Raw genomic sequence first — 57,671 nt, 5'->3', positions numbered from 1 at the left:
AACAGCATCCACGCGGCCTTGGCCCAGCCGTTGAGGGTGGAGTCACGGAAGATGTCCCCGATGATCGAGAAGAGCACCATCAGATAGGCGATGAACGCGAAGGTCCAGAAGAAGAACCAGATGATGTCCCACGTCGCTTCCAGAAAGTTCATGATGCTGCTCCTTCGTCGGGGAATGGCACGTGGCCCCAGGCAACGGCCGTTTCACTGGCGATGGTAGCGCGACGAAAGCGGGGCGGAAAGACCGCCTCACCCCGTAAAAAACGGAACGGGAATGTCCGTACGACCCGTTCGAGTGCCCCCGCTGGGGGTCGAACCCAGACTGTGACGATTTTAAGTCGTCTGCCTCTGCCATTGGGCTACGGGGGCGCGCTCGGAAAAGCCGAACGCCTCAAGAGTAGGTGCTGCGGGCGTCACCGGATTCCGCCGTCGACGCCCGCGGTCGCTGCTACTTGGCGGCTGCGCTCTTCTCGGCCGTCTTGTGCGGGAGGCGGGCCGGGCGCGCGGCTGCCTTGACGGCGGGGACCGTTCCGGATGGAGCGGACGTGGTGGCCGGTGACTTGCCCGCAGCGGCGCCGGTCGTCGGCCCCTTGGCCGGTGCGGCCGCCTCCGCTCCCGGCTTGGGCCGGGAGGCGAACTCCACGAACGTGGCGCGCGGGTTCTGCACCGCGGCGAGCGAGACGATGTCGCGACCGAGGAAGAAGTTGTTCACCCAGCCCCAGACGACGCGCAGCTTGCGTTCCCAGCTGGGCATGGCCAGGCCGTGGTAGCCACGGTGGGCGAACCAGGCCGGCAGACCCTTGATGGCGATCTTGCCGGACTGGAAGACACCGGATCCGACGCCGAGGCCGGCGACGGCGCCGAGGTTCTTGTGCAGGTATTCCTTGGGAGTTTCGCCGCGCAGCACAGCAACGATGTTCTTCGCGAGAAGCTTGCCCTGGCGCACCGCGTGCTGGGCGTTGGGCACGCAGAAGCCGCCCACTCCCCCGCCGCTGAGGTCGGGGACGGCGGTGATGTCGCCGGCGCCCCAGGCGTCGGCGATGATCTCGTCTTCGGTTCCCACGCGCAGGTCGGGGCGCACCTGAAGGCGTCCTCGATCTTCGATCGGAAGGTCGGTGTGGCGCACGATCGCCGGGTTCGCCATGACTCCGGCGGTCCAGACGATCAGGTCGGTCTCGAAGCTCTCACCGGTGGACAGTTCGATCTTGCCGTCGACCGCGCTGGTCAGCTGCGTGTTGAGGTGGATCTGCGCGCCGCGCTCGTCGAGGTGTTTGATCACCCAGAGGCTGGTCGGCAGCGACACCTCCGGCATGATGCGCCCCATCGCCTCGATGAGGTGGAAGTGGGTGTCGTCGAACCCGATCTGCGGGTAGGACTTCAGCAGCGAAGACGCGAACGAACGCAGCTCGGCGAAGACCTCGATACCGGCGAAGCCACCACCGATGACCACGAAGGTGAGCAGCCGGTCACGCTCGGGGCCGGCCGGCAGCAGGGCTGCCTTGTCGAAGTTGGTGAGCACGCGGTCGCGGATGGCGACGGCTTCCTCGATGGTCTTCAGGCCGATGGCCTGGTCGGCGACGCCCGGGATCGGGAACGTGCGGGACACGGCGCCGGCCGTCACCACGACGACGTCATAGACGAACTCGTAGGGGTCGCCGATGGGCGGGGTGATGGTTGCCGTCTTCGTGGCGTGGTCGATGTGGGTGACCTTGGCCGTCACGACCGTGGTCTTCTTGAGGTGACGACGGTGCGCGACGGCGGCGTGGCGGCCCTCGATGGACCCGGCCGCGACCTCCGGCAGGAAGGGCTGGTAGGTCATATAGGGCAGCGGGTCGACCATGGTGACCTCGGCCTCGCCTGCGCGGAGCCATTTCTCCAGCTTCCATGCGGTGTAGAAACCGGCGTAGCCGCCACCGACAATAAGAATTTTGGGCACTAGGGAAGTCCTCCTACATGATTTGGCTGCGCGAAAACTTACCGTTTTGACCGGATTCGCTGGATGTGCCGAGTGGCCCCGATGCCGAACAGCGTTACTAGAGTACCAAACCCGCAAAGGACCAGGAGCGGCACGGTGATATACGTCAGGGTGAGTGGGCTGGGCAGCCACGCCGCGACGACGCTGGGGGCAGGCAGCGCCGGGTCTTCCTGGGGCGCCACCGGTTCCTGGGTGACGGGCTGCGGCGTGGGCTCGACCTCGGTGTCCGCCCGTCGGTGCACCCGGATCCAATCCTCCAGCAGGGCGGCCGGTTCCGGGCTGGTGGACGCCGGTACATACGCGGTGACCGCGGCGGCGGCGTTGATCAGGCCGTTGCCGTAGATCGGGCTGGGCACGGCACGTCCGTTCGGGTCGGCCGTTTCGATCACCCGGTTCATCACCTCGGCCGCGTCGAGCCGCGGGTAGGCGGCGCGCACCAGGGCGACGAGGCCCGACACGATGGGCGCCGCCGCGCTGGTGCCGTTCCACTGCACGTAACCGCCGCCGGGAACCACGCCCACGAGCTGCTCGCTGGGCGCGGCCACCGAGATCGTGATGCCCTGCGAGGATGCGTCGAAGCTGGCACCCTTGTTGCGGTCGACGCCCGCGACCGTCAGCACCCCGGGGATGGTGGCCGGGGCTCCGACCTCGGTGGTGCCGCTGCCTCGGTTACCGGCGGCGGCCACGACGACGACGTCGTTTTCGAAGGCGTAGAGGAACGCGTCGTCCCAGCTCGGCGGCCAGTCCAGGGTATTGCGGGTGAGGGACATGTTGATGACGTCCGCGCCGTTGTCCACCGCCCAGCGGATGCCCGCGGCGATCTGGTCGTCGTTGCTGAGGGTGGAGTCGCTCGTGCCGAAGGCGACCGAGACCGCCAGGATCGACGCCTCGGGCGCCACTCCCAGAACGCCGGACCCCTCGCCCGTGCCGCGGCCGGCCAGCAAAGATGCCACCAGGGTCCCGTGCTCGCTGCCTTCTCCGACGGGCGTCTGCCCGTCGGGCGAGCCGAGCCCGGAGACATCCGTTCCCCCGATGACGGCACCGGTGAGATCGGCGATGCCGGCGGCGACGCCCGTGTCGATGACGGCCACCGTGACGCCCGCGCCGCGGGTCGTGGTCCAGGCCTGGGTGAATCCGTAGTCGTTGAGCCAGTACTCCAGGTCACGCACCTGCGTGTTCTCCGCCCGGGCCGGCGCGGCCGGCGCGATGACAGCCCCGCCCAGCGCCACGGTCAGGCCCAGGGCGATGCCCGCGCCGATCCGACGCCAGGCGGAGCGGGTCACTCGTCGGCCGTGGTGTAGTCGAGGCACTCGCAGACGTCGGGCGTCCACGCCGCCCGGGCGAGGGCCAGGTCTCCGATCGGGTTCACGCCGGGACCGGCGGCCAGGGCGTGGGCGGCCAGGGCGTGCAGGCATTTCACCCGTTCGGGCATGCCGCCGGAGGAAATTCCGGCGATTTCCGGCACCGTGCCCAGGGTCTCCCGGTCGGCAAGGAATCCCTCATGCGCACGGCGGTAGCGGGATCGCACCTGCTCGTCGTCGGACAGCAACTGGTTGTACTCGTTCATCACCTGGGTGGCCTCGAGGAACGAGAGCGCCGCGGTGGCCGCGGGGTGCGTCAGGTAGTAGAGGGTGGGGAACGGGGTGCCGTCGGCGAGGCGCGGCGCCGTGGCCACCACGGTCGGGGCGCCGCAGACGCAGCGCGCGGCGATGCCCACGACGTTGCGGGCCGGGCGTCCCAGTTGGGCGGAGACGATAGCGATGTCGTCTTCGGTGACGGGGGCGAAGGGAGGCCTGGTCATTTCGCGGCCTCGGGAGCCAGACCGGCCGTCATTACGGAGGCGAACATGGAGGAGAGCCAATCGACGTTGGTGGTTTGCAGGGTGGGGGTTGCGGCCGGCTCGGCCGTGCCGCCGGCGACGGGAAGGGCCAGATCGTTGATCACGAGGAAACTCACGTCGCCGGGAAGCACGTAGGACAGCCGGTCCCTGGCCTGGGTGGTGACGTAGGTGCGGTCGTTCCAGCGTTCCCGCTCACTCTTCAGCTCGTCCACGGTTCCCTGCTGATCCTCGACCGCAATCGTGAGGGATTCGATCTGCTGTCGCTGGTCGGCGTAGGTGCGGATGCCGGGAGCCAGCACGACGACGGCCATGATCAGGAGTCCCATCATCACCAGCGAGAACCCGGACAGGCGGAGGCCCCGCAGCCATCGTGCGGCGGCGGTTTCGGTTTCGGGGAGCGCCACGGGCCGGCGTTCGGCTTGTTTCCCGGCCACGGCGGCTCCCTTCGTGAATCACTGGTCGCGGTTGTCCCGCACTGGAACCCTAACCGCAATCGGACAAAAAAATGGAGCTCCCGGAGCGCCGGGCGAAACCCGCGCTCCGAGAGCTCCAGTCACCTACGCCTTGAAGCGCGGGAAAGCGGAGCGACCCGCGTATACGGCGGCCTCGCCGAGCTCTTCTTCGATCCGGAGAAGCTGGTTGTACTTCGCGACGCGCTCGCTGCGGGCGGGCGCTCCGGTCTTGATCTGGCCGGCATCCGTCGCGACCGCGAGGTCGGCGATGAAGGTGTCTTCGGTCTCACCGGAGCGGTGCGAGATGACGGTGGTGTAACCGGCGCGCTGCGCTAGGGAAACCGCGTCGAGCGTCTCGGTCAGGGTGCCGATCTGGTTGACCTTGACCAGGATGGAGTTCGCGGTGCCGAGGGCCAGGCCCTTGGCGAGACGCACCGGGTTGGTCACGAACAGGTCGTCGCCGACGATCTGGACCTTGTCTCCGAGCTCGGCGGTGAGGTGCACGTAGCCGTCCCAGTCGTCTTCCTCGAGCGGGTCTTCGATCGAGACGAGCGGGTAGGCCGCAACGAGCTCGACGTAGTATGCGGACAGCTCGAGAGCGGTGAGTTCCTTGCCCTCGAAGTGGTAGACGCCGTCCTTGTAGAACTCGGAGGCGGCGCAGTCGAGCGCAAGCCCGATGTCCTTGCCGGGCGTGTATCCGGCGTTCTGGATGGCTTCGACGATGAGGTCGAGGGCGGCACGGTTGCTCGGCAGGTTCGGGGCGAAGCCGCCCTCGTCGCCGAGGCCGGTGGCGAGGCCCTTGGACTTGAGCAGCGCCTTGAGGGCGTGGTAGGTCTCGGTGCCCCAGCGGAGGCCCTCGGCGAAGGACTCGGCGCCGATCGGGACGACCATGAATTCCTGGATGTCCACGTCGTTGTCGGCGTGGGAGCCACCGTTGATGATGTTCATCATCGGGACCGGAAGGGTATGTGCGTTCGGGCCACCGAGGTAGCGGAACAGCGGCAGGCCGGCCGAGGTTGCGGCGGCCTTGGCGACGGCGAGGCTGACGCCGAGGATGGCGTTGGCGCCGACGCGGTGCTTGTTCTCGGTTCCGTCGGTCTCGTTCAGGACGGCGTCGATGATGCGCTGGTCTGCGGCGTCGAGGTCCTCGACTGCCGGGCCGAGCTCGTCGATCACGGCGTCAACGGCCTTGCGGACGCCCTTGCCCAAATAACGTGACTTGTCGCCGTCGTGCAGCTCGTAAGCCTCGAACGCACCGGTGGATGCGCCGGACGGAACGGCGGCACGGCTGACCGAACCGTCATCGAGCAATACCTCGACCTCGACGGTCGGGTTGCCTCTGGAGTCAAGAATCTCGCGCGCTACTACTGCCTCAATGAGAGCCACAGCTATCTCCTGTTTCCTATGTTTTTTTAATTGTTGGGTGTTGGTCTGATGGAATCGTGGAAGACCGCGCCGTGTTCCAATCCGATAACAGTCTAGCGAATGGCCTCAGCCGCCGAGGGGACGGAAGTCGAGGTCGGCCACACCGAGGGCGGCTGCTCCGACGAACGCATAGCGGCCGTACCCGGCTCCGGCCGCGCGTTCCAGCAGTGCCTTGACGTTTTTGGTGCGCTGTTCGAGGCGCACCCGGAGGCCCTGATCGACCAGTGTTCGCTTGAGCGCCACGAGCCGGGCGGGTTCTGTTCCTTTGTCGTACACCAGCACGACGGCGTTCTCGGTGGTAGCCGGATCTGCGCCCAGCAGGTCGACGATGCGCTCGAACCCGATCGAGAACCCGCACGCCGGAACGTCGGTGCCGAGGAAGCGCCCGATCATGCCGTCGTACCGGCCTCCGCCGCCGAGCGAGTAGCCGAGATCCGGGTGGGAGATCTCAAAGATGGTGCCGGTGTAATACCCCATTCCGCGAACGAGAGTCGGGTCGAAGACGAGGCGCACCCCGGGCATGGCGGCGCGGAGGGCGAGCAGGTCGGCGTAGGCATCCGTGTCGAGCCAGGCCGGCGGTGTCGGCTCGGCGGCCGTCCAGCCGGCGTCGGCGATCACGGTCAGAGTCTCGGCGATGCCCTCGGTGGGAATGCCCAGGCCGGCAAGCTCGGTGACGACCCCGTCGACGCCGATCTTGTCGAGTTTGTCGATGACGATCAACGCGCGTTCGTTCAGCTCGGGCGCGACCTGCCAGTGCGCGAGCAGGGCGGCCAGGATGCGCCGGTCGTTGATGCGGATGGAGCACCCGGTCAGGCCGAGGGCGTCGAGCGCGGCTGCGGTCGCGGTGATCAGCTCGATTTCGGCCAGCAGGCCGGACTCGCCGATGATGTCGATGTCGCACTGCACGAACTGACGGTACCGGCCCTTCTGCGGGCGCTCCGCGCGCCAGACCGGCGCGATCTGGATCGACCGGAACACCGTCGGGAGTTCCGCCCGGTGGGTGGCGTAGAACCGGGCCAGCGGCACGGTGAGGTCGAACCGGAGACCCAGATCGGCCAGGGCGAGCAGGTCGCCGGATGCGGCGGCGGCCGAGGCATCCGCGGGCTGCAACCCCCGCTTCATCACGGCGAACGCGAGTTTCTCATTGTCGCCGCCGAGCCCGGAGTGCAGCCGGGCCGCGTCCTCCATGACCGGGGTCTCGATCTCGTCGAAGCCGTGCGCGGCGAAACTCCGCCGGATCACGGCCAGCGCGTGCTCCCGGGACGCCTTGTCGGCGGGGAGGAAGTCGCGCATGCCGCGGGGAGGGGTGACTGGTGTTGCCATAGCCCCAATTGTGTCAGTTCGGACCGTCCCGTCGGGCCGGTCCGGCTCCGTCCCAATCGGTTCAGAGTGCGCCGCCCGCGGCGCCCGGGGCGTCGTAGTCGGCCGGGCCGCCCGACACGGTCTCGCGCACGATGAAGCTCTCGATGTCGAAGAGGTTGTCCCCGGCGCGCTGGGCGACCGTCAGGAGGGTGGACATCGAGGCCACTTCCTCGGTCTGCTCCTTGAGGAACCAGAGCATCGCCTGCTCGCCGAGAGCGTCGCCATCGGCCCGGGCGGCGCGGAACATGGCCTCGATCTGCGCGGTGACCTGCTTCTCCTGGGCGAGGGCGAGGGCGATGGGCTCGACCGCGAGGGTGAAGTCGTTGCGCACGGCCGGGACCCCGGGGATCTCGATCCGCAGGTTGCGGTCGAGGCGGTACTGCACGAGCATCATGGCGTGGTTGCGCTCTTCGATCGACCGCGCGTAGAAGTGCGCGGCCAGGCGCGGCAACGCTTGGTGGTCGAACCAGACGGCGATGGCGACGTACTGCTGCGAGGCAGCGAATTCGTTGCCGATCTGGGCCGACAGGAGATCGTTGAAGGATGTCTGGCTCATGCTGTGACGGTACCGCCTCCGCCCGGCGGGCACTACCGCACCACCGGTCTCTCATCTCGGCATATCTCGCCGGAGGGTCCGTCCGCCGCCGGCAAACGTTGCCGTAACGGACAACTGTTGCCGGCACACCGGCAACAGTTGTCCGTTACAGCAACAGTCGTGGCCGCGGCGGTGTCAGCCGGGCAGGCCGATGATGCCGGCGTCGGCTATGTCGACGGCATCCGTCGACTCGGCCTCCCGGATCTCGTCCTGCAGCCCGCGGAGCGCGGTGCGCAGTGCCCGTTCGGAGTCGAGCCCCTGGCTCTTGGCCGCGGACACGATGGCCAGCAGCAGCGGGCCGAGCTGGTCCTCGCTCTCGATCGGGAGCGGGAACGCGGCCTCGGTGCCGAGCAGGCCGATCTTCTGGGCTCGGCCGAGCACCTTGTCGGCGAGCGCCAACGCCGGCATGCCCTGCGGGATCCCGTCGAGCACGCTCGTGCGGGAGGGCTTCTCCGCGGCCTTGAAGTCGTCCCAGGCGAGGGCCACGTCGTCGGCCGTTACCAGGTTCACGTCGCCGAAGACATGCGGATGCCGCCCCACCATTTTCGCGGTCATGTGCGCCGCGACATCGTGGATGTCGAAGTCCTCACCCGCGGTGTGCGCCGCGAGGTCGGCGTGGAAGACCACCTGGTAGAGCACGTCGCCGAGCTCCTCGAGCATTTCATCGCGACTGCCCGACTCGATCGCCTCGATCAGTTCGTGCGTCTCCTCGGTGAGGTATTGCACCAACGATTCGTGCGTCTGCTCGGCGTCCCACGGGCACCCGCCCGGGGCCCGCAACAGGGCCACCACGCGGACCAGCTCATCGAGGCTGGAGGCGGATGCCGGGCCGGCGGGAATGTCTGAAGGGGTCACCCGACAACTCTAATCGCCTCCGATTGCCGGGTTCTGCACCGGCCGCGGTCTACGCGACCGCGGCGACGGGACGCGGGAAGAGCGCGTCGAGCAGGGTGCCGGCCCAGGCGATCAGCGCCGCGTCTCCGAGCGGTTCCCCGTTGATCCGCGGCATGGGCACGGTCAACGCACCGTTCTGGGTGAAGTAGCGCGAGCCGGGGTACATGCGCTGCAGGCGCACCTGCATCGAGTCGGCGAGGTTCGCCGGCGACACCCGCAGGTTCGAGCCCATGGCCACGACCTCCCCGAGACCGGCCTGCTGGGCCAACCAGCGCAGGCGCGACACCAGCACCAGGTTCTGCACCGGCTGCGGCGGTTCGCCGTAGCGGTCGGTGAGCTCCTCGAGCACCAGGTCGATCTGGTCCTTCGCGGCCGTGGGCGAGCTGGCCGCGGAGAGCTTCTGGTAGGCCTCGAGCCGCAGCCGCTCGCTGTCGACATAGTCCTCGGGGATGTGCGCGTCGACGGGCAGTTCCAACCGCAGCTCGGTCTGCCCCTCGGCGACGTCGCCGCGGAATGCGCTGACGGCCTCGCCGATCATGCGCAGGTAGAGGTCGAAGCCGACCCCGGCGATGTGGCCGGCCTGTTCGCCGCCGAGCAGGTTGCCGGCACCGCGGATCTCGAGGTCTTTCAGCGCGACCTGCATGCCGGCGCCGAGCTCGTTGTTCGCCGCGATCGTGGCCAGGCGGTCGTGCGCGATCTCGGTCAGCGGCTTGTTCTCGTCGTAGAGGAAGTAGGCGTAGGCGCGTTCGCGGCCACGGCCGACCCGCCCGCGCAGCTGGTGCAGCTGGCTGAGCCCGAACTTGTCGGCCCGGTCGATGATGATCGTGTTCGCGTTGGCGATGTCGAGGCCGGTCTCGATGATCGTGGTCGAGACCAACACGTCGAACCTGCGCTCCCAGAAGTCCACGACGACCTGCTCGAGCTGTGCCTCGGGCAGCTGGCCGTGCGCGACGGCGATCCGGGCCTCGGGCACCAGCTCGGCGAGCGCGGCGGCCACCCGATTGATGCTGGACACCCGGTTGTGCACGACGAAGATCTGACCCTCCCGCAGCAGCTCCCGCCGGATCGCGGCGGCCACCTGGCGGTCGGAGTACGGCCCGACGAAGGTGAGGATCGGATGCCGGTCTTCCGGCGGGGTGGCCAGGGTGGACATCTCCCGGATGCCGGTGACCGCCATCTCCAGCGTGCGCGGGATGGGCGTGGCGCTCATCGCGAGGATGTCCACGTTGGTCTTGAGCTTCTTCAGGGCGTCTTTGTGCTCGACCCCGAAGCGCTGCTCCTCATCGATGATGACCAGGCCCAGGTCTTTGAAGACGATGGAGTCGGACAGTAGCCGGTGCGTGCCGATCACGAGGTCGACGGTGCCGTCGAGCATCCCGGCGATGGTCTCGCGGGACTCCTTCTCGGTCTGGAACCGGCTGAGGGCGCGCAGGTGTACCGGGAAACCGGCGAATCGTTCCTGGAATGTCTCCATGTGCTGGCGGACGAGCAGGGTGGTCGGCACGAGCATGACGACCTGCTTGCCGTCCTGGATCGCCTTGAACGCGGCGCGCACGGCGACCTCGGTCTTGCCGAAGCCGACGTCGCCGGAGAGCAGCCGGTCCATCGGGATGGGCCGTTCCATGTCGGCCTTGACCTCGTCGATGGTGGTGAGCTGGTCGGGTGTCTCCGCGAACGGGAAGGCCTCTTCCAGCTCGCGCTGCCAGGGGGTGTCCGGCCCGAACGCGTGACCTTTGCTGGCCATCCGTGCGGAGTAGAGCTTGACGAGTTCGACGGCGATGTCCCGAACGGCGCGCCGCGCCTTGGTCTTCGCCGCCGACCAGTCACTGCCGCCCATCTTGCTCAGCGCCGGTGCCTCGCCGCCGACGTAGCGGCTGACCAGGTCGAGCTGGTCGGTCGGCACGTAGAGTTTGTCGCCCGGGTGCCCGCGCTTGGACGGCGCGTATTCCAGCACGAGGTATTCGCGCTTGGTCTTGACCGGGTTGCGGCCGCCGCTGGAGACCTCACGCTGGGTGAGCTCGATGAACCGGCCGATTCCGTGCGTCTGGTGCACGACGTGGTCGCCGGCCTTCAGCTGCAGCGGGTCGACGACGTTCTTGCGCCGGCTGGCCAGCTTCTTCACCTGGCGCGCGTCGTAGCCGACGGTGCGGCCGTAGAACTCGGACTCGCTGACCAGGGAGAGCTTCGTCTCCGGGATTTCGAAACCGTGCTCGACGGATGCCTTCAGCAGGTACGCGATGCCGGCCTCGGGTGTGCTCGGCCATTCCGTGACGATCCGGGCGGGGAGTTCCCGCTCGGCCAGCACGTCGGCGGCGCGTTCGACCAGCCCGGCACCCTGGGCGACGATACCGACGGTCCAGCCGGCCTTCATCCGCTCGGCCAGGTGACCGACGGCGCCCTCGACGTTGCCCTGGAAGCTCGGCACGGCGTCGCCCTCGACCCGTACGGTGAGCAGGTCGTCGAGTTCGCGGTGCTCGGGCAGCACCGGGGCATCCGTCGGCGCCGCCTGGAACGAGCTCAGGGTCCACCACACGTGGGTGGACGCCGGGGCGCCGGGCGCGCTGAACTGCACGGACTCTCGCAGTCGCCCGAGGGTGAGGAAGTCGCCGGACTCCAGGTCGATCGGCGCCTCGGCGCCCGCGGTCGCGGCGCTCCATGCGGCGCCGAGGAACTCCCGGTTGGTCTCGGCCAGGCTGATCGCCCGCGACGCGACGCGTTCGGGCGAGATGACGGCGACGGCGGCCTCAGCGGGCAGGTAATGGGTGATCGGCACGAGCCGGTCGACGAGGGCCGGAGCGAGGCTCTCCATGCCCTCGACCGGGATGCCCTCCGCGATCTTGGCGAGCAGGCCGGACAGGCTCGGGAACTCGTGCTGCATCTCGCGGGCCCGCTGCCGCACGGCGGGGCTGAGCAGCAGCTCGCGGCTCGGCGGCAGGCTGACCGAGTCGACCGGGTCGGGGAAGGAACGCTGGTCGGCGACCGAGAAGGCCCGGATCTGCTCGACCTCGTCGCCGAAGAACTCGACCCGGAAGGGGTGCGGGGCGATCGACGGGAAGACGTCGAGGATGCCGCCGCGCACGGCGAACTCGCCGCGCCGGGTGACCATGTCCACCCGCGCATAGGCCACGTCGACGAGCTGTCGCGCGATGGCGGAGAGGTCGTGGCCGCGCACTCCGGCGACCAGATCGATCGGCTCGTAGTCGGTGAGGTTGTCGGCCACGGGCTGCAGCGCGGCGCGCACGGAGGCGACGACGATCAGCGGGCGCCGTTCGGCTGGGGCGCTCTCCTCCCACTCGCGCATCCGTCGCAGGGCGTACAGACGCTTGCCGACGATTTCCGCGCTCGGGCTGAGACGCTCATGCGGGAGCGTCTCCCAAGCCGGGAAGTCGATGATTTCGGCGTCGGCGGTGAAGCAGGCGAGGTTCTCGTGCAGCGACTCCGATTCCCGCCCGGTGGCGGTGATCAGGAGCAGGGCCGGAGCCTTACCCAGCCGGGTGCGCTGTTCGAGCAGCGCGGCGAGCAGCGGGGCCCGCAGTCCCTCGGTGAGGGAGAAATCGACGTCCCGGTTCGCGAAGGCGAGGGCATTGTCGAATGTGGAGGCGCGCGAAATTGTGGCAATTAAGCCCTGGAGAGTCACCAGACAAGTCTACGCAACCCGGCTGAGCGCCAACCCGGGTGTCAGGGGGCGTGGAACTTCTGCTGCGCGGCGGTGACGCCCTCGGCGGCGATGAGTTCGATCGCGTCGGCGGCATCCGTCAGCAGGTTGGGCAGGGCCGACCGCTCCGTCGACGCGAAGTCCTTCAGCACGAAGTCCGCGGCCGGCTGGCGGCCGGGCGGGCGCCCGACGCCGATGCGGATGCGGATGAACTCGTTCGTGCCCGCGGCGGCGATGATGTCGCGCAGGCCGTTGTGGCCGCCGTGGCCGCCGCCGACCTTGATCTTCATCGTGTCGAACGGGAGGTCGAGGTCGTCGTGGATGACGATCAGGCGCGCGGGCTGCAGCGAGTAGAAGCGCAGCAGAGCGGCCACCGGCCCGCCGGACACGTTCATGTACGTGTTCGGCTTGGCCAGCACCAGCTTCGGGCCGCCGGGGAAACTGCGCCCCTCGGCGACCGACGAATTCGTTTTGTGGTTCTTGAAGTTCGCCGACAGACGGTCGGCGAGCACGGCAGCCACCATGTGGCCGACGTTGTGTCGGTTACCGGCGTAGTCGGGCCCGGGGTTGCCGAGCCCGACTACGAGCCAGAGATTGTCGTCCAGGGGAATCCTCCGCTTACGACGAAACCAGAAGGGAATGACTACTCGGCGGGAGCAGCCTCGGCGTCGCCCTCAACGGCCTCGCCCTCTTCTTCTTCCTCATCCTCTTCTTCCTCGAGGACCGGCAGGTGCACAGACACGACGACGGCTTCTTCGTCGGAGATGAGCGTGGCGCCCTTGGGGAGCTCGACGTCCTTCGCGTGGATCTGCGCGCCGTCTTCGAGGCCCTCGATGGAGATCTGGAGGTTCTGCGGGATGTTGGTGGCCTCGACCTCGAGCAGCAGGGTCTTGGTGTCCAGGTCGGCGACCAGGCCGGGGGCCGGCTCACCGGTCATGTGCACGGAAACCTCGACCTGGACCTTCTCGCCCTTGCGGATGACGATGAGGTCGAGGTGCTCGATGATCTGCAGGAACGGGTCCTTCTGGACATCCTTGACCAGGGTGAGGTGGGTCTTGCCGTTGACGTTCAGTTCGAGAACGGCGTTCGCGCGGCGCAGCAGCAGTCCGATCTGGTGCGCGGGCAGCGCGACGTGAACCGGGGTGGTGCCGTGGCCGTAGATGACGGCGGGGATCTTGCCCAGCACGCGCAGCTTGCGGGCCGCACCCTTGCCGAACTTCTCGCGCAGGTCGGCGTCGATCTTGTTGGTGGCGTCAGCCATGGTGTTTCTCCTTGCGGACCGCGACGGCCCAGATCTGGTTCGCGGGCGAGAGGCCCGCAAAGGTGGGTACTGGTTCAATTTCAACTCGAACGCGTGTCAGCGTGAGGAAAAGCCGTGAAGCATTCCGCCGCGTCGATAACGGATGCCGCACGCTCGGTTTCCCGGCGGGCGGCAGCCCTCGCCGAAGTTCAACTGGTAAGTCTAGCGGAGGTGACGGCGCGCGGCGAACGCGCGATCCGGCATCCGCCAGCGCCGCCGCCCCCCGTCACACCCCCGTGGCAGAAACGGGCCGAGCGACTAGCCTTGAAGAAGTTTTGAGAACCGACAGCTGAAGGAGCGAACGTGGCCGAAACCGGCGCAGCACAGGCAAACATTGGCGTAGTGGGACTGGCGGTGATGGGCTCGAATCTGGCCCGCAACCTGGCCAGCCGTGCGGGCAACACCGTGGCGGTGTACAACCGCTCCCCCGAGCGCACCCGTCTGCTCACGACCGAGCACCCCGAGGCCGGTTTCGTCGCCTCGGAGAGCATCGAGGAGTTCGTGGCCTCGCTGCGGAAGCCGCGCACCGCGATCATCATGGTGCAGGCCGGTAAGGGCACGGACGCCGTGATCACCCAGCTGACCGCCCTGTTCGAGCCCGGCGACATCATCGTCGACGGTGGAAACGCCGACTTCCAGGACACCATCCGCCGCGAGAAGGATGTGCGCGCCACGGGCGTGAACTTCGTCGGCGCCGGCATCTCCGGCGGCGAAGAGGGTGCCCTCAAGGGCCCCAGCATCATGCCCGGCGGCTCGGTGGAGGCGTACACGACTCTCGGCCCGATCCTCGAATCGATCGCGGCCGTCGTCGACGGTGTTCCCTGCGTCACCCACATCGGCACGGATGGCGCCGGTCACTTCGTGAAAATGATCCACAACGGCATCGAATACGCCGACATGCAACTCATCGCCGAAGCCTACGATCTGCTCCGCAAGGTGACCGGGCACTCCCCCGCCGCCATCGCCGACGTGTTCACCGAGTGGAACGAGGGTGACCTCGAGAGCTACCTGATCGAGATCACCGCCGAGGTGCTGCGTCAGGTCGACGCCAAGACCGGCCTGCCGTTCATCGACATCGTGCTCGACGAGGCCGGTTCCAAGGGCACCGGCGTCTGGACCGTGCAGAACGCGCTCGACCTGGGCGTTCCCGTCGGCGGCATCGCCGAGGCCGTCTTCGCCCGCGCCGTGTCCAGCCACCCGGAGCAGCGCGTCCCCGTGCGCGCCGCCATCACGGCCCGCCCGGAGATCGCCGTCGTCGGCCACACCTTCCAGGACGACGTGCGCCAGGCGCTCTACGCCTCGAAGGTCGTCGCCTACGCGCAGGGCTTCGACGCGATCATCGCCGGTGCGGTCAAGTACGGTTGGAGCGTCGACAAGGGCGCCATCGCCACGATCTGGCGCGGTGGCTGCATCATCCGGGCGCAGTTCCTGAACCGGATCGTCGACGCGTACGCGAACGACCCGTCGATCACGTCGCTGCTCGTCGACCCGTACTTCGCCCAGGCCGTCGCCGACGGCGAATCGGCGTGGCGCCGCGTGGTCTCGACGGCGGCACTGTCGGGTATTCCGGTTCCCGGCTTCGCGTCGGCGCTGAGCTACTTCGACTCGCTCGCAAGCGAACGGCTTCCCGCCGCGCTCGTGCAGGGCCAGCGCGACTTCTTCGGGGCGCACACCTACAAGCGCGTCGATATGCCGGGCACCTTCCACACGCTGTGGTCGGGCGACCGCAGCGAGATCGCGACCGAGGGTTCCTCGCACTAGCCGCCCGCTCCCGCCTGAGCAACTGTTGCCGGAGCGGACGAGTGTTGCCCATACACCGGCAACAGTTGTCCGCTCCGGCAACACTTGTGGCGGGCACCGGTCGATCATCGCCGGAGCGGGAGCCCCGCGGTCGTGAGGATGCGCAACAGGGACCGGCGATCGCGCACATCGGCCGGGCCCCATCGGGCCATACCATTGCCCTCCGAACGGAGGTCCTCCTCCCGCACCTTCTCCCGGGCGACCGCTTCACCGGGCGTGAGTCCCCGCAGATACTCGTCCTTCAGATACTTGCCCTGCCCGTCGAACTCCCCGATCAGGCGATAGGCAGGCCACTCGAAGTCGGTGAAGTAGAAGCCGCCGCGCGGGTTCGGATGGCACGTCTGAAGCAGTGGCTCGGGAAAGCCCAGTTCGAAGATAGCCACGCGACTGAGCGATTCACCCGGATTGTCCGCATCGGGCCGGGCGAAGCCGATGGCCCGCTCCGCCCTCACCAGCCCGCGGGGCGATCTCGATTCAAGCAGCTTCTCGCGCAGCACGGCCTCCGTCAGGAAGACCTCCGGGGATGCGCTGCGCGGATTGAGGGCATGGTCGATCGCAACGACGGCGGTGGCGAAACTCGTGGTGCGCGCCAGATCGAGCAGTGTACGGGCGGGGCTGGTCACAAGCATCCCGTCGACATCGACGACATCCGCGTCGAGAACGTGGCTGCGGTGAACCGTCACGCCGTTCTTGCTTCGCGCCCTGGATTGTGGGGGTGCCAGCACGTGCACCGTGCTCGGCCAGGCCTCGTCCAGGGGAATCCCCCACAAGGCCGCAGCCGATTGATGGCTGATCAGAGGATCCCCCAGCCGAGTGGCGACGACCGCGCGGATCTCCGCGAGGTACCTCTGTCTGGGTGTGAGCAGCCCCCAGTGCTCCGTGGTCGTGAAGACGCCGCGGCGCAACCGCACGGCGCTCCGCCCGAACTGGGACTCACGCCGGAACTGCCGGTCGGTCGACTCGGTGGCTGCTGCCCCGCCGGAGAGGTAGAAACCCGTGTGCTTGTCGATGCGCTGGTCAGCCATCTGCCGAGGTTGGCAGTCTGCGGACAGCAAGGAGCAGCTCCCCCGACGCTTCGGGGGGCCTGGGCCCCCGTGGCAGCCTGGGGAGGGGTGGCCGAGTCGCTCCCGCCGGGAGAACTGTTGCCGCATCGGACGATTGTTGCCCGCGCGCGGGCAACAATCGTCCGATGCGGCAACAGATGGCGGGGCCGCGGGTGGGGACCGCGGGTGGGGGCCGCGGGTGGGGGCCGCGGGTGGGGGCCGCGGGCGGGGACCGCGGGTGGGGAGGTGTGGGCGGGTGAGGACGGGGCGTGCGTTCCGGCCGCGAGATTTGCGATACTGGGAGCCTGATGACGAGCGACGACCACCCTGAACTCTCCGGCTATGAGCCGCTGGATGCCGACCGGCCCCTGCGCAGTCGGCGCACGCTGGCCCTGATGCGCGTCGTCGTCGTGCTCGGGCTCGTGGCCCTGATCGTCCCGGGCATCCTCACGAGTGTGCAGATCGCGTCGACCACGGCCGCCAACGCGTGCAGCGTGGCCACGGCCCGGTACTATCCGGGCGCCATCGACTCCGACGCCCGCTTCGACCTGACCGGGCCGGGTGGCTTCGGCTGGCAGTGCTACGCGATCGACATCAACGAGCGCGAGATCTACATCATCCCGCTCGGTATCATTCCCTCGGCGCCCCGGGTGCCCACCAGCGAGATGCCGGTCTAGACCCGGCCCACACGGAAGGGTTCTCGATGAGCGCGCCGATGGGACCGACGTTCACCTTCACCGCCGCACTGTGGGAGTACTCGGGCACGGGCGCGTGGTTCTTCGTCTCGGTTCCCGCCGACCAGGCCGAGGACATCCGTACTCTCACCGATGGCCGGCGCGGCGGCTTCGGCTCGGTGAAGGTCGCGGCCGCCCTCAACCGCTCACGCTGGTCGACGTCGCTCTTCCCCAGCAGCGAGGAAGGCACGTTCGTCCTTCCGGTGAAGAAGGCGATCCGTCAGGCCGAGGGGGTCGGGGCCGGAGATCCGGTCACGATCGTGCTGGAACTCCTGCTCTGACCGAGCCCGCAGACCGGGCCCGGACAGACCGATGGTCGGCCGTCGACATCCGTCAACGACCGACCATCGGTTCACCCGGTTCAGGCGGCTGTTACGCGGCGCCCTCGAACATCGAGGTGACGGAACCCTCGTCGAAGACCTCGTGGATGGCACGGGCCAGGAGCGGCGCGATCGGCAGCACGGTGAGCGTGGGGAAGCGCTTCTCTTCGGGGATCGGCAGGGTGTCGGTGACGACGACCTCGGAGATCGCGGGGTTCTGCAGCAGCTCCAGCGCCGGGTGGCTGAACACGGCGTGGGTGGCGGCGACGACGACGCCGATGGCGCCGGCGGCGCGCAGGGCCTCCGCCGCGAGGACGATCGTGCGGCCGGTGTCGATCATGTCGTCGACGATCAGGCAGACGCGACCCTCGACCTGGCCGACGATCTCGTGCACGGACACCCGGTTGGCGACCTTCGGGTCGCGGCGCTTGTGGATGATGGCCAGCGGGGCGCCGAGCTTGTCGCTCCAGATGTCGGCGACGCGCACGCGGCCCATGTCGGGCGAAACGACCGTCAGGGTGGCCGGGTCGAGCTTCTCCTTGAAGTGCTCGAGCAGCACGGGCATGGCGAAGAGGTGGTCGACGGGGCCGTCGAAGAAGCCCTGGATCTGGGCGGCGTGCAGGTCGACGGCCATGATCCGGTCGGCGCCGGCGACCTTGAACAGGTCGGCGATCAGCCGGGCCGAGATCGGCTCGCGACCGCGGCCCTTCTTGTCCTGGCGGGCATAGGGGTAGAACGGCGCGACGACCGTGATGCGCTTGGCGGAGGCCCGCTTGAGCGCGTCGACCATGATCAGCTGTTCCATCAGCCACTCGTTGATCGGGTCGGTGTGCGACTGGATCACGAAGGTGTCCGAGCCGCGCACGCTCTCATCGAAGCGCGCGTAGATTTCACCGTTCGCGAAGGTGCGGGCGTCGGTGTGAACGAGTTCGGTGCCAAGTTCCGTGGCGATGTCCAGTGCCAGTTGCGGGTGTGCTCGCCCCGAAACCAATACAAGTCGCTTTTCGCCGCTGGTCTTGATTCCAGACACCTAGTCTCCGCTCTTTGCCGCAGCCGCCGCCGCGTCGGTTCCTGGGCGGTTGGTCTGTACCCAACCGTCCATATTGCGTTGTGGAGCCACGGTCAGGCCCAAGGCCCCGGCCGGTACGTCCTTGCGGACGATTGTTCCGGCACCCGTGTAGGCTCCGTCCCCAATTGTAATCGGCGCGACGAACACGTTGTGCGACCCGGTGCGCACGTGGGACCCGATCTCACTGTGGTTCTTGGTCACACCGTCGTAGTTGGCGAAAATCGTGCCGGCCCCGATGTTCGATGACACCCCCACCGTCGCGTCGCCGACGTAGCTGAGGTGCGGCACCTTGCTGCCCGCACCGATGGTCGCGTTCTTGGTCTCCACGAAGGTGCCGATCTTACCATCGGCGCCCAGAATCGTACCGGGCCGCAGGTAGGAGAAGGGACCGACGGATGCGCCGGCGCCGATCACGGCGAGCGTGGCATCCGTGCGCTTCACCACCGCGTTCTCGCCGATTTCACAATCGACGAGGGTGGTGTCCGGGCCGATCACGGCTCCGGTCTCGATCACGGTCGAGCCGAGGATCTGCGTACCCGGCCGGATGGTGACATCCGGTGCCAGCTTCGCCTTGAGGTCGATCCAGGTGGTGGCCGGGTCCTGCACGGTCACACCGGCCAGCTGCCAGCCGTAGACGATGAGGCCGTTGAGCTGGCGGGCGGTCTCGCTGAGCTGGGCGCGGTCGTTGATACCGGCCACCAGCCAGGCGTCCGCCACTGGGACGGCCCGAACTTCGGACCCGGCCTGGCGCAGCAGCCCGACCACATCGGTGAGGTACTTCTCGCCCTGCGCGTTCTCGGTGGTGACGTTGGCCAGCTGCTCACGCAGCTCGAGCACGCGGAAGACGTAGACCCCGGCGTTCGTCTCCGCAATGGCGCGTTCCTCGTCGGTCGCATCCTTCTGCTCCACAATGCGGTCGAAGGCGCCCTCCTCGGAGCGCACGATGCGGCCGTAGCCGGTGACGTCTTCCGGGAAGGAGGAGAGCACGGTGGCGGAGACGTCCCGGTCGCGGTGAGCGGCGACGAAACTGGCCAGCGTGGCCGCGTTCAGCAGCGGCACGTCACCGCTGACCACCAGCACGTCACCCTCGAAATCGTCAGGGAGCGCGGCGATGGCCTGTTCCACGGCGCGTCCGGTGCCGGGCAGCTCGTCCTGGTCGACGATCAGGCTCTCGGGCAGGTCCTTGCCGACGAGGGCGGCCAGCCGGTCGCGCTCGTGGCGCACCACGGTGACGACGTGGGCCGCGTCGAGGGCTCGGGATGTCGCCAGCACATGGCTGAGGATGGGCAGTCCGGCGAGCTCGTGCAGCAGCTTCGGTGTGCTCGATTTCATTCGGGTGCCCTGGCCGGCGGCCAGCACGACGATTGCGAGTCGGGAATCAGTCACGTGGTTTTCCTCTAGCTTCGGTGGGGCCGCCCGGAAAAGACCGGATGGTGACGCCATTCAATGCTCCGCCGCCAGGACTCGAACCTAGACCTAACAGCTCCAAAGGCTGTCGTGCTGCCATTACACCACGGCGGAATTCGCCGACAGAGAGCCGGCCAACGGTCACAAGTCTGCCAGATATCGCGCCGATGGCGCGCCCCGACGACCGTGGGACGTGCTCCCGCGCCGCTTTCCGCGCCCGAGCAGGATAATGGTCGGATGCCCGCACATGACGAAGTCGACCGGATAGTGGATGCCTGGCTGCGCGAACGGCCCGACCTCGACTTCGCGCCGCTGCAGGTGCTGTCGCGCGTGGCCCGGCTGTCCAAGCATCTGGACCGCGCCCGGCGCACCGCGTTCTCCCGGTCCGAGCTGGACTCCTGGGAGTTCGACGTGCTCTCGGCTCTGCGCCGTGCGGGGGCACCCTACGAGCTGAGCCCGAAAGCCCTGCTGCAGCAGACGCTGGTCTCCAGCGGAACGATGACCAACCGGATCGACCGGCTCGTCGAGCGGGGGCTCGTCACCCGGCGCACGGACCCCAACGACGGGCGCGGCATCTTTGTGGGGATGAACCCGGCCGGCCTGACCCGGGTGGATGCCGCCATCACCCGGCTGGTCGACGCCGAGGCCGAGCTGCTCGCCACGCTGTCGCCGAGCGAGCAGACCGGACTCGCGACCCTGCTGCGCAAGCTCAGCCTCGGCTTCGACTAGGGGTTACTTCGAGATCGAAGCCCTCGGAAAGTCCCGCCAGGTGCGGAAGAAGTGCGTCTCCACGGCGGCGGCCCCGCCCTGTTCCACGGCGTGCAGCCGGCCGTAGCTGAAGGCGTTCTCCCCCTGCAGGTACGCGGCCATGCCGAGCCGGAGCAGCTCGTCCCGGGCAACGACGCTGTCCTGGTGGTCGCCGAGGGTGTCCTGCACCTGCCGGGCCGCGGCCACGAGCCGCGCCGCGCGGGTGCGCCGCAGCGGCGCCGCCGTCTCGGCCGCGTAGCGCAGCTGCTTGGCCCGCTTCCGCGCCTCGTGCAACGCCTCATCGCGTAGGGCACCGGACGGGGTTCCCTGCGCCAGGAAAACCGCTGCGCGCAGCCGCTTCCAGTCGGCACGGATCAGTTCGGGGATGACGGTGCTCGCGGGCTTGTCAGCCCGGGTGAGCAGCGGCGGGGTGGTCAGCACGGCGTCGAGCGTGTCGAGCAGCCGGAAGTACCGCTCGGAGTCGATGGTCTCGAGGGTCTGGCGCCTGGCCGCGCGGATGACGTCAGCGAAGTGTGCGTCGATTCGCTCACCCAGCGCTCCCACGACCAGCCCGACCGGTTCCTGAGCGAGCCGATGGGCGAGGCGCTGCCGGATCACCTCCGCGTCCCGGGCGGCGCCGAGCGCGCCGGCCAGCCAGCGCAGCTCGTCACGGATGGGGCCGGTGACCGACCTGTCGAGGAGGTCCCGGTAGGTGGACAGGGCCGAGCGCAAGCGGCGGGTGGCCACGCGCATCCGGTGCACGCCGTCCGAGTCGTTCTCCCGCACCCGTGCATCCTGCACGCCGATCGCACGCACCTGTTCCTGCACGTAGGCCATCAGCACGGTGCCGGCCGAGCTCTTGCGGGTCGGCCGGATCGCCGGGACCGTGACGAACTCCGGCACCTGGTCGCCGAGGGCGCGGGCCAGTTTGGACGAGTTCACGGATGGCTCCACGCCGACCGACGACAGCCGCTCCTGGGCGGCGTCGAGCAGGTCGCGAGAGCCGTGCACGAGCTCGACCTCCCATTCCCGCCAGGTCTGGTTCAACGGCGCCGGGGCGAACCTCTCTGCCTCCACGTGGTCATCGCAAACCTCGGCCAGCACGGCCTCGTTCTCGCCGACCAGACGGTGCAGAATGCGCCGGTTATGGAGGTGCACGACCGGCACGAGCCGGCGCCCGCGCAGGTGGACCCGCACCAGGTTCAGCAGCGATTCGGGGATACGGTCAGGGTTGTCTCCGAGCGATTCGCGCAGCTCGCGGCGCTCGTCCGGTGACACCGGAAGCTTGAGGTGCCAGCCGGCGTCATCCCCTCCGGTGCGGCGGCGGAGGGTCAGGTGCCGCGCCGCGAGCACGAAATCCTCGGTGTCGTAGTAAACCGCGTCGAGCTGGTGTTCGATGGGCTCCTCGACGTGCGTCACGCCGGGAAGGTCGTGCAGCAGCGGCAACACCGTAGCCGGATTCACATCGTACTTGCGTTCGATCTCGGCGAAACCCACAGTGGTCATGGCCACAGCTTAGGCCGAAACAGCGCCGGCACCGACCGCTCCGTCTACCCGAACCGTCCATTGACATAGTCGGCGGTCCGGGAGTCGATCGGGTTGCCGAACATCGCGTCGGTAGGTCCGTGCTCCACAATCCCGCCGGGCGTGCCCTGCGCGGCGAGGAAAAAGGCGCAGTTCTGGGAGACCCGCTGCGCCTGCTGCATGTTGTGGGTCACGATCACGATGGTCACCTCCCGTGCGAGTTCAAGCATGGTCTCCTCGATCACCCGAGTCGACGTGGGATCGAGAGCCGAGCACGGCTCATCCATGAGCAGGATGCGCGGAGTCACCGCCAGGGATCGGGCGATGCACAGGCGCTGCTGCTGGCCCCCGGACAACCCGCCACCCGGAGCCCGAAGACGGTCCCGGACCTCCTTCCACAGACCGGCCTTGGTCAGGCAGCTCTCGACGAGGTAGTCCTTCTCGTCGTTCGAGGCACGCTGGCCGGTGAGGGTGAGGCCCGCGATGACGTTGTCGTAGATCGACATCGCCGGGAAGGGGTTGGGTTTCTGGAAGACCATCCCGATGTGTTTGCGGGCGTCGACGAGCTTGCGTTCCGGGTCGTAGATGTCCACACCGTCGAGGAGCACCTCTCCGGCCAGGCTCGCGGAGGGAACGAGCTCGTGCATTCGGTTCAGGATGCGCAGGAACGTCGATTTGCCGCAGCCCGAAGGGCCGATCAATGACGTGATGATGCCCGCGGGCATGGTCAGGTTGACCCGGTCGAGAACCTGACGCTCGCCGAACCAGGCCGACACATTCCGGCCTTCGAGGGTGGCCAGTGGGCCAGGAGCCCCCACGGCCGGATGGCCCAGGGCGTCCGGGGACAGGTCCTGGCCCGCCGGGCGTTTGCGCCATGGCACGGACAGGCGACTCGTCAGGGTCGGCGCGGCGGATCGAGCCGCCGGGCGCGGCCTGCTGTCTCGCTGCCGTGGCGCCTTCGATAGCGGCAGCACCTGCGTCGCATCAGCATCGGTCATTTCGTCGTTCATGGACTCCATCGTTTCTACAGCAGGTTCGGAAGCAGGCGCACCACCTGGTCGGCCACGAACAGGCCGCCCACGGTGACGACGGGGAGGAAAACCGTCCAGGTTTTGCGAAGGCCGACGCGTCGATAGGCCCACACGGCGGCGAGCTCGACCACCAAGAGGAACTGCAAGGCGAAAACAAGCGCCCACACCGTTCTGGTGTCGGTGGCGAGCTCCCGGTCGACGGCAGGCAGGGTCACGAATGTGGTCGCTCGGACGCCCGCCGGTTTCGTCTCCGAAACGAGCTCAGCATCCACCCGGGCGATTCCGCTCGGCACAAAGGCGGGGCCGCGAGCCGTTTCGAGGACGAGGCGGCTCTTCCCCGCGCCGAGGGGAGCCGGCATGGGGTCGCCCGCGTACCGAACGCCGAGCACGGCGAATTCCTGACGGCCCTGCCCGGTGATGACGGTGAATTGCTGCCCCGGTCGTAACTCCTGCAGCCGGGCGAAAGGACCGCCGTAGGCGGCGGCGCGTCCCATGATGACGCTGTAGCCGGCCTGGCCCGGCAACACGGTATCGCGGCGGTGGCCCGGTCCGGCACGCAGGGTACCGGAGTCGGTTCCTTCGACGACCACCTCGTGCACCCCGATCGAGGGAATGTCGATCAGCGCCACTGGGGCTCCGGCCTCCAGTAAAACCTGGTCCACGGTTCCCTCGCTGACCGGCGCCGTGCCCTGGGCGAGCTCTGCTCGCAGCGAGTTCGTCAGCTGCTGCTGCAAGACGAAGTGCTGCACCTGGCCGAAAATCGTGAGGTGGGCGAGAAAGCCGAAGATGAGCACGGCAACGATCGTCAGCGTGGTGCGGATGACCTGATCGCGTGCGCTCAGCATCACGGGTGCGCGCGGGGGCACGGGCGTCCGCCTGGGCGGCGTGACCGACTCCGGTCGCCGGAGCGCTGTGGCGATGGTCACGATGGGACAGGCCCGTGGCCGGGTGCGAGTTCGGGCAGTGGGCGTTGCATCCGGAGCAACTGGCGCACCGCCAGGACGAGCGCTGCCAGGATCACGAGCATCGCCGTGAGGAACCACGGCAGGATGAGCGTGAACGAGTCGCGGGTCAACGACCAGAGAGCTGTGCCGGCGATGTCCACCGGCGGAGTCATCGTCACGTGGCCTCGGAAGAAGGTCCACTGGCCGACATCTTCAAAGGTTGCCCTCAGGGTGCGTGTCTCCCCCGGTGCGAGGTTGGCGACCTCGACCTTGTCGAGAGTCCGGACGGGCAGGTTGATCGCGTTGTCCAGCCAGAACCGGACGCTCGAGGTGATCGGGGCGGTGCTGACGTTCTTCATCGTGAACTCCAGGGTCAGGTCCCCGCCCGCCGGCCCGATCTGCGGATCGGGGAACACGGTGAGCCCACTGACATAGAGGAAATCGTGGATGTTCGTCGGGTCCACGCTCATACCGGCAGGCCCATCCGTGGCAGCCTCGGCGCTCGCGGGAGTCGCGGTGAGCCCGGCAATCCCGACAATCCCGACAATCAAGGACATTGCGATGAGGGTCACGGCCGTGAGGCGGGGCGCGGCAGTGGAGGTGAGCACAGTCAAGTTAGTCCATTCGAGGTTTCGGCGTGCTGGACGCAAAGCAAACGACGGGGAAACACGATCTCGCGTGGGCGCCGAGGCGTCCACACATCCAGCGCGTCGTCGCCGGCGAACGCCCGAAGGCCACGGGACAACGCGTCCCGTGGCCTTCGGACGTACGGTGTGCTGTCTACTTGTCAGCGCGGCGGAAGCGACGCGCGATAATCACGCCGGCTCCGGCCGCAAGGGCGAGCATGCCCGAAGCCAGCAGCGGGAGGGTGTTGGCGGTTCCGGTCGACGCGAGATTCCCGTCGGCCTTGGTGGCCGCGGCGACGCGCTCAGACGAGCCAGGCACCGAGTTGCCCGACGAGCCGGACGCCGAGTTGCCCGACGAGCCGGAGTTGAGGCCCGGGGTCACAGCCGGTACCGCAGTCGGCGTCGGCGTCACGGTCGGCGTCGGTGTCGGCGTCGGCGTCGGCGTCGGCTTCGGCGTCACGGTCGGCGTCGGCGTCGGAGTCGGCGTCGGAGTCGGAGTCGGCGTCGGCGTCGGCGTCGGCGTCGGCGTCACGGTCGGCGTCGGCGTCGGCGTCGGCGTCGGCGTCACCGGCACATCGGCCTGCGGCAGGAATGTGAAGGCGCCGGTGACCGGAACGACGCTGATCGTACGGAAGAAGGCGGCGGTCACTGTGACACCGGAGTTCATCGTGCACGCGATGCCCAGGCTGTAGTTTCCGCCGGCGTTCCTCGCCGCGGTCTGGGAGTTATTGATGAGCGAGATCGGTGCGAGGGTCGGATTGAGCACGTTGCGCGTCGCTCCGTTGAACGCGAGCGGCGCGTACGCCTTCCAGGTGAGGACGGTTTTTTCGGTTCCCGGGGTGGCCAGGAAGGCGAAGATATTCGTTGAGTTCGCCGGGCAGGTGAACTCGCCGTTGATGTCGCCCTGAGTGGAGGAGCCGAAGAGGTCCTCCTTCCAGCCCCAGACGTAGCCGTCCGACTTCTGGATGGCATCCGTGTCGTACATGTACATGGGAGCGGCAGAACCATTCGTCTGCGTTGCGGCTGTCGCGGCAGTCGCCGCGGCCGTGGCTCCGGCGACCAGAGCGAGCGAAACGACGCCGGCGGCGGCGAGACGCGTCTTCTTGTTGAGTTTCATGTATTTACAGTCCTGTTCTTGGATCGGAGGTCACTTGGAGATTCGAACGGCGGTGGTGGTCGAGGGTGCGAGGATGCCGAATTTCTTCTTCAGCGAACCGGCTTTGGCGGCAAAAGTCGTCTGCGAGTTCGTCAGGCTGGCGCTCTTCGTCGGATCGAGCAGGTCAGCCAGCGTCGAGTCGTAGGCGGCGTTCGTCGGGTCGACTCGTGCGTACTGCACGACGAGGTACGTGTCGCGTCCCCAACGCGAGTCCGCGTAGTAGGCGGCAACCGGGGCCATCGCGGTGCCGGTGCCCGTCACGGGGGTGGTTCCTGCCACCAGGGAGCCCAGGACCGTGGTGTCCTTCTTCTTGGGGAAGCTCGCACCGGTGTTCATGGCGACCCAGCGGGACACCGACATGGGCGCGACGGTGTTGATGCCCAGGTCGGAGGCGTCGTGCTCCTGACCCACGGTGACGCAGGAGCCCAGGGTCGAATCGGTGACACCGATCTTGGACATGAAGTCCTTGCGCGTTCCGGAGCCGGCCTGCGGGATGACCGGTGTGACCTTCACGCCGCCGAGGGTGGTGACGCTGCAGGTGTAGAGACTTGTCATGGTCGCCGTGTCGATGGTGCCGATGCCGGCTGCCGTGGAAGCAGTGTCGTAGACGTAGGCGATCGCGTCGCGCCCGAAAGGCACCTGAATCAGGCTACCGGCCGGGTCGACCGTGCCTGATCCGGACGAACGGGCGATGTCGACCTGCCCCGTGATGACGACGCCCGCGGGCCCGCCGACGGTACCGGAGGTGTACGGGGAGCCGTCAATGGAACGGAGCAGGGCGGTGCGCCCGTCGCCCGAGCCATTCGGGCGGCCGAAACGCACACCCGAGGACTTCGTCGTGATGAACGGGGTGCCGGTCGCGTCGAACGAGCCGATGCTGTTTCCGTTCGCTGTCGAACGAACCGACGCGCCCGATAGGCCCGAACCATTGGCCAGGGCGCTGACAACGTCCTCGAGGGTGTCGGAACCGACGATGGAGTAGCTGTTCGAGACGGGCTCGGCGCTAGCCGGGCTGACGATGACAAGGCCGGAGATGGCCACGCCGACAGTTGCGCAGAGCGCAAGAGCCTTCTTGGTGTTCACTGGGGTGCCTTTCGAGGGTGATGCAGGAAACGGACCCGGGTGGGTCCCTCTTTTCTCAGCGCTACGGTTCGAAGCGGGAAACCCGCGCGAAGCGTCAAGTCGGGCGCGCATCAGGATCGTCTCCGAACGCGCGAAATCAGGGGGACGCCGGCGGCGGCGAGCAGGCCGGAGAGCAGCCCGGCCGGCACCGCCGCGCGCACCGGCCCCAAGGCGGGGTCCGCGGGCGTCGGCTTTGCCACCAGGGGGTCGGCGACGGCGCCCGCGGCGGCCGGGTCGACTGCGGCGTCGGCCACCACCGGCGCGGCCTGGGCCTGGGCCTGGAACGCGGCCGATCCGTATGTTGACGGGGACGGCACAGAGGCCGGCAGGTCGACCGCAGGGGCGGTCTCAGGCACGGTCGTGGTGACGACCGGGCTGCCGCCCTGTTCGATCACGGTCGCGGCGGCGAGCGCCTGATCCACCCAGCTCTTCGGGAGCGGGGTGTAGCCGCGCGGCAGTTGCCCGATCTCCGTCCCGGGTACCTGGCCTGCCCCCACCGCGTACCGGATCAGGTTGGCGTAGACGGCCCGCTGGGCGGCATCCGTTTGCAGCGGATTCAACGCAGCATAGACCGGCATCGTCATTGGGTACGCTGTGGCCGCAGCCTTGGCGCTTGGGTTCGCCGGGTCGTATTCGAGCACCTCGGGGTTTGCGCTGGTCGGCACCATGGCGGCGGAGGCCGCGAGCATGGACTCCGGCGATGGCGCCACGAACGAGCCCGCGGAGTTCTGCAACGACGCCGTCACCGTTTGGTAGCGCGCGGCCGCGGCCGCGGTGGTGACGCCCAGCACGCGCTGGTCGCCCACCAGGTTGCGCACGCTCTTGCCGAACTTCGGCGGGACGCTGGTGGGGTTCCAGTCGCCGAGCTCCTGCCCGTCGCCGCGCAGGGTGAGATACGCGCCGCTCTCGAAGTCGCTGGTGTAGGGGCGCCAGGTGACCAGGTTCACCGCCGCTGTTCCGGTGCCGGCAGCGGCTGCGGGCCGCTCCATCGGATCGGCCTTCGGAAAATTGGTGCGGGGAAGCATCATGGCCGTCCCCGACGGGTTGACAGCGGCATTGGTGGACGACCAGGGGTTCACTTTCATGCCCCACGCGTCGGGCGTTCCGTTCAGGAATTCGACGGCGGCCGGGTCGGAGAGGACGTAACGCCACAACTGCTGGGTCTCGTCGGATCTTCCGGACGGGAGAAGCATGTCTCCCAGGGACGGCCCGGTCAGGTCCTGGTACTTCCATTCATCGTCGTTGACCGCCAGGAAATCGGGGTCGACCGTCAGGTTCCGTGCGTTCGAGCCAGGGTTCGCGGAGTCGGTGTAGCCGAAGAATGCGAGGGACGCCGACGTGGCCGGCGCCCCGGAGGGCAGTGAATCGAGATACGAATTGGTGAGGAGTTTGGCGACCAGGCGAGGGGTGAGGTTCAGCGACGTGAACGCCTCGGTATTCCGGGCTTTGTATTCCTGGGGAACGGCGCCCACCGGTTTCACCCGACGGTCGATGGAGAACGAAACCGCGACACCGCTGAGGGCGATCGGTGCGTACGCGACGGGATCCGGCCCGTCGGTCTGCAGGGGGCGCGAGGTGAGAGCCAGCGGGCTGGGTCTCGTGAGGCTCGCCGCGGCAAGCGCATCCTCCTCGTTGCCGATGCTGAGCGCGAACGAGGAACCCGTCGCCCCGGTGCAGAGGACGGGTTGCCATGACCCGATCGCCGCGGCGACGAGTTCGCTGCCGGAGAGCTGTTTCTCCGCCGAGCCGATGGCGCAGCGCTGGCCGATGGGCTTGAAATCCAGCTTGACGGCCACGCTGTGTTTCCAGGAGTCCCACAGCAGACCGGACTTGGTGATGTAGGACTCTCCCGCGTCGCTTTTTCCGCGCGGGATGACGACGAGCCAGCAGGATTTTCCGGAGACAGAGCCGTCCGCGGCGGTCACGGGCGTGCCACAGCCGAGGCCCGGGGACTGCATCGCGGTCTGGACCTCGAATTTGACGGAGCCGTCGCCACTGTCACTCGATCCGGCCCAGGGCACCTCATTCGTCGTGTACTGGGTGTAGAACTCGTTGGTGGCCAGGTCGACGCCGGAGACGCCGTCGGGCAATGTGACCCCTGTTTCGGACGGTGACCCGGTGGCCTTCTGCACGAGACCCGTCAAGGGGTCCACGACATGGTGCGTGAGCACGTTGGCGGAGTCGGCGAACACCGAGGAGATCGAACCGCCCGTGGATGCGCGGTAGGGAATCGCGGTGAACGCCGGAATGGTGAACCCGTTGGCCGGCGATGTGTACTGCGCGTCCTGCGGGGCCACCTGGTCCTGGCTGACCGCGGAGTCGCGGGTGGACGCGGCCTTGCCGGGGAAGCCGCCGTACAGGCAGGTCGTGCGGTCCGGGCGGCTGGGATCCGTCGGGTCGTCTCCCCAGCACTGCGCCAGCTGGAGGAAGTCCTGGCCTCCAGAGCTGCCATCGGGCCGCTCGGACTTCTTGCCTCCGCTCCAGTTGACGACGATGCCCTGGGAAACGAGGTCTTCGGTCTGGGACACGGTGACCTTGAGATCGGGGAAGGGAGCGGTGGCGACGTCCGGGTCGTAGCCCCTCGACGCGACCGTGACCGCCGTCGACGTGTCAGCGGATGCCGCCGAGGGGGCCAGGGAGCCGAGCGCGGCGACACCCACGCCGACCAGCAGACCGACGACGACTCCGCTGGCGCCGGCGCGGGCCCAGAGCGCATTCTTCGGGGCGAACGTGAGGCGCTTCACTTGGTTCCTGCCTTCGCGACACGCGGTTTGAACCGACCGGCGAGCACCGGCGGCAGCACCGCGGCGGCCAGCAGGAGAAGCCCGGCGACGAGCATGATCGATTGCTGGGCGCCCCACCCGCTCTGCGCCAAGGTGAAGGGTGCGGCCATGGCGGTGCCGACCACACCGGTTGCCGCGGCGCCGACCGTGGACACGAGGGCGCCGTTTTCGTCATACACGGGCGCGGCCACCGGGCCTGATGCCGCCTCCGTTCCGCCGGGCGCTGCCGCCGCCGTTCCTCCGGACCGTGCTGGTGCGGCCGTTCCCCCGGCCGCTGTCGCGGCGGGCGAGCCGGCCGCGCCACCGCCCGATCCGCTACCGGACACTGCCGTGTCGGCCAACGCCCCGGCGGTGCCGGTGGTGCACTGGTTGGCCCCGACCTTGTCGCAGGCGGCCGGTTGGAGAGCCGTGGTGGCGAGCAGGTTGCTCGACGGAGAGTCACCTGCTTTGAATGTCGGGTTGTTGCATTTGTTGATGTCGACGCCGCTGACATCGGCGCCCGGCACTCGCTTGATCTGGTCGAACCCGGCCAGCACGAGGTTCATCGGCAGGGGCGAGTAGCCCAGGGCTTCGGCCTGCTGCTGCCCCTCGCAGAGCATGTAGTTGGCGAAGGTACCGAGGGTCAGGCCCTTCTTGGCGGTGAAGACGCCACCGACTTCGGTCGGCACGATCATGTAGGAGTAGCTCGCGAGCGGGTAGGTGCGGGGGTCCGCGTTGTTGTACACGCCGTCCAGGATCTGGGTGAGGTAGGTCGGTCCGGGTGTGGTGTTGATGGTTGCCTTCAGCAGTGCGACTGCCACGGAGTTGGCCGTGGGCTCCGTGTAGTAACCCGCGGCGTTGAGCACCTTGGCGACGGGGAAGCCGGAGTTCTTGGCGTACGAATACTCGACGTAGGTGATCGCACCCTCGCCGTAGTCCTGGCTCACGTAGCCGGCGACGCCGGAGGATGCGCTCTGCGCCTTGGCGTTGCCGTAGGTGGGGAACTGAGAGGTGAGCCCGCAGGGGGCAGACCGGCCGACCTTGGTGCAGAAGGAATTCCAGAGGGCCGGGTGCTGCTTGGACATCCACAGTGTGAACTGCGCCGTGGAGCCGGAGCCGTCCGAGCGGACGACGGGCACGATGCCCTTGTCGGGCATGGCCAGCCCGGGGTTGTCGGTCGCGATGGCAGGGTCGTTCCATTTCGTGATGGCGCCCGTGAAGATCTTGGTGATGACCTCTCCGCTGAGTCGGAGGTTGGTGACTCTCTTTCCACCGATTTTCAGGTTGTACATGAACGAGGTGCCACCGGCCACGATCGGCATGTAGGCGTAACCGCGGGCAGGAACCTCGGGGGCTGAACCGTCCTCCGGGGCGGTCTGGAACGGGATCTCGCTGACGGCGAAGTCCACGTTGCCCGCGACGAAGTCACGGCGCCCGGCCGACGAGCCGACACCGGAGTAGTTCACCGTCATCGCATAGTTATGGGCGACATTCTTGCGCCACTGGTCCAGAGCGTTCTGCGACCAGGTCGAGCCGGTGCCGGTGATCTGGTCGTAGCTCGCTGCCTGTGCCGCTGGCGTCGCGGAGACGCTCAGCAGAACAACGACAAGGGCGAACAGGGCTCGGATTGAGCGAATCCGTCGGGTTTGCGGCGTCACGAGGACGTCTCCTTCGTGGTGAGGTCGGTCGGTGAACTGGTCGGCCGGGGCCGTGAATCGGTATCGGTGATCCCCGGGATGAGGTCACCCCGTGCGCTCATCCGTTGCAGGTCTCGTTCCGAGGCGGCGACGACGCGCAGTTGCCGCCGACGGGACAACTGGCCGGGACCGCTGCCGCCGATGAGTCGAGCAATGGCGAAGAGGGTGAGCACCAGGAGGATCAGGACGGCGGCCGTGCCGAACCCTCGGGCGATCATCGTGGGCTCGGGAGACTTGACGAAGTCGAAGACCTGCAGCGGGAGGGAGATCATCGGGCCGGCGAAGGGGTTCAGGTTGGTCACCGCGGTGACACCCGAGGTGAGCAATACAGGGCTGGTCTCGCCGATGCCGCGCGCGGTGCCCAGGATCACTGCCGTTGCCAGTCCAGGCCGGGCGGTCGGCAGCACGACGTACCAGATGGTGGCCCAGCGGGTGGAACCGAGGGCGTAGGCGGCCTCCCGCAGGTTGCCGGCGACCAGGCGAAGCACGATATCCGAGGCCCGGATGACGATCGGGAGCATCATGACGGTGATCGCCATGGCCGCGGCGAAGCCTGACCGCTGGTGCGTGATCAGCACGATGATCGCCGAGTAGACGAACAGGCCGGCCACGATGGACGGCAGTGCGGTCATCGCATCCGAGATGGTGCGCACGAACCGTGCGAACCGGCCACCGACCTCGTTCAGGAACAGGGCGGTCGTGATGCCGAGCGGAATCGTGATCGCCAGCGCCATCGAAATCTGCATGAGCGTGCCCAGGATCGCGTGCACGATGCCGCCCATGTCGAGGCCGTCGAGGGGTCCGGCCAGTTCCATGCTCTGGGTGAAGAAGTTGAGATGTGGCAGGGCTTCCTGCCCGCGCACCAGAGTGAACGCCACGACGAAGACCAGGGCACCGAAGAGCAACACGCCGGCGCTCGATAGCAGCACCGCCATCACCCGGTCCTTGACCTCCTGCGCGTCGCTATTGAAGCTCACGAGCAGGGCGTAAAAGCCGAGGAACGCCAGGAAAGCCACGAGCGCCCAGCCCACACCGCCGGAAAGTGGAGTGACCCAGCCGAAGAGGAGCACCGCGACGGCGATTCCCGCGGCGGCGGCGCCGACAACGTTGAACCGGTCGTCGAGCCGGGCGCCCCGCACCCGGCGTCTTGGTCCGATCGGGGTGCCGTCCGAGGCTGGGATCGTCGTGGTGCCGATGCCGGTCGTCGTGTGGGTGCCGGTCGCGGCGTGCGTGATGGTCGGTGCGTGCGTGATGGTCATCAGTCGCTCTCTGCCCCTGAACGGGACCGCGCGACGATGGACGACGCGGTGAAGTTGATGACCAGGGTGATCAGGAAGAGAACGAGGCCTGCGGCCATCAGTGCGGAGAGGCCGAATGAGCTGGATTCGCCGTAGCGGAGGGCGATGAGCGCGGAGACGGAGTTGGTGCCGGTCTTCAACACCTCCCAGTTGATCGTGAAGATCGGGGAAATGATCATGTACACCGCGATGGTCTCGCCGAGGGCACGGCCGAGGCCGAGCATGGTGCCGCCGATGATGCCGCCACGACCGAAGGGCAAGACGACGGCCTGGATCATGCCCCAGCGCGTCGACCCGAGCGCGAAGGCGGCCTCGCGCTCACCGATCGGCGCCTGGGAGAAAGCCTCGCGCATGACCGAAGTCTGGGTCGGAACCACCATGAGGCCGACCACGATGCCGGCGATGAAGGCCGAGGAGGTGAACGCGCTCGCCTCGGTGAGCGCCTGCCCACTGGCATCCGCTACCCGGAACAGCGGGATCCATCCGAAATACGCGGAGATCCAGGCTGCGACCGGGATCACGTTGGCCTGCAGGAAGAACACTCCCCAGAGGCCGAAAACCACGCTCGGCACCGCGGCCATCAGGTCGACGAGCGTGACGAGAGTGGAGCGCATCCGGCCCTGGGCCACCTCGGAGATGAGGAGGGCCGTGCCGAGAGCGAGCGGTACGGCGACGCACATCGCTATCACCGCGATCGTAATGGTGCCGAACAAGACGGAGGCGATGCCGAACTTCTGCGACTCCGGCGACCAGTCCTGCTCGGAAAGAAAGCTGAAGCCCGCGACGCCGAGGGCCTCCGAGGCGCGCAACGACAGGAAGACGCCCACGGCGAGCATGATCGCCACGGTGATGCAGCCGGCGGAGAAGGCAACCGAACGGAAGACCGAGTCCGAGGCCGAGGGGCGTGCTGTCAGGGAGCGGCGCGCGGACGAGTCCGGGTTCGCCGGGTCGACCGTTGGCGGCTCGACCGCGAGCGCGTCGAACAGGGTCGAAATCGACATAGGGATCCTGCACATTCAGGGGTGTGGGGAGCGGAACGCGCGGGAAGATGTCACGTCCGAGAGATATGTTTGAGCCGCTGGGTTAACATTGAGCGTCGATTTGTCCAGCTAGAGGTGGACGCGGGGTGGAGAGTTGAGCCGGCGTGACAGCTGCCGTCAACGGAGCTGATCAGCCGGCCGGCACGGCGTACGAATTCGCCGTCGCGGCCACCGTGTCCACATAGGAATCGACGTGGTTGAACGCGAATACGGCGGTGCGCCACCGCTCGGGCCGGGACAGCTCGCCGTAGTGGCAGAGGTATCGGCCGGCGGCCAGGGCGGCATCGTCGATCTGTTGCGGGTCGTCAACGCCATCGCCGTTGCCGTCGGCGCCCCACCGCTCCCAGGTCGCGGGAATGAACTGCAGGGGTCCGACCGCACGGTCCCATTCGCTGCTGCCGTCCCAGGCTCCGCGGTCGGTATCGCTGATCGCGGCGAAGGCGCTGCCGTCGAGTGCGGGGCCGAAGATGCCCGGGAGGGCGGTGCCGTCCGCACCGAGCGCGGATCCGTCGTGGGTGCCGTGTCCGGATTCGACGCTGCCGAGGGCAGCGAGGGTATTCCAACCGAGGTGGCAGCCCGACTGTTCGGCCGCCAGGGCCAGCGAGGCCCCTGCATAGCCGAGCAAGGCGCGCATCGGTATGCCGGTCTCCTGTGCGACGCGGGCGGCCCAGACCGGGTCGGCAAGTGCCGCATTGCCGACGAGTAGAGGCGGAGCCACCGGAGTGGCACTGGCCGCGGACGCCGGCTCGGCTTCGGGCAGCGGTGTGGCAATCCCTGTGGGCACGGTCGTGATGACCACCGCCGCGGTCCGCGCGACACTCGCCCGCACCCTCTGGTGCCTGGAAACCGGGTACCAGCAAGCCGAAGACCAGCCAGCCGAGCACAGACAGGCCCCCGACGGTGGCGATCATGGGGGCTCCGCGGCGCTCGAGCACGGTCACCAGGACAGGGCCCGTTCCTCGTCGGAGAGCACTCGCTTGCCGCGCTGCCCTGCCTCGGTCGCGTGACGGGCGTCCGCGGCGACGATCGCGCTCTGGAAGGCCTCGATGGTCCCGGCCGAGGCTTCGCGGCTGGTCGACGCTGCGCCGTACCAGCGTCCTGCGGTCATCACGACAACACCATCGACGCTGATCACCCAGCCGTGCGTGCCGGCCCGGGGACCCGTGACAACCGTGGCGACCATCGAATCGCACTGGCCCTTGAGCTCGAGAACGTGGGCTCGCGCACTGGAGAAGGTGACGTAGACGGAAGAGCTGCGGCCGAGCTCGCGGCTGTTCGAGGCAAGCAGGCGCCAGATTCCGGAGTGCCGCGGCACTCCCGTGACCGCGGGGCCGGCGCGGTGCCCGTCAGGTATGGCGACCGCCCGAACCGGAGTGGCAACGTTCTGCACGCTCTCGCGGAAGGCCACCCAGCCGTGCAAGCGAGGGTCGGCGGCGGATTTAAACGCCGAGAAGACGATGCTCGGGTTCGGCGACACGGTGACTCCCTGGGCAAGGATGGGGCAGCGAAGGGGGCACGATGACGTGTAACCGGCTCGGATGGGCCGACCCCGCGAGTACTTTCGAGCCNCGATCCGGGGAAATCACCTGAACCGGAGGTGAACGAGCAATGACCGCCGTCGTAACAGCTCGCGAAAGATACCCCGCACTCGGGGGGGGGTGGGGCTACCGGCGGAATGCCTTCCGCGCCAGCCAGTTTCCGAGGAACTGCACCAGTTGCACCAGCACGATGATCAGCAGCACGGCCGCCCAGGTCACGACCGGGTTGAACTGGCGGTAGCCGTAGAGCAGCGCGAAGTTTCCGAGGCCGCCGCCCCCGACGTAGCCGGCGACCGCGGACATGTCCACCAGCGCCACGAAGATGAAGGTGTAGCCGAGGATGAGCGGACCGAGCGCTTCGGGCAGCAGCACCGTGAAGATGATCCGGATCGGTCCGGCCCCCACGCTGCGGGCCGCCTCGATCACGCCGGGCGTCACGGTGAGCAGGTTCTGCTCCACGATGCGCCCCATGGCGAAGGATGCCGCGAGCGAGATCGTGAAGATGATCGCCGCGTTGCCGATGCCGGTTCCGACCACGACCCGGGCCAGCGGCTGGGCGGCGGCCAGGAAGATGATGAACGGGATCGGCCGCACGATGTTCACGAGCAGGTTGAGCACCACGAAGACCCCGCGGTTCTCGAGGATGCTGCCGGCCCGGGTCAGGTACAGGCCGAGCCCCACGAGCAGGCCGCCGATCCCGCCGAAGAAGAGGGTGAGGCCGACGATGTAGAGGGTCTCCCCCGCGGCGATCCAGAGTTCGGGCATCAGGTCGATCAGGCTGTCCATTTCAGCGCACCTCCGTCACGGTCGTCAGGGTTCGAACCCGGTCGAGGGCGGCGTCGATGGCCGCGTCGCCCGCGGCATCCGTTGTCCGCGGCGCGGCCAGGGCGAGCGTCAGGTGCCCGAAGGATCGGCCCTGGATCTCGTTGATGCCGCCGTAGACGACCTCGAAGGTGACGCCGGCGTCGGCGAACTCGCCGAACACCCGGGCCTGGTCGACGCTGCTGTCCCGGAACGCCAGTGTCACGAGGCGGCCCGGGTGCCGCCGGCGCAGCACCGCGAGTTCCGACGAAGAAGGGAGACCCTTGACCACGGTCGAGACGAACCGGGCGGATGCCGCCTGCTGAGGGTTCGAGAACACGTCGAACACGTCGCCGCGCTCGATCACCCGGCCCTGGTCCATCACGGCGACCTTGGTCGCCAGGGTCTGGATGACATCCATTTCGTGCGTGATCACGATGATGGTGACCCCGAATTCCTTGTTGACCCGCCCGAGGAGGTCGAGCACTTCGGAGGTGGTCTCCGGGTCGAGCGCGCTGGTGGCCTCGTCGGCGAGCAGGATGCTCGGCTGGCCGGCCAGGGCCCGCGCGATGCCCACGCGCTGTTTCTGGCCGCCGGAGAGCTGGTCGGGGTACGCGCCCGCCTTGTCGCCGAGCCCGACGAAGTCGAGCATCTCGGCGACCCGGGCCCGGCGGGTCTCCTTCGACCGGCCGGCCACCTCGAGCGGGTAGGCGACGTTGGCCGCGACAGTTCGGGACCCCAGCAGGTTGAACTGCTGGAAGATCATGCCGATGCCCAGCCGCACCGGGCGCAGCTCCCGTTCAGGAAGGCGGGCGATGTCCTGCCCGTTGATCAGGATCTCGCCCGACGTGGACCGTTCGAGGGCGTTCACGAGCCGCACCAGGGTGCTCTTGCCTGCCCCCGAGTAGCCGATGATGCCGTAGACGTCGCCGGCGTCGATCGTGAGACTGACCTTGTCGATGGCGACGACCTCGGCCCCGCCCCTGGTCGTGGGCGGGTACACCTTGCTCACCTCACGAAGTTCGACAACGGGGCTGGGGGCAGGCATGGAACGTCCTTACTTCGCTGGCGTGGTGCTGAGTGGTGCCGGGCTGGGCGGGTGGCGCTATTTCTGGGCCCTGGTGTCGTCCTCGACGGTGGCGAGGGAGGCCTCGAGGTCGGTGACCGGGGTCTGGACCAGCACTGCGGAACCGCCGGACACGGCGAGCACGCCATCCTGAACGGCCTTCGTGGTCTGGTAGATCTCGACCAGCTTCTGGTAGGTGGCGTTGTCCTTGTCCTCGGCGCGGGCCGCGAAGACGTTCACGTACGGCAGCGCGTTGGGGTCGCTGGGGTCGTCCTGGGCGAGGGCGTCTTCGACCTTGAGGCCGGCCTTCTCGACGAAGTCGTTGTTGATGATCGCGGCGGCGACGTCGGGCAGCGAGGTGGCGGTGAGCGAGGCCTCGAGCGCGGTCACGGTGACCTTGGACTTTTTCGTGTCGATGTCGTCGAGGGTCGAGTAGATGCTGCCGCCGTCGGTCAGCGTGATCAGTTTCGCCGACTGCAGCACGAGCAGCGCGCGGGCCAGGTTGCTCGCGTCGTTCGGCACGGCGACGGTGTCGCCCTTCTTGATTTCGCTGACCTTGTCGTACCGGGTCGAGTAGAGGGCGAGCGGGTAGATCGCCGTGGCGCCGATGGGCGTGAGGTCCTGCTTTCCGGCCACGTTGTACTCGGCGAGGTAGACGATGTGCTGGAACTGGTTCAGGTCGAGTTCGCCCGCGGACAGGGCCGGGTTCGGCTGCCCGAATTCGGCGAAGTCGACGATGTCGACCGTGATGCCGGCATCCGCCGCTGCTTTCTCATAGACGGCCCAGTACGGGTCGCTGGCGCCGACGACGCCGATCTTGACGGTCTCGTCGGCAGCCGCACCGGAGCAACCGGCGAGTAGGGCGATGAGTGGTACGACCGCGAGGGCGGCGAGCAGTTTCTTCTTCACGATGGGACTCCCTGGTTGGCTGTGGCTGCCGTGTTTCCGGCGGTGGGTGCCGACGCATTTTCGGGCACAGAAGAACCACGGGACAAAAGGGGTGGGAGTCTGTGCCGCTGCATCGCGAGGCACGTTCCAAGGTTATCGGGCGATCCTGCGCCGCGTGCGCTCCTGCGTCACACGCGGTCACAGTATCTGCGACGTCAGCCCTCGATCAGCTCAGACAGTTCGATCCAACGCGTTTCGAAGCCCGCGATGGTGGACTCGAGTCCGTGCAGTTCGGTGCTCAGCGCGCCGAGCCCGTCGAAGTCGGACTGGTCGTGCACGGCGAGGCTCTCGTGCAGCGCCGCGATCCGGGCGTTCTGCTTGGCGACCTTGCGGTCGATGGAGGCCAGTTCCTTCTGCGCGTTGCGGAGGTCGGCGCCGCCGATGGCGAGCTTGCGTGACGCCTTGCCGCCCGAGGTGTTGGACGCGTTCGCGGCGGCGGGCTTGTCGTTGCCGCTGACCTGCTGCTTGCGCATCTCGAGGTACTGGTCGACGCCGCCGGGCAGGTGCCGGAAGGCACCCTCCGTGACCGCGTACTGGTTGTCGGTGACCCGCTCGATCAGGTAGCGGTCGTGCGAGACGACGAGCAGGGTGCCGGGGAAGGAGTCGAGCAGGTCTTCCATCGCCGCCAGCATGTCGGTGTCCAGGTCGTTGGTGGGCTCGTCGAGGATCAGCACGTTCGGCTCGTCGAGCACGATCAGCAGCAGTTGCAGGCGCCGCTTCTGGCCGCCGGAGAGGTCCTTGACCTGGGTGGTCAGCTGGGCGCTCATGAATCCCATGCGCTCGAGCATCTGCCCGGGCGTGATTTCCTTGCCGCCGGCCATGTACGACGTCTTCTGTCGGCCGATGACCTCGCTGACCCGGTCGTTCTGGATACCGTCGAGTTCGAACAGCTGCTGGGTGAGCACGGCGACCTTGATGGTCTTGCCGCGCTTGACCGTGCCGGTGGTGGGCTGGAGGGTGCCGGCCACCAGATTCAGCAGGGTGCTCTTGCCGGCGCCGTTGACACCCATGATGCCGGTGCGCTCGCCCGGTGCGATGCGCCAGGTGATGTCGTTCAACACGGTCTTCGCGCCGAACTTCACGCCGATGTCGATCAGGTCGACGACATCCTTGCCGAGGCGCTGCATGGCCATCGACTGCATCGACACGGTGTCGCGGGGCGGCGGCTCGTTCTCGATCAGCTCGTTGGCGGCGTCGATGCGGAACTTGGGCTTCGCTGTGCGGGCGGGGGCTCCGCGCCGCAGCCAGGCCAGTTCCTTCTTCATCAGGTTCTGGCGCTTGCCCTCCATCACGCTGCTCATCCGGTCGCGTTCGACGCGCTGCAGGATGTAGGCGGCGTAGCCACCCTCGAACGGTTCGATCAGGCGATCGTGCACTTCCCAGGTCAGGTTGCAGACCTCGTCGAGGAACCACCGGTCGTGGGTGACGACCACCAGGCCGCCGGAGTTCGTGGCCCACCGGGTGCGCAGGTGGCCGGCCAGCCAGGAGATGCCCTCCACGTCGAGGTGGTTGGTGGGCTCGTCGAGGAAGATGACGTCGTGGTCGCCGATCAGCACGGCGGCGAGGGCCACCCGGCGGCGCTGGCCACCGGAGAGGTCGTCGACGAGGGCGTCCCAGGGGATGTCCCGCACGAGTCCCGCGATGACGTCGCGGACCTTGGAGTCGCCCGCCCAGACGTGCTCGTCGATGCCGCCGACGATGGTGTAGCCCACGGTTTGACCGGAGGCCAGGTCGTCGGACTGGTCCAGCATGCCGATGGTGACGCCGCGCCGGCGCGTGACGCGTCCGGAGTCGGGTTCCATCCGGCCGGCGAGCAGGCGCATGAGGGTGGACTTGCCGTCGCCGTTGCGGCCGACGACACCGATCCGGTCGCCTTCGTTGAGACCGGCGGTGACGCTGTCAAAAATGACGCGGGTGGGAAATTCAAGGTGCAGGGACTCGGCCCCGAGCAAATGTGCCATAGCCTTCGAGTTTAGCTGGCGCGGCTGAGAGCCCCGCGCGCACCCGTTCGGCAGCCGGACTGTCGCCTAATCGGACATCTGTTGCCGGCACACCGGCGACAGATGTCCGACCGGGCAACAGTTACGGCAAGCGGGAGCTAGTCGTGGATGATGCGCGCCCCGTGCACCGGCCCGGTGGCACGCACCACGCGCAGGCGGGCCGCGCTCAGGGCGACCTGCAATTCGAGGGCGCTGTCGGCATCCGCGACCAGGAAGGCCACGGTCGGGCCGGAGCCGGAGAGTAGACCGGCCAGGGCGCCGTTGGCCTCGCCCAGTTCCAGCACCTGCCCGAGCCCCGGGGCCAGGTGCAGTGCGGGGGCCTGCAGGTCGTTGTGCAGGGCCTCGGCGAGCATCCGCGGGTCGCCGGCCCGCAGCGCCTGCAGCACGTTGGCGTCGACGGTGGGCTGGAGCTGGGCGGGGAAGATGTCCTGGGCGTGGCGCTCGCGGTGGCGGTCGAGCTCGTTGTAGACGCCGGGCGTCGAGAGGCCGAAGTCGGCGAGGGCGAGCACCCAGTGGAACTGGCCTTTGGCCAGGGCCGGGCTGAGCTGGTCGCCGCGGCCGGTGCCGACGGCGGTGCCGCCGGTGAAGGCGAACGGGACGTCGGCGCCGAGGGTCGCGGCGATCGTGATGAGGTCGTCGCGGGTGGCGTCGGTTCCCCAGAGGGTGTCGCAGGCCAGGAGGGTGGCCGCGGCATCCGCCGACCCGCCGCCCATACCGCCGGCGATCGGCACGTTCTTCGCAATCGAGAGGCGCACTCCGCCGCGATAGCCGGCCTGGCGGGCCAGGGCGCGCGCGGCCTTGATGGCGAGGTTGCTGCCGTCGACGGCGAGGCCGGAGGCGTCGATGGGCCCGGTGAACTCGACCGAGAAGTCGTCGGCCGGCCAGGCCCGCACGTCTTCGAACAGCGACACGGCCTGGTAGGCGGTGGCGACCTCGTGGTACCCGTCTTCGAGGACCGCACCGACTTTGAGAAAGACGTTGATCTTGCCGGGCGCCCGCGCATGCACCACGAGGGAAGCGGCCGGGTTGGTCATGTGACTAACCTAGCCCAGCCGCCCCGTGGCTACTGCCCCGCGGCTACTGCCCCGCGGCGGCCACCCGTCAGCGTCCGCTGAGCTGGGCGCGCGCGATCGCGAGGAAGTTCTCGACCGTGAGCTGCTCGCCGCGTTCGGTGGGGTCGATTCCGGCGCGGGTCATGACCTCGGTGGCACTCGTCGAGTCGCCGAGAACGGCGGACAGCGACTGGCGCAGCATCTTGCGGCGCTGCTGGAACGCGGCGTCGACGAGCGCGAAGGTGGCACGGCGCAGTTCCTCCGATTCGAGCGGTTGGGCACGCCGGTCGAAGGCGATCAGGATCGAATCGACGCCCGGGACCGGCCAGAACACCTGTCGGCTGACCTTGCCGGCCGTTCGGAACGACCCGTACCAGGCGGCCTTGACGCTCGGGCTGCCGTAAACCTTGCTGCCGGGCGGCGCCGCGAGGCGCTCCCCCACTTCCGCCTGCACCATGACCACTCCGGCCCGGATGGAGGCGAAGTGCTCCAGCAGGTAGAGCAGCACCGGCACCGAAACGTTGTAGGGCAGGTTCGCCACGAGGCGGCTCGGGTCGCCGGGCAGGTCGGTGATCTTCAGCGCGTCGTCACGGATGACGGTGAGCGGCGCGCCCGGGTGCATCAGCTCGACCGTCAGCGGCAGCTGCTCGGCGAGGCGGTCATCGATCTCCACGGCCACGACGCTCGCGCCGGTCTCGAGCAACCCCAGGGTGAGGGAGCCCAGCCCGGGGCCGACCTCCAGCACGGTGTCGCCGGGTGAGACGGTTGCGACCTTGACGATGCGGCGGACGGTGTTGCCGTCGATGACGAAGTTCTGGCCGAGCTTCTTGGTGGGGTTGACGCCCAGCATCTCGGCCAGGTCGCGGATTTCGGCAGGGCCGAGGAGGGACCGTGCGGCGGGCGTGGCGGCGGACGCGGGAGCGGACACGGGGGCGACGGCAGCCGGCTCGGCATCCGCTTCGGGCGTGTCGGCAGCGTCGACCGGCGCGGCGTGCCGGCCGGCGGTCTCTGCGTCACCGGCGGGGCGGGTCCCGGCCTCGGGTTCGTCTCCGGGGTCGTAGCCGTGGCGCGGGGTCATGCGAGGCCTCCGAACGGGCTGGTGCCGGGCTGGGTCTCGGCAACAGAAACCGGTTCGGCGTCCCAGCGTCCGTAGACGAGCTCGGTGTTGGACGAAATCTGGGTGGCGAGGATGGTGGCATCCGTTTCGAGGTGGTCGGCCATGGCGCGCAGGGTGTGCGGCAGCAGGTACGGCGCGTTCGGGCGGCCGCGGAAGGGTGCGGGGGTGAGGAACGGGGCATCCGTCTCGACCAGTAACAGGGCGCGCGGCACCGCGGCCAGGGCCTCACGCAGGTTCTTTGCGTTCTTGAAGGTGACGGTTCCGGCGAAGGAGAGGTACCAGCCGTTGTCGGCGAGGATGCGGGCCATCTCGGCGTCGCCGGAGAAGCAGTGGAAGACGGTGCGCTCGGGTGCGCCGACCCGCAGCAGCGTCTCGATCACCGCGGCGTGGGCGTCCCGGTCGTGGATCTGAAGCGCGAGCCCGTTCCGCTTGGCGATGTCGATGTGCGCCTCGAACGAGCGGTACTGGCTGGCGTGCCCCTCCGGGCCGGTGCGGAAGAAGTCCAGGCCGGTCTCCCCGATGGCGACCACGCGGGGTCGGGTGGCCAGCTCGGCGATCTCGGCCAGGGCATCGTCGAGGGTGCCGGCGGCGTCGTAGACCGGGGCCTCGTTGGGGTGGATGGCGACGGCCGCGAGCATGCGCGGCTCCCGGGCGGCCATCGCGGCGGACCAGCGCGAGGTTTCCAGGTCGCCGCCGACCTGGATGACGCCGCGCACGCCGACGCTGGAGGCGCGGTCGAGCTGGTCGGCCACGCTGAGCGACTGTTCGCCGTCGGCGATCTCAAGGTGGGTGTGGTTGTCGTAGACCGCGACCACCAGCGGCTCGGGCAGCGGCGGATAGTTCAGGTCCCGGCCGGCACCCTGGTCCCGCTGGCGCACGGGCCCGGGCTCGTCAGCCAACCGTGGCCTCGATACGCGGGAACAGCGCTTCGAGCGGGGAGACCCGCGGGCCGCCGGTCCACTCCCAGGCCCGGTCGATGCGCTGGTCGGTGACCAGACCGGTGCCGCCGAGCGCGGTCCAGAGCTTCGCGGTGGCCTGCGGCACGACCGGTGAGAGCAGCACGGCCAGCGTGCCCAGTCCGCGCACGGCGGTGACGAGAACGGCCTCGAGACGAGCCCGGTTGGCGGGGTCCTTCGCGAGCGCCCAGGGCTCCTGGACGGTGATATAGCCGTTGAGCTCGTCGACCAGCTCCCAGATCGCGACGATGGCGTCGTGGATGGCGAGGTGGCTGATGGCCAGTGTCGCGGCATCCGTCACCCGCTTCTCGGTGCCGCGAATGAGCTCGTCGGCCTCGCTGAACTCGCCGGCGACGGGGATCTCGCCGTCGCAGTAGCGCACGACCATGGCGATCACGCGGGAGGCGAGGTTGCCGAAGCCGTTGGCCAGCTCGGACTGGTATCGGGCGGACAGGTCCTCCCAGGAGAAGGAGCCGTCCTGGCCGAAGCTGATGGCGCGCATGAAGTAGTAGCGGAAGGCGTCGGAGCCGAACGTGTCGGTGATCTGGCTCGGGGCGATGCCGGTGAGCTTGGACTTGCTCATCTTCTCGCCGCCCACGAGCAGCCAGCCGTGGCCGAAGACCTGTCGGGGCACCTCGATGCCTGCTGCGAGCAGCATGGCGGGCCAGATCACGGCGTGGAAGCGCAGGATGTCTTTGCCCACGACGTGCGTCGCCGGCCAGAGGCGACTGAACTTCTCGTCGTCGTGGCCGTAGCCGGCGGCGGTGATGTAGTTCAAAAGGGCGTCGAACCACACGTAGACGACGTGGCTGTCGTCCCACGGCACCTTGATGCCCCAGTCGAAGCTGGAGCGGGAGATCGACAGGTCGGACAGGCCCTGCTTCACGAAGGAGATGACCTCGTTGCGCGCCGATTCGGGCTGCACGAAGTTGGGGTTCTCCTCGTACAGGGCGAGGAGCTTGTCGGTGAAGGTGCTCATCCGGAAGAAGTAGTTCTTCTCGTGCAGCAGCTCGCAGGGGATGGAATGGATGGCGCAGACCTGCTGCCCGGCGTACTCGCCGACCCCGTCGATGAGGTCGCTCGGCTGCTTGTACTCCTCGCAGCCGACGCAGTAGAAGCCCTCGTACTCGCCGGTGTAGATGTGGCCGGCGTCGTAGAGGTGCTGCAGGAACTTCTGCGCGTTCTCCTCGTGGCGCACATCGGTGGTGCGGATGAAGTCGTCGTTGCGAATGTCGACGGTCTTCAGCAGCGGCTTCCAGGCGGTCTCGACCAGGCGGTCGGCCCACTCCTTCGGCGTGACACCGTTGGCGGTCGCGGTGCGCAGGATCTTCTGCCCGTGTTCGTCCGTTCCGGTGAGCAGCCAGGCGTCCTCGCCGGACTGCCGGTGCCAGCGCGCGAGCACGTCGGCGGCCACCTCGGTATAGGCGTGCCCGATGTGGGGGACATCATTCACGTAGAAAATGGGCGTGGTGATGTAAAAAGATGAGCCGTCGGACATGCTCTTATCCTATTAGGAGCAGCGGATGACGCCGGCCCCGTCACCGTTCGCGGCGGGTTCCGGCCGAATCAGGGCAGCGGGAGCGACTCGAAGTCCGTGCGGGCCGCGCCGGGCTTGCCGGTCTTCCGCTCCAGCGCCGCCTCGTAGAGGGCGCGCTTGCCGAGCCCGGTGGCGGCGGACACGTCGGCGGCGGCATCCTTGAGACGGATGCCCGACTCCACCAGTGCGAGCACCTCGGCCACCCCGGTCTCCAGGTCCAGCACCCGTGCCACCGCCCCGGCGACCACGATGGCGATCTCACCCTTGACCCCGGCGGCGGCCCACTCGGCCAGCTCGGTCGCGGTCCCGCGCTTCACTTCCTCGTAGAACTTGGTCAGCTCCCGGCAGACCACGACCCGGCGTTCGGCGCCGAGCACCGCGGCCAGATCGGTCAGGGAGGCCGCCAGCCGGTTGGGCGACTCGAAGAAGACCATGGTGCGCCTCTCCGCGGCCACCTCGCGCAGGGCGGAGACCCGGTCTCCGTGCTTGCGCGGCAGGAAGCCCTCGAACGTGAACCGGTCCGTGGGCAGCCCGGACACGGCGAGCGCGGCGAGCACGGCCGACGGCCCGGGCAGCACGGACACGACGACTCCGGCCGCCACCGCCGCATCCACCAGGTGGAACCCGGGGTCGGACACCGTCGGCATCCCCGCGTCGCTGAGCACCAGGATGTCCGTGTCGCGGGCGAGTTCGACGAGTTCGGCCGCCTTGCCGCGCTCGTTGTGGTCGTGCAGGCTGATCAGCCGCGGGCGGTTCTCGATGCCCAACGCCTTGAGCAGGTGCACGGTCACCCGGGTGTCCTCGGCGGCGATGATCGTCATCGTGCCGAGCGCCTCGATCAGACGCGTCGACGCGTCGCCCAGGTTTCCGATCGGGGTGGCAGCCAGGAGGATCATGGTCCCAGTCTCGCAGCCTCGGCTCACTACGATGGTCAAGTGTTCCTGACAAGCCGTGTTTTCCGCTGGGCCGGGCCGCTGGCGGTGACCCTGCTGGCGGCGGTGTTGCGACTGTGGAACCTCGGCCGCCCGCACTCGCTGGTGTTCGACGAGACCTTTTATGTGAAGGACGCCTGGTCCCTCTTCAACAACGGCTACGAGTCGGCCTGGCCCGAGGGCGCGGATGCCCTCTTCGCCGCCGGTCAGACCGACGTCTTCCTGGCCGACCCGTCTTTCGTGGTGCATCCGCCGCTCGGGAAATGGCTGATCGCGCTGGGTATGGCTTTCGGCGGCGCCGAGCACAGCTGGGCGTGGCGGATCGCCACCGCCCTGATCGGCGTGCTGGCCGTCGTGCTGCTGATGCTGATCGCCAGGAAGCTGTTCGGTTCGACCCTGCTGGCCGTGATCGCCGGGTTCCTCCTCGCCATCGACGGCAACGCCATCGTGATGTCGCGCGTGGCCCTGCTGGACAACTTCGTGATGTTCTTCGCCCTCCTCGGGTTCGGGGCCGTGCTGCTCGACCGGGCCTGGCACGCCACCCGGCTGGCCGCCCGCCTGGCCCGGGCGCGTGACACCGGGCGGGAACCCGGCTGGGGGCCTGTCCTCTGGTGGCGGCCCTGGCTGCTCGCCGCCGGTCTCGCCTTCGGACTCGCCTGCAGCGTCAAGTGGTCGGGGATCTATTTCCTGGCCGCCTTCGGCGTCTACGTCGTCGTCGTCGACGCCCTCGCCCGGCGCCGCGCCGGGCTGCCGTTCTGGTTGAGCGCCGCCGTGCTCAAGCAGGCGCCGGCGACGTTCCTGCTGATCGTCCCGGTCGCCGTCGCCACCTACCTGGCGTCCTGGACCGGCTGGTTCGTCACCAGGGGGGGCTACTACCGCGACTGGGCGACCCTGCCGGGCTCCGCGTGGTCCGGAGCCCTGGCCTGGGTGCCGGACTCCGTGCAGAGCTTCTGGCACTACCAGGTGGCGGCGTACACCTATCACGTGGGGCTCTCCACGCCGCATCCGTACCAGGCGAACCCGCTGACCTGGTTGTTCCTGACCCGCCCGACCAGCATGTACTACCGCGGCTCCTCCCTGGGCGAGAACGGATGCGACGTCACCACCTGCTCCGAAGCGATCACCGGCATCGCGAACCCGTTGATCTGGTGGGCGGCCACGGCGGCGACGTTCTATCTGGTGTACCGGCTGGCGCGCTATCGCGAGTGGCAGGTGGGCCTGATCCTGATGGGTCTGGTCGCCGGCTACCTGCCGTGGCTGATGTACCTGAACCGCACGGTCTTCCAGTTCTACACGATCGCGTTCGAGCCCTATCTGATCCTCGGCCTCACCTTCGTGATCGGGTTCCTGCTCCCCCGGGCTCGATGGGGCGTGCTGGGTTTCCTGGTGGCGGCGACGCTCATCAGCGCCTATTTCTACCCGCTCTGGACGGGCATCCAGACCCCGTTCCAGTTCTGGCAGCTGCATATCTGGCTGCCCGGCTGGCGTTGACTTTCACGTGCGATTCCCGGAAACTGAACGGCGCTCATATGCCTCTGTGGGTATATAGCGACTGGGAAAGCGGTGTGAAAACCCCCCTCCGGAAGAGGTCCGGCCCGTAGGATACTGATATCTGTTTCAGGAGTGCTTGCTCCATCATCGACTGAGAAGTCCGAATACAAACCGAAGGCCTCATGTCGGAAGCTGTTGCCGCACCCACGGTGCGTATCATCAAGACCCGCCCGGGTGGCGATTCGAAAAACCCCACCACCGAGTACTCGTCGCTGCTGCACACCGTGCGCAACCTTGGCCTCCTCAAGCGCGCCACCGGTTTCTACTGGTTCGTCTTCTCCATGCTCGTCCTCGCCACTCTGGGAACCGGGACCGCGTTCGTGCTGCTCGGCGACAGCTGGTACCAGCTCATCGTCGCGGGCGTGCTCGGCATCATCCTCACCCAGTACGCGTTCCTCGCGCATGAGGCGTCCCACCGCCAGGTCTTCGAGGGCGGCCGCGCGAACGACCGCGCCGGACGCATCCTCGCCAACCTGTTCGTCGGCATCAGCTACGCCTGGTGGATGAACAAGCACAGCCGTCACCACGCCAACCCGAATGTGATCGGGAAGGACCCCGACATCGCCCCCGACTTCATCGTCTTCCGGGAAGAGGATGCCGCGAAGGTCAGCTGGCTCGGCTCGTTCGTCACCCGCAAGCAGGGCTATCTCTTCTTCCCGCTGCTGATGGCCGAAGGGTTCAACCTGCACGTGCAGGGCTTCAAGACCGTCTTCGGCAAGAAGAAGGTCGACAAGCGCTGGCTCGAGATCAGCATGCTGTCCACCCGGATCGTGCTCTACGTCGCCGCAATCTTCTACTTCCTGCCCGTCGGCATGGCGTTCGCGTTCATCGGCGTGCAGCTGGCCGTCTTCGGCGTCTACATGGGGGCCTCCTTCGCGCCGAACCACAAGGGCATGCCGCAGCTCCCCCACGAGAGCAAGGTGGACTTCCTCCGCCGCCAGGTGCTCACCTCCCGCAACATCCGTGGCGGCACGTTCATGGACACGTTCATGGGCGGGCTGAACTACCAGGTCGAGCACCACCTGTTCCCGAACATGGCCCGGCCGCACCTGCGCAAGGCGCAGGAGATCACCAAGGAATACTGCAAGTCCCACAACATCCTCTACACGGAGACGTCGCTGTTCGAGTCCTACGGCATCGTCATCGCGTACCTGAACCGGGTCGGACTCAGCGCCCGCGACCCGTTCGACTGCCCAATGGTCGCCCGGTTCCACCACCGGTAGGCCTGAACCGACAGAAGGGGGGGTGCGGAAGGGTCCGCACCCCCTTTTTTCGTCGGTTCGGCGACGGCTCGGGGGGACAGCCGCGCGTAAACTTGCTCGAATGTGGCTGCCCGGGGTGCTGGTCGCGGCCGCCGCCGCGCTTCTCGCGGCAACCGTGCACGCGTTCTTCCCCGCACTGCCGCTGCTCACCCTCGCGGTGGTCTTCGGAATCGTCGCCGGCAACCTTCCGCACACCCGCCGGGCGGTGACCGGCATCCTGGCCCCGGGCCTGAAGCTCGCGGCGAGCCGATTCATGCGCATCGGCATCGTGCTGCTCGGACTCAAGCTGAGCCTGGTGGACATTCTGGGCCTCGGCTGGGTGACCATCCTGACCACCGTTCTGATCGTGCTGCTCACCTTCGTCGGCACCTACTGGCTCGGCCGCGCGGCTCGCCTGCCCGGACGCCAGCCGATCCTGATCGCCACCGGCTTCTCGATCTGCGGGGCGTCCGCGATCGGCGCGATGAGCGGGGTGGTCAAGGCGAAGGATGCCGACACCGCCACCCCGATCGCCCTGGTCACCCTCTGCGGCACGCTGGCCATCGCGGTGCTGCCGGTGCTGGGGCATCCGCTCGGCCTGACCGATCTGCAGTTCGGGCACTGGGTCGGCGCGGGCGTGCACGACGTCGGCCAGGTGGTCGCGACTGCGCAGGTCGCCGGGCCGGCCGCACTGGCCGTGGCCGTGGTCGTGAAGCTCACCCGGGTGCTGCTGCTCGCGCCCCTCGTCGCCGTCGTCGCGGTCGGCGAACGTCGCCGCGAGACGCGTCTCGCCTCGGTGACGGATGCCCCCGCGTTCCGTCCGCCGATCGTGCCGCTGTTTGTCGCCGCGTTCCTGGTCGCCGTGCTCGTGCGCACGTTCGTGCCGCTGCCCGGAGCCGTGCTGGTCGGCGCGGACACCGTGCAGACCTCCCTGCTCGCGATCGCGCTCTTCGGGCTCGGCGCCGCGGTGAACCTCCGGTCCATCCGGCGCACCGGGGGCAAGGCCCTCGGGGTGGGTCTGACCTCGTGGACGCTGATCGCCGGCCTCGCCTTCCTGGCCGTGCAGCTGCCCTGAGCGGCAGCCCGGCGGCAGCTCAGCGGCGCGCGAGCCAGCCGCCGGCAGGCGGGTTCGGCGCCCGGTTCATGGCGAACAGCGGAGGGGCGGCGGCGGCATCCGTGGCCAGGTCGGCGAGGATGCGCCCGACCGCCGGTGTGAACTTGAAGCCGTGGCCGCTGAACCCGGCGCCCACGATCACGGGGCCCACCCGGTCGAGCACGAAGTCCTCGTCGACCGTGGTCGTGTAGGTGCAGCTGACCGGGTCGGCCGTGTCGGGGTCGGCGCCGGGCAGCCACTCGCGCACGTAGCGCGCCAGCGCGGCCAGCTGCACGGGCTCGGCTTGGAAGCTACGCGCATCCGGTTCGGTGCCGGGGCCCACCCCGTGCCAGCCGGCCTTGATCCCCTGGCCGGGCGTGTACATGCCGTAGATCGGCGAGTACCAGTAGCCGTAGCGCGGGTCGGACCAGGCGGGAGTGTGGTTGAAGCCGGGCCACTCGGTCTCGGCGCGCGCGGCGGCGGCCGGGGAGGCGTCCCGCAGCGCGAAGTGCGCCGGCTGCTCCTGCGTCACGGTGAGGCGCGGCACCGGGATCACCCCGGCCAGCAGGCCACCGGTCCACGCGCCGACCGTGACGACGGCGCGGCGGGCGATGATCGTGCCCGCCTCGTGGGTCACGCGCACCCGGTCGTCGCCCTGTACGTCCAGCCGCAACACGCGGACGCCGTGCCGCACGTCGGCGCCGGCGGCGACCGCGGCGGCCTGCAGGGCGGTCACCGCGGCATCCGCGTTCACGCGCCCGGCGTCGGGGGCGAACAGCACCCGGCCGTCGAAGCGGATGCCCGGCCAGCGTTCGGCCGCGGCCTCCGGCGCAAGGAACTCGGCCCCCAGACCCACCCGGGACAGCATTGCCGCCACCTGGTCGAACGACGGGTTCGCCCCGTGGTTGACGACACCGACCTGGCTCAGCAGGGTGCTCCGCGTCTCCGCTTCCAGCTCGCGCCAGAGCGGCAGCGCCTCGGCGAGCATGGACACGTACGTGGGTTCGGCGTAGGCGGTGTTGAAGTTGCGGGAGGCGCCGTGCGACGCGCCGTTGACGTGCCCGGGCGCGAACCGCTCCAGAACGGTGACCGACCGACCCCGCCGGGCCAGCTGCCAGGCTGTCGCCGACCCCATCGCCCCGCCGCCGATGACGACCGTGTCCACGATCTCTTCCATGCCCCCATCCTGCCCGACCGGAACACGGCGCGCACGACCATTCGCCGCTCAGATCCCGGAGCCGTGCCGGGGCACGGTTACGATGGGCCGATGACTGCGTATGTGTCGGCACTCGACCTCTTCTCCATCGGGATCGGCCCGTCCAGCTCCCACACGGTCGGCCCGATGCGGGCGGCACTCACCTTCGCCGACCACCTCCGCGACGCCGGCCTGCTCTCCGACGTCGCCCGGGTCAGCTGCTCCCTCTACGGCTCGCTCGGCTCGACCGGGCTCGGACACGGCACGCCCGATGCGGTCCTGGCCGGCCTCGCCGGGCTCCGCCCCGAGACCTGCGACCCCGACGACGTGCGCTCAGCCTGGTCCTCCCTGGCCGACGACGCCGTGCTGCTGCTCGGCGGCACTCATCCCGTTCCGGTGCGCCAGGACGATGTGACCTTCGAGGCGCGCACTCGACTGCCCGGCCACCCGAATGCGCTGACCCTCACGGCCCGGGGGCATGACGACCGGCCCCTGCTCGAGGAGACCTGGTACTCGATCGGTGGGGGTTTCATCCGTCGCGACGGCGACCCGATCGGCCCGACCAGAGCCGTGCCGCAGCCCCGGGAGTATTCTTCCAGCGCCGAACTCCTCGCGCTCTGCGACCTCTACGCCGCCTCCATCTGCGATATCGCCCGCGCCAACGAGGAAGCCATCCACGGGGCCGAGGCTCTCGACGCCGGCCTCGACGCCATCTGGGAGGCGATGCGCGTCTGCGTCGAGGCCGGGTTGGAAACCACGGGCACCCTGCCCGGCGGCCTCCAGGTCAAGCGTCGCGCCGCAGCCGTACGCATGCAGCTAGAGGAATACGACCGGCTGCCTCTGCGCGAACGCGACACCTCGACCGAATGGCTGCACGCGTTCGCTCTCGCCGTCAACGAGGAGAACGCCTCCGGTGGCCGCGTAGTCACCGCCCCCACGAACGGCGCGGCCGGCATCATCCCGGCCGTCGGCCACTACTACCTCCGCTTCGTACCCGGGGCGGATGCCGCGGGCATCCGCCGCTATCTGCTCACCGCCGTCGCCATCGGGTCGCTCGTCAAGGCCAACGCCTCGATTTCCGGGGCGGAGGGCGGCTGCCAGGCCGAGGTCGGCTCCGCCTGCGCCATGGCGTCCGGCGCCCTCTGCGCCGTGCTCGGCGGCACGCCGCGGCAGGTGGAGAACGCGGCCGAAATCGCGATGGAGCACCATCTGGGGCTCACCTGCGACCCCGTCGGCGGGCTCGTGCAGGTGCCCTGCATCGAGCGCAACGCCATCGCCGCCTCGACCGCCGTGTCGGCCGCCCGGCTGGCCCTGCACGGCGACGGCACCCACCTCGTCTCCCTCGACACCGTGATCGAGACCATGCGCCAGACCGGCCTGGACATGTCGACCAAGTACAAGGAGACCAGCGAGGGTGGGCTCGCGGTCAACGTGATCGAGTGCTGAACACGATCGAATCCTGATCATGGTCTCGTACTGACACCGTTCCCCGCGGCCTAAGCTGGGAGCACCGCTCGGGGGAACGAGCGCCACTGTCTTCAAGGGGGCCATTCGATGGATTCTGCGCGACCGACATCCGCTCGCCGCCGCGCGCGAGTCGGGCTGGCAGCCCTGCTGCTGCTGCCGCTCGGCCTGGTCGGCTGCGCCACCGCCCCAGCGCCCACGGTCACCGCCACCGTGACCGTCACGCCGACGCCCTCTCCCCCGCCCTCGTCGACACCGACGCCGACACCGACGCCCGCGCCCGCGCCCGCGGTGACGCCGAATCCGACGATCACGCCCAACGCCGATGCGGTGCCGGTCGGGCCCCTGCCCGAGGGCCCAGCCACCGACCTCGGAGCCACCACCGGCGCCACCGGTGCCCCCGTCACGGACGGTGCGGGCGCCCCGGTCAGCTACACCGTGTTGGAAGGTGATGACTTCTTCGCCATCGCCCAGCGGTTCAACGTGCCGATGCAGCAATTGCTGCGCATGAACCCCTCGGTGTCGGGCCTCGGCGAGGACATCTACATCCGGGACGTGATCAACCTCGACTGGACCACCACCGGGTAGACCGGTCGAGCATATTCCCGCCTTTCCCTCTGGCCGGCCGGTCCTCGGGCTCACGGATGCGGGGGCCCGAGGCGAACCTCAGGAGGCCGTGTCACCGGATCTCGACACGCTCGCCCACCGGCGATCGGGTCTGGACAAGCTAGTGCGTGAGCAGGTTGATGCGCTCGATCAAGGCGATCGTGCGCAGCGACTCGTGCGGGTCGACCGGGACCGGAGCCCCGCGCAGGATCGCGTCGGCGAGCCCGGAGTAGAACGCGGCGTAATTGCCGCGCTCGGCCGGCACCCGGGTCAGTGCGCCGTCCCGGCCGAGCACGCCCCAGGCGGACTCCGGGTCGACGCCGAAGTCAGGGTCGGTCGGGTGGGCGCCCGCCGCGAGGGCGTTTTCCTGGCCGTCCAGTCCCCACTTGGTGTAACCGGATTCGGAGCCGAGCACGTGGAAGCGTGGGCCGGCCTGGGCGGCGATGCCGTTCATCCACAGGTGGGAGCGCACCCCCGACCCGTGGTGCAGCGCCACGAAGGTGTCATCGTCGGCGGCCCCGCCCGGGCGCCGGGTCACGGTCTCGGCGTACACGCCGTCGACCGGTCCGAACAGCTGCAGGGCCTGGTCGATCAGGTGCGCGCCGAGGTCGAAGAGCACCCCGCCGCCCTGCTGGATGGTCGCGCCGACCTTCCAGGCCTTGGTCTGCTCCGGCTTCCACCATTCGAACCGGGACTCGAACCGGCGCACCTCGCCCAGCGCCCCCGCCGCGAGCAGCCCGCGCAGGGTGAGGAAGTCGCCGTCCCAGCGCCGGTTCTGGAACACGGTGAGGAGCAGGCCGAGCCGCTCGGCCTTCTCGATCAGGCCGCGGCCTTCCCGGGCCGTCAGCGCGAACGGCTTGTCGACGACCACGGCGAGTCCGGCGTCGAGGGCGGCATGGGCGAGCTCGACGTGCGTGCCCGACGGGGAGCCGATCACGACCAGGTCCAGGGCGTCGGCGGCGTCGAACAGCTCGTCCGCGCTCGGCACCAGGCGCACCCCCGGGTGCCGCTCCTCGGCCCGCTCGCGCCGGACGGGGTCCCGGGTCACGATCAGGTCCAACGAGAACTCCGGGTTCGCGGCGAGGAGCGGGCTGTGGAACACCCGCCCGGACGTGCCGAACCCGATCAGGCCGGTGCGGATGGGGGCGACGGATGCTGGTGACGGCGTCATGCTCCCACGGTACTCCCGGCTCATCGCCGGCACCCTACAGCCGGTTCACCCCGGTGACCCGCAGGACGGCGGCGCCGAGCTCGTCGGAGTCGGCCAGGTCGACGGTGGCGCTGATCCCCCAGTCGTGGTCCCCCGCCGGGTCGTCGAAGATCTGCCGCACGGTCCAGACGGATGCGCCCTCGTCGAGGATGATCAGGTCCGCGCTACGCGCATTCGCCCCGGTCAGCAGCTCGTCGTGCTCGGCGTAGTAGCCGTCCATGGCGTCGCCCCAGGCATCCGCGTGGAAACCGTGTTCCCGGTCGAGTTCGCCCAGCGCGTCGTAGTTCTCGAGTGCGGCCAACTGCACCCGGCGGAAAAGTTCGTTGCGCACCAGGATGCGGAACGCGCGCGCGTTGCCGGTCAGGCGGCGCGGCGCGGGCGGCAGCACCGACTGCGCGGCATCCGCGTGCACGGCGAGGTCCGGGTGGATGAGCTCCTCCCACTCGTCGAGCAGGCTCGAGTCGACCTGGCGCACCAGCTCGCCCAGCCACTCGATCAGGTCGAGCAGATCCTCCGTCTTCGCGTCGTCGGGGATGGTCTGCCGGGCGGCCCGGTAGGCGTCCGAGAGGTAGCGCAGCACGACGCCCTCGCTGCGGGCGAGCTTATAGAAGGCCACGAACTCGCCGAACGACATGGCCCGCTCGTACATGTCCCGCACGACCGTCTTCGGGCTCAGCTCGAAGTCGGCGATCCACGGCTGGGATTCCTTGTAGGTGGTGAAGGTGTAGTCCAGCAGCTCCTCGAGCGGCTTGGGCCAGGTGACCTCCTCGAGCAGCGCCATCCGCTCGTCGTATTCGATGCCCTCACGCTTCATGGCGTTGACGGCCTCCCCGCGGGCCGCGAACTGTTGTCCCATCAGCACCGGGCGCGGGTTGTCGAGGGTGGCCTCCACGATGGAAATCATGTCGAGGGCGTAGTGGCCGCTGCCGGGGCCGGCCACATCGGGGTCGGCGTCGAGCAGGTCGAACGCGGCGAGCGCGAACGGCGACAGAGGCTGGTTGAGGGCGAAGTTCGGCTGCAGGTCAACGGTCAGACGGATGTCCCCGGCCGCGCTTTGTTCCACGATCCCGGCCGCCCGCAGGGTCTTGTAGATGCCCAGGGCGCGCCGGGCGTGCGCGAGCTGCCGCGTCCAGGGTTCGTGGTTGTCGAAGATCAGGTCGTAGACGTGGGTGAAGGCGTCGCCGCCGCGGCCGATCACGTTGATCAGCATCGCCGCGGTCATCTGCATGCTCGAGTGCATGGTTTCGGGCTCGGCCGCCACGAGCCGTTGGAACGACGGCTCACCCCAGGAGACGAAGCCCTCGGGCGCCTTCTTACGGATGATCTTGCGCTTCTTCTTGGGGTCGTCGCCGGCCTTCTCGATGGCCTTGAGGTTGTCGGTCTCGTGGTCGGGCGCCTGGATGACCACTGTGCCGGCCGTGTCATACCCGGCCCGGCCCGCTCGGCCCGCGATCTGGTGGAACTCGCGGGCGTTGAGCTGGCGCATCTTGACGCCGTCGTACTTGGTGAGCGCGGTGAACAGCACGGTGCGGATCGGCACGTTGATGCCCACGCCGAGGGTGTCGGTGCCGCAGATGACGCGGAGCAGGCCGCGCTGGGCGAGCTGCTCGACCAGACGGCGGTACTTCGGCAGCATGCCGGCGTGGTGCACGCCGATGCCCATCCGGATCAGCCGGGACAGGGTCTTGCCGAAGCTCGTGGTGAAGCGGAACTCCCCGATCAGCTCGGCGATCGCCTCCTTCTGCTCCTTGGTGGCGACCTTGACGCTGCTGAGGGCCTGGGCCCGCTCGAGGGCGGCGGCCTGCGCGAAGTGCACGATGTAGACCGGAGCCTGCCCGGTCTTCAGCAGCTCCTCCACCGTCTCGTGCACGGGCGTGGTCTCGTAGTAGTAGTGCAGCGGCACCGGCCGTTCCACGCCCGTGACGACCGCGGTGGGACGACCGGTGCGGCGGGAGAGGTCGTCGGCGATGAAGGTGACGTCGCCGAGGGTCGCCGACATGAGGATGAACTGCACCCCGGGCAGGAGCAGCAGCGGCACCTGCCAGGCCCAGCCGCGGTCCGGGTCGCCGTAGAAGTGGAACTCGTCCATCACGACCTGGTCGACGGGGGTGTCCTCACCGTTCCGCAGGGCGAGGTTGGCGAGGATCTCGGCCGTGCAGCAGATGATCGGGGCGTCGGAGTTGACCGACGAGTCCCCCGTCATCATGCCCACGTTCTCGGCGCCGAAGATCTCCACCAGGGCGAAGAACTTCTCGCTGACGAGGGCCTTGATCGGTGCCGTGTAGAAGGTGCGCTTGCCGGCCGAGAGCGCCGCGAAATGAGCGCCGACCGCGACCAGGGATTTGCCGGTGCCGGTCGGTGTGCTCAGGATCAGGTTCGCCCCCGAGACGATCTCGATCAGGGCCTCCTCCTGCGCTGGATAGAGGGAGAGACCCTGATCGCCCGCCCACGTTTCGAAGGCCTCGAACAGCGCATCGGGATCGGTGACGTGCGGGAGAGGGGTGAGAGTTGCCATGATCCTTCGATCCTGCCCTATCCCACTGGGCATCCGCTCCGCAGCCGGCGGCCGGGAGCGGCGCCCGACAGCGGCGATCAGATCCCGAGGAGCCTGGTCTTCGCCGGTGCCGACTGCTCGGCGGCCTGCTGGTGCGTCTTGCCCTGTCGGCGCCGGCTCACGTTGCCGGAGACCGCGGTCGCCGTTCCGGCCACCACCGCGGGGCGGGCCATCGTTCCCACCAGGCCGGGTCGGCCCAGTCGTCGAGGCATTGATCTTCCCTTCATGGGGCCCGGGCACGCCGGGCGGTGTCGTCGGAGAGGAGCCCGTTGATCGTGTCGATGGGACCAAGCATGGTTTCTCCTCCGTTTGAGCATGGACGCTGGGGACGATAAGCCCGATCACCGTGGCCATCAAGGCCATTGCGGGAGGACTCACAGGCCGCAAATCTAAACTGGCCGAATGGCCAGCCGCGACGTCTCCTCGTCCTCCCTTCCGGCACCGACCGCGCCCGAGGCACCGGCCCGATCCGGTTCGGCAGGGCTCACCCGTCCCGCGGCCGCGGGCGTGGCCGCCGCCCTCGCCGGCCTCGGTGCGGCCGAGCTGGCGGCCGCCCTGTTCGCCCCGGCCGGCAGCCCGATCCTCGCCGTCGGTGCGCTGGTCATCGACCTTGCCCCGGCCTGGTTGAAGGAACTCGTCATCGCCCTGTTCGGTACGGGCGACAAGGTCGTGCTGGTGATCTGCGTCGCGCTCGGCGCCCTGCTGCTGTCGGTTGCCGCCGGAATGCTGGAGGTCCGGCGTCCGCCCGTCGGCCGGGTCCTCGTGGCCGCGGCCGGCGCGCTGGCCGTCTTCGCGGTCCTGTCCCGGGAGAACACCGTCACCTTCGACGCGATGCCCGCGGTGCTGGCCATGGTGGTCTCGGCCGTGCTGCTCACGGTCATGACCACCCAGCTGCGCCGCGCGCCCGCGGGCGACGCGGCATCCGCACCCGACCGCCGCCGGTTCCTGGCCTGGGCGGGGGCCGGCGCCGGACTGGGCGTGCTCGCCGCGGCC

General features: G+C 68.6%; 49 protein-coding genes, 2 tRNA genes and 1 pseudogene (1 of these 52 running past the window's edge). 10 read left to right on the top strand and 42 right to left on the bottom strand.

What is annotated here, in order from left to right:
• The 13 genes from E3T23_RS02535 to E3T23_RS02475 all read right to left on the bottom strand — a co-directional run.
• Positions 1 to 152, bottom strand: the beginning of a protein-coding gene (locus tag E3T23_RS02535; RefSeq protein WP_134368834.1) for an SHOCT domain-containing protein. It extends 238 nt beyond the left edge of the window; the window shows 152 of its 390 coding nt (coding positions 1-152); its start codon is at positions 150 to 152; the stop codon falls past the left edge of the window.
• A gap of 143 nt (positions 153 to 295) precedes the next feature.
• A tRNA-Leu gene (locus tag E3T23_RS02530) sits at positions 296 to 368 on the bottom strand.
• Between the two features lie 79 nt (positions 369 to 447).
• Positions 448 to 1,935 (bottom strand): NAD(P)/FAD-dependent oxidoreductase, encoded by a 1,488-nt coding sequence (locus E3T23_RS02525; protein ID WP_134368833.1) that lies wholly within the window; start codon positions 1,933 to 1,935, stop codon positions 448 to 450.
• A gap of 38 nt (positions 1,936 to 1,973) precedes the next feature.
• Positions 1,974 to 3,257 carry a S8 family peptidase gene (locus tag E3T23_RS02520; protein ID WP_198416167.1) on the bottom strand — a complete coding sequence of 428 codons (1,284 nt, stop codon included), beginning with the start codon at positions 3,255 to 3,257 and terminating at the stop codon, positions 1,974 to 1,976.
• A complete protein-coding gene (locus tag E3T23_RS02515) occupies positions 3,254 to 3,775 on the bottom strand; it encodes a DUF501 domain-containing protein (RefSeq protein ID WP_134368832.1) in 522 nt (173 codons plus the stop codon). The genes E3T23_RS02520 and E3T23_RS02515 overlap by 4 nt, the downstream gene beginning before the upstream one ends.
• Positions 3,772 to 4,248 carry an FtsB family cell division protein gene (locus E3T23_RS02510; protein WP_134368831.1) on the bottom strand — a complete coding sequence of 159 codons (477 nt, stop codon included), beginning with the start codon at positions 4,246 to 4,248 and terminating at the stop codon, positions 3,772 to 3,774. The genes E3T23_RS02515 and E3T23_RS02510 overlap by 4 nt, the downstream gene beginning before the upstream one ends.
• Before the next feature lie 123 nt (positions 4,249 to 4,371).
• Positions 4,372 to 5,652 carry a phosphopyruvate hydratase gene (eno, locus tag E3T23_RS02505; protein ID WP_134368830.1) on the bottom strand — a complete coding sequence of 427 codons (1,281 nt, stop codon included), beginning with the start codon at positions 5,650 to 5,652 and terminating at the stop codon, positions 4,372 to 4,374.
• 105 nt (positions 5,653 to 5,757) lie between these two features.
• Complete coding sequence (gene hisS, locus E3T23_RS02500; protein ID WP_134368829.1) at positions 5,758 to 7,014, bottom strand: histidine--tRNA ligase; 1,257 nt, start codon at positions 7,012 to 7,014, stop codon at positions 5,758 to 5,760.
• 61 nt (positions 7,015 to 7,075) lie between these two features.
• On the bottom strand, positions 7,076 to 7,609 hold the full coding sequence (locus E3T23_RS02495; protein ID WP_134368828.1) for a ferritin: 534 nt from the start codon (positions 7,607 to 7,609) through the stop codon (positions 7,076 to 7,078).
• 174 nt (positions 7,610 to 7,783) lie between these two features.
• On the bottom strand, positions 7,784 to 8,503 hold the full coding sequence (locus tag E3T23_RS02490; RefSeq protein ID WP_134368827.1) for a nucleoside triphosphate pyrophosphohydrolase: 720 nt from the start codon (positions 8,501 to 8,503) through the stop codon (positions 7,784 to 7,786).
• Positions 8,504 to 8,552: 49 nt separating this feature from the next.
• A complete protein-coding gene (gene mfd, locus E3T23_RS02485) occupies positions 8,553 to 12,179 on the bottom strand; it encodes a transcription-repair coupling factor (protein ID WP_134368826.1) in 3,627 nt (1,208 codons plus the stop codon).
• A 41-nt stretch (positions 12,180 to 12,220) separates the two neighbouring features.
• Complete coding sequence (gene pth, locus E3T23_RS02480) at positions 12,221 to 12,802, bottom strand: aminoacyl-tRNA hydrolase (protein WP_134368825.1); 582 nt, start codon at positions 12,800 to 12,802, stop codon at positions 12,221 to 12,223.
• A 38-nt stretch (positions 12,803 to 12,840) separates the two neighbouring features.
• Positions 12,841 to 13,458 (bottom strand): 50S ribosomal protein L25/general stress protein Ctc, encoded by a 618-nt coding sequence (locus tag E3T23_RS02475; RefSeq protein ID WP_134368824.1) that lies wholly within the window; start codon positions 13,456 to 13,458, stop codon positions 12,841 to 12,843.
• 396 nt (positions 13,459 to 13,854) lie between these two features.
• Between E3T23_RS02475 and gndA the strand changes: the two genes are divergently transcribed.
• Entirely contained in the window at positions 13,855 to 15,258 is a 1,404-nt protein-coding gene (gndA, locus tag E3T23_RS02470; protein WP_241977544.1) for an NADP-dependent phosphogluconate dehydrogenase, read from the top strand.
• Between the two features lie 104 nt (positions 15,259 to 15,362).
• Here the strand turns inward: gndA and E3T23_RS02465 are convergent, their stop codons facing one another.
• A complete protein-coding gene (locus tag E3T23_RS02465) occupies positions 15,363 to 16,322 on the bottom strand; it encodes a hypothetical protein (RefSeq protein WP_134368822.1) in 960 nt (319 codons plus the stop codon).
• Between the two features lie 326 nt (positions 16,323 to 16,648).
• On the opposite strand from E3T23_RS02465, the gene E3T23_RS02460 reads away from it, so the two are divergent.
• Positions 16,649 to 17,017, top strand: coding sequence for a hypothetical protein (locus tag E3T23_RS02460; protein WP_134368821.1), 369 nt, complete (start codon positions 16,649 to 16,651; stop codon positions 17,015 to 17,017).
• Between the two features lie 26 nt (positions 17,018 to 17,043).
• On the top strand, positions 17,044 to 17,355 hold the full coding sequence (locus tag E3T23_RS02455) for a DUF1905 domain-containing protein (RefSeq protein WP_241977536.1): 312 nt from the start codon (positions 17,044 to 17,046) through the stop codon (positions 17,353 to 17,355).
• A gap of 91 nt (positions 17,356 to 17,446) precedes the next feature.
• Here the strand turns inward: E3T23_RS02455 and E3T23_RS02450 are convergent, their stop codons facing one another.
• From E3T23_RS02450 to E3T23_RS02440, 3 genes are all read right to left on the bottom strand, one after another.
• Positions 17,447 to 18,424: a ribose-phosphate diphosphokinase gene (locus E3T23_RS02450; RefSeq protein WP_104100824.1), complete on the bottom strand. Its 978-nt coding sequence runs from the start codon at positions 18,422 to 18,424 to the stop codon at positions 17,447 to 17,449.
• Positions 18,425 to 19,849, bottom strand: a complete 1,425-nt coding sequence (gene glmU, locus E3T23_RS02445; protein ID WP_134368820.1) for a bifunctional UDP-N-acetylglucosamine diphosphorylase/glucosamine-1-phosphate N-acetyltransferase GlmU — start codon at positions 19,847 to 19,849, stop codon at positions 18,425 to 18,427. It lies immediately after the preceding gene.
• Between the two features lie 63 nt (positions 19,850 to 19,912).
• Positions 19,913 to 19,984 (bottom strand) — tRNA-Gln (locus E3T23_RS02440).
• A gap of 123 nt (positions 19,985 to 20,107) precedes the next feature.
• On the opposite strand from E3T23_RS02440, the gene E3T23_RS02435 reads away from it, so the two are divergent.
• The gene (locus E3T23_RS02435; RefSeq protein WP_134368819.1) at positions 20,108 to 20,599 is read left to right on the top strand and encodes a MarR family winged helix-turn-helix transcriptional regulator; all 492 of its coding nucleotides are present in this window, start codon (positions 20,108 to 20,110) and stop codon (positions 20,597 to 20,599) included.
• 3 nt (positions 20,600 to 20,602) lie between these two features.
• Here E3T23_RS02435 and E3T23_RS02430 read toward each other — a convergent pair whose 3' ends face one another.
• From E3T23_RS02430 to rsmI, 21 genes are all read right to left on the bottom strand, one after another.
• Positions 20,603 to 22,123, bottom strand: a complete 1,521-nt coding sequence (locus E3T23_RS02430; RefSeq protein WP_134368818.1) for a CYTH and CHAD domain-containing protein — start codon at positions 22,121 to 22,123, stop codon at positions 20,603 to 20,605.
• 44 nt (positions 22,124 to 22,167) lie between these two features.
• The gene (locus E3T23_RS02425) at positions 22,168 to 22,941 is read right to left on the bottom strand and encodes a phosphate ABC transporter ATP-binding protein (protein WP_198416171.1); all 774 of its coding nucleotides are present in this window, start codon (positions 22,939 to 22,941) and stop codon (positions 22,168 to 22,170) included.
• Between the two features lie 224 nt (positions 22,942 to 23,165).
• On the bottom strand, positions 23,166 to 24,038 hold the full coding sequence (locus tag E3T23_RS02420; RefSeq protein ID WP_241977534.1) for a sortase: 873 nt from the start codon (positions 24,036 to 24,038) through the stop codon (positions 23,166 to 23,168).
• Between the two features lie 56 nt (positions 24,039 to 24,094).
• Positions 24,095 to 24,673 carry a putative periplasmic lipoprotein gene (locus E3T23_RS02415; RefSeq protein ID WP_166806169.1) on the bottom strand — a complete coding sequence of 193 codons (579 nt, stop codon included), beginning with the start codon at positions 24,671 to 24,673 and terminating at the stop codon, positions 24,095 to 24,097.
• 223 nt (positions 24,674 to 24,896) lie between these two features.
• Positions 24,897 to 25,859, bottom strand: coding sequence for an LPXTG cell wall anchor domain-containing protein (locus E3T23_RS15415; protein WP_194085925.1), 963 nt, complete (start codon positions 25,857 to 25,859; stop codon positions 24,897 to 24,899).
• Between the two features lie 30 nt (positions 25,860 to 25,889).
• Positions 25,890 to 26,981 carry a hypothetical protein gene (locus tag E3T23_RS02400; protein ID WP_134368815.1) on the bottom strand — a complete coding sequence of 364 codons (1,092 nt, stop codon included), beginning with the start codon at positions 26,979 to 26,981 and terminating at the stop codon, positions 25,890 to 25,892.
• 110 nt (positions 26,982 to 27,091) lie between these two features.
• Positions 27,092 to 29,764 carry a hypothetical protein gene (locus tag E3T23_RS02395; RefSeq protein WP_134368814.1) on the bottom strand — a complete coding sequence of 891 codons (2,673 nt, stop codon included), beginning with the start codon at positions 29,762 to 29,764 and terminating at the stop codon, positions 27,092 to 27,094.
• Positions 29,761 to 31,440, bottom strand: coding sequence for a phosphate ABC transporter substrate-binding protein PstS (pstS, locus tag E3T23_RS02390; protein WP_198416165.1), 1,680 nt, complete (start codon positions 31,438 to 31,440; stop codon positions 29,761 to 29,763). Before pstS ends, E3T23_RS02395 begins: the two co-directional genes overlap by 4 nt.
• Positions 31,437 to 32,738: a phosphate ABC transporter permease PstA gene (pstA, locus tag E3T23_RS02385; RefSeq protein WP_134368813.1), complete on the bottom strand. Its 1,302-nt coding sequence runs from the start codon at positions 32,736 to 32,738 to the stop codon at positions 31,437 to 31,439. Before pstA ends, pstS begins: the two co-directional genes overlap by 4 nt.
• On the bottom strand, positions 32,738 to 33,778 hold the full coding sequence (pstC, locus tag E3T23_RS02380) for a phosphate ABC transporter permease subunit PstC (RefSeq protein WP_134368812.1): 1,041 nt from the start codon (positions 33,776 to 33,778) through the stop codon (positions 32,738 to 32,740). The genes pstA and pstC overlap by 1 nt, the downstream gene beginning before the upstream one ends.
• A gap of 169 nt (positions 33,779 to 33,947) precedes the next feature.
• Positions 33,948 to 34,601 (bottom strand): lytic transglycosylase domain-containing protein, encoded by a 654-nt coding sequence (locus tag E3T23_RS02375; RefSeq protein ID WP_241977532.1) that lies wholly within the window; start codon positions 34,599 to 34,601, stop codon positions 33,948 to 33,950.
• Positions 34,602 to 34,754: 153 nt separating this feature from the next.
• Positions 34,755 to 35,294 carry a hypothetical protein gene (locus E3T23_RS02370; protein WP_134368811.1) on the bottom strand — a complete coding sequence of 180 codons (540 nt, stop codon included), beginning with the start codon at positions 35,292 to 35,294 and terminating at the stop codon, positions 34,755 to 34,757.
• 187 nt (positions 35,295 to 35,481) lie between these two features.
• Positions 35,482 to 36,141 carry a methionine ABC transporter permease gene (locus tag E3T23_RS02365; protein WP_134368810.1) on the bottom strand — a complete coding sequence of 220 codons (660 nt, stop codon included), beginning with the start codon at positions 36,139 to 36,141 and terminating at the stop codon, positions 35,482 to 35,484.
• A 1-nt stretch (position 36,142) separates the two neighbouring features.
• Positions 36,143 to 37,204 (bottom strand): methionine ABC transporter ATP-binding protein, encoded by a 1,062-nt coding sequence (locus E3T23_RS02360; RefSeq protein ID WP_134368809.1) that lies wholly within the window; start codon positions 37,202 to 37,204, stop codon positions 36,143 to 36,145.
• 57 nt (positions 37,205 to 37,261) lie between these two features.
• Complete coding sequence (locus E3T23_RS02355) at positions 37,262 to 38,131, bottom strand: MetQ/NlpA family ABC transporter substrate-binding protein (protein ID WP_134368808.1); 870 nt, start codon at positions 38,129 to 38,131, stop codon at positions 37,262 to 37,264.
• 194 nt (positions 38,132 to 38,325) lie between these two features.
• The gene (locus E3T23_RS02350; protein ID WP_134368807.1) at positions 38,326 to 40,131 is read right to left on the bottom strand and encodes an ABC-F family ATP-binding cassette domain-containing protein; all 1,806 of its coding nucleotides are present in this window, start codon (positions 40,129 to 40,131) and stop codon (positions 38,326 to 38,328) included.
• A gap of 137 nt (positions 40,132 to 40,268) precedes the next feature.
• Positions 40,269 to 41,204, bottom strand: coding sequence for a 4-(cytidine 5'-diphospho)-2-C-methyl-D-erythritol kinase (locus tag E3T23_RS02345; RefSeq protein WP_134368806.1), 936 nt, complete (start codon positions 41,202 to 41,204; stop codon positions 40,269 to 40,271).
• 67 nt (positions 41,205 to 41,271) lie between these two features.
• On the bottom strand, positions 41,272 to 42,072 hold the full coding sequence (rsmA, locus tag E3T23_RS02340; RefSeq protein WP_241977542.1) for a 16S rRNA (adenine(1518)-N(6)/adenine(1519)-N(6))-dimethyltransferase RsmA: 801 nt from the start codon (positions 42,070 to 42,072) through the stop codon (positions 41,272 to 41,274).
• Between the two features lie 224 nt (positions 42,073 to 42,296).
• A complete protein-coding gene (locus tag E3T23_RS02335; protein WP_134368804.1) occupies positions 42,297 to 43,238 on the bottom strand; it encodes a TatD family hydrolase in 942 nt (313 codons plus the stop codon).
• Complete coding sequence (metG, locus tag E3T23_RS02330) at positions 43,231 to 44,793, bottom strand: methionine--tRNA ligase (protein WP_134368803.1); 1,563 nt, start codon at positions 44,791 to 44,793, stop codon at positions 43,231 to 43,233. Before metG ends, E3T23_RS02335 begins: the two co-directional genes overlap by 8 nt.
• Before the next feature lie 68 nt (positions 44,794 to 44,861).
• Complete coding sequence (gene rsmI / locus E3T23_RS02325; RefSeq protein ID WP_134368802.1) at positions 44,862 to 45,728, bottom strand: 16S rRNA (cytidine(1402)-2'-O)-methyltransferase; 867 nt, start codon at positions 45,726 to 45,728, stop codon at positions 44,862 to 44,864.
• Between the two features lie 39 nt (positions 45,729 to 45,767).
• On the opposite strand from rsmI, the gene E3T23_RS02320 reads away from it, so the two are divergent.
• The 3 genes from E3T23_RS02320 (at position 45,768) to E3T23_RS02310 (ending at position 49,631) form a co-directional block, all read left to right on the top strand.
• The gene (locus tag E3T23_RS02320; RefSeq protein ID WP_134368801.1) at positions 45,768 to 47,255 is read left to right on the top strand and encodes a dolichyl-phosphate-mannose--protein mannosyltransferase; all 1,488 of its coding nucleotides are present in this window, start codon (positions 45,768 to 45,770) and stop codon (positions 47,253 to 47,255) included.
• A gap of 182 nt (positions 47,256 to 47,437) precedes the next feature.
• Positions 47,438 to 48,538 (top strand): fatty acid desaturase family protein, encoded by a 1,101-nt coding sequence (locus E3T23_RS02315; protein WP_134368800.1) that lies wholly within the window; start codon positions 47,438 to 47,440, stop codon positions 48,536 to 48,538.
• A gap of 100 nt (positions 48,539 to 48,638) precedes the next feature.
• Complete coding sequence (locus E3T23_RS02310; RefSeq protein WP_134368799.1) at positions 48,639 to 49,631, top strand: YeiH family protein; 993 nt, start codon at positions 48,639 to 48,641, stop codon at positions 49,629 to 49,631.
• Between the two features lie 19 nt (positions 49,632 to 49,650).
• Here the strand turns inward: E3T23_RS02310 and E3T23_RS02305 are convergent, their stop codons facing one another.
• Positions 49,651 to 50,826: an FAD-dependent oxidoreductase gene (locus E3T23_RS02305; protein ID WP_134368798.1), complete on the bottom strand. Its 1,176-nt coding sequence runs from the start codon at positions 50,824 to 50,826 to the stop codon at positions 49,651 to 49,653.
• 90 nt (positions 50,827 to 50,916) lie between these two features.
• Here E3T23_RS02305 and E3T23_RS02300 point away from each other — a divergent pair, with 90 nt between their 5' ends.
• A complete protein-coding gene (locus E3T23_RS02300) occupies positions 50,917 to 52,290 on the top strand; it encodes an L-serine ammonia-lyase (RefSeq protein ID WP_134368797.1) in 1,374 nt (457 codons plus the stop codon).
• A 108-nt stretch (positions 52,291 to 52,398) separates the two neighbouring features.
• Positions 52,399 to 52,896 carry a LysM peptidoglycan-binding domain-containing protein gene (locus E3T23_RS02295; protein ID WP_134368796.1) on the top strand — a complete coding sequence of 166 codons (498 nt, stop codon included), beginning with the start codon at positions 52,399 to 52,401 and terminating at the stop codon, positions 52,894 to 52,896.
• 139 nt (positions 52,897 to 53,035) lie between these two features.
• Here E3T23_RS02295 and E3T23_RS02290 read toward each other — a convergent pair whose 3' ends face one another.
• From E3T23_RS02290 to E3T23_RS15890, 3 genes are all read right to left on the bottom strand, one after another.
• Positions 53,036 to 54,085, bottom strand: coding sequence for a Gfo/Idh/MocA family protein (locus E3T23_RS02290; protein WP_134368795.1), 1,050 nt, complete (start codon positions 54,083 to 54,085; stop codon positions 53,036 to 53,038).
• 34 nt (positions 54,086 to 54,119) lie between these two features.
• Complete coding sequence (locus E3T23_RS02285) at positions 54,120 to 56,639, bottom strand: DEAD/DEAH box helicase (RefSeq protein ID WP_241977530.1); 2,520 nt, start codon at positions 56,637 to 56,639, stop codon at positions 54,120 to 54,122.
• A gap of 77 nt (positions 56,640 to 56,716) precedes the next feature.
• Positions 56,717 to 56,890: a hypothetical protein gene (locus tag E3T23_RS15890; RefSeq protein WP_338145441.1), complete on the bottom strand. Its 174-nt coding sequence runs from the start codon at positions 56,888 to 56,890 to the stop codon at positions 56,717 to 56,719.
• A 190-nt stretch (positions 56,891 to 57,080) separates the two neighbouring features.
• Here E3T23_RS15890 and E3T23_RS02275 point away from each other — a divergent pair.
• Positions 57,081 to 57,671: pseudogene (locus E3T23_RS02275) on the top strand (molybdopterin-dependent oxidoreductase); the annotation flags it as partial.

It is taken from the genome of Cryobacterium cheniae (assembly GCF_004403395.1).
Classification (GTDB): Bacteria; Actinomycetota; Actinomycetes; order Actinomycetales; family Microbacteriaceae; genus Cryobacterium; species Cryobacterium cheniae.
This window is presented reverse-complemented; position numbering and strand designations above follow the sequence as displayed.

What these genes read in the sequence shown, in the direction of transcription:
- E3T23_RS02455 (WP_241977536.1), top strand. Translation starts at nt 17,044, where the DNA reads ATGAGCGCGCCGATGGGACCGACGTTCACCTTCACCGCCGCACTGTGG.
- E3T23_RS02465 (WP_134368822.1), bottom strand. Translation starts at nt 16,322, where the DNA reads ATGGCTGACCAGCGCATCGACAAGCACACGGGTTTCTACCTCTCCGGC.
- E3T23_RS02350 (WP_134368807.1), bottom strand. Translation starts at nt 40,131, where the DNA reads ATGGCACATTTGCTCGGGGCCGAGTCCCTGCACCTTGAATTTCCCACC.
- E3T23_RS02430 (WP_134368818.1), bottom strand. Translation starts at nt 22,123, where the DNA reads ATGACCACTGTGGGTTTCGCCGAGATCGAACGCAAGTACGATGTGAAT.
- E3T23_RS02345 (WP_134368806.1), bottom strand. Translation starts at nt 41,204, where the DNA reads ATGACCAACCCGGCCGCTTCCCTCGTGGTGCATGCGCGGGCGCCCGGC.
- pstA (WP_134368813.1), bottom strand. Translation starts at nt 32,738, where the DNA reads ATGACCATCACGCACGCACCGACCATCACGCACGCCGCGACCGGCACC.
- E3T23_RS02435 (WP_134368819.1), top strand. Translation starts at nt 20,108, where the DNA reads ATGCCCGCACATGACGAAGTCGACCGGATAGTGGATGCCTGGCTGCGC.
- E3T23_RS02415 (WP_166806169.1), bottom strand. Translation starts at nt 24,673, where the DNA reads ATGTCCTTGATTGTCGGGATTGTCGGGATTGCCGGGCTCACCGCGACT.
- E3T23_RS02475 (WP_134368824.1), bottom strand. Translation starts at nt 13,458, where the DNA reads ATGGCTGACGCCACCAACAAGATCGACGCCGACCTGCGCGAGAAGTTC.
- E3T23_RS02460 (WP_134368821.1), top strand. Translation starts at nt 16,649, where the DNA reads ATGACGAGCGACGACCACCCTGAACTCTCCGGCTATGAGCCGCTGGAT.
- E3T23_RS02290 (WP_134368795.1), bottom strand. Translation starts at nt 54,085, where the DNA reads ATGACGCCGTCACCAGCATCCGTCGCCCCCATCCGCACCGGCCTGATC.
- pstC (WP_134368812.1), bottom strand. Translation starts at nt 33,778, where the DNA reads ATGTCGATTTCGACCCTGTTCGACGCGCTCGCGGTCGAGCCGCCAACG.
- E3T23_RS02495 (WP_134368828.1), bottom strand. Translation starts at nt 7,609, where the DNA reads ATGAGCCAGACATCCTTCAACGATCTCCTGTCGGCCCAGATCGGCAAC.
- gndA (WP_241977544.1), top strand. Translation starts at nt 13,855, where the DNA reads ATGGGCTCGAATCTGGCCCGCAACCTGGCCAGCCGTGCGGGCAACACC.
- E3T23_RS02295 (WP_134368796.1), top strand. Translation starts at nt 52,399, where the DNA reads ATGGATTCTGCGCGACCGACATCCGCTCGCCGCCGCGCGCGAGTCGGG.
- E3T23_RS02360 (WP_134368809.1), bottom strand. Translation starts at nt 37,204, where the DNA reads ATGCCTGCCCCCAGCCCCGTTGTCGAACTTCGTGAGGTGAGCAAGGTG.
- E3T23_RS02300 (WP_134368797.1), top strand. Translation starts at nt 50,917, where the DNA reads ATGACTGCGTATGTGTCGGCACTCGACCTCTTCTCCATCGGGATCGGC.
- E3T23_RS02305 (WP_134368798.1), bottom strand. Translation starts at nt 50,826, where the DNA reads ATGGAAGAGATCGTGGACACGGTCGTCATCGGCGGCGGGGCGATGGGG.
- rsmA (WP_241977542.1), bottom strand. Translation starts at nt 42,072, where the DNA reads ATGCTGGGCGTCAACCCCACCAAGAAGCTCGGCCAGAACTTCGTCATC.
- hisS (WP_134368829.1), bottom strand. Translation starts at nt 7,014, where the DNA reads ATGGCAACACCAGTCACCCCTCCCCGCGGCATGCGCGACTTCCTCCCC.
- rsmI (WP_134368802.1), bottom strand. Translation starts at nt 45,728, where the DNA reads ATGATCCTCCTGGCTGCCACCCCGATCGGAAACCTGGGCGACGCGTCG.
- E3T23_RS15415 (WP_194085925.1), bottom strand. Translation starts at nt 25,859, where the DNA reads ATGAAACTCAACAAGAAGACGCGTCTCGCCGCCGCCGGCGTCGTTTCG.
- E3T23_RS02365 (WP_134368810.1), bottom strand. Translation starts at nt 36,141, where the DNA reads ATGGACAGCCTGATCGACCTGATGCCCGAACTCTGGATCGCCGCGGGG.
- E3T23_RS02315 (WP_134368800.1), top strand. Translation starts at nt 47,438, where the DNA reads ATGTCGGAAGCTGTTGCCGCACCCACGGTGCGTATCATCAAGACCCGC.
- E3T23_RS02310 (WP_134368799.1), top strand. Translation starts at nt 48,639, where the DNA reads ATGTGGCTGCCCGGGGTGCTGGTCGCGGCCGCCGCCGCGCTTCTCGCG.
- metG (WP_134368803.1), bottom strand. Translation starts at nt 44,793, where the DNA reads ATGTCCGACGGCTCATCTTTTTACATCACCACGCCCATTTTCTACGTG.
- E3T23_RS15890 (WP_338145441.1), bottom strand. Translation starts at nt 56,890, where the DNA reads ATGCCTCGACGACTGGGCCGACCCGGCCTGGTGGGAACGATGGCCCGC.
- E3T23_RS02515 (WP_134368832.1), bottom strand. Translation starts at nt 3,775, where the DNA reads ATGACCAGGCCTCCCTTCGCCCCCGTCACCGAAGACGACATCGCTATC.
- E3T23_RS02285 (WP_241977530.1), bottom strand. Translation starts at nt 56,639, where the DNA reads ATGGCAACTCTCACCCCTCTCCCGCACGTCACCGATCCCGATGCGCTG.